The organism is Bifidobacterium sp. W8104 (assembly GCF_016100735.1).
GTDB classification, from domain to species: Bacteria; Actinomycetota; Actinomycetes; order Actinomycetales; family Bifidobacteriaceae; genus Bombiscardovia; species Bombiscardovia choladohabitans.
In genome coordinates this window covers 1989760-2046968 of the sequence record NZ_JACFRW010000001.1, presented here as the reverse complement: position 1 = coordinate 2046968, position 57209 = coordinate 1989760, and the positions used below count along the sequence as shown (strand labels likewise).

53 protein-coding genes, 1 tRNA gene and 3 pseudogenes (2 of these 57 only partly in view) are annotated in these 57209 nt (G+C 58.4%); 14 read left to right on the top strand and 43 right to left on the bottom strand.

Going from position 1 to position 57209, the window contains the following annotated elements; all coding sequences use genetic code 11:
* The 3 genes in view from H3U89_RS08130 to H3U89_RS08120 are tightly spaced (at most 13 nt apart) and all read left to right on the top strand, a layout consistent with a single transcriptional unit that may run on beyond the window.
* Positions 1 to 239, top strand: the final stretch of a protein-coding gene (locus H3U89_RS08130) for a DUF881 domain-containing protein (RefSeq protein WP_198179559.1). 595 nt of this gene lie to the left of the window's left edge; only the last 239 of its 834 coding nucleotides appear in the window; the start codon falls outside the window, past its left edge; the stop codon is at positions 237 to 239.
* A gap of 6 nt (positions 240 to 245) precedes the next feature.
* On the top strand, positions 246 to 689 hold the full coding sequence (locus H3U89_RS08125; RefSeq protein WP_015021766.1) for an FHA domain-containing protein: 444 nt from the start codon (positions 246 to 248) through the stop codon (positions 687 to 689).
* A 13-nt stretch (positions 690 to 702) separates the two neighbouring features.
* On the top strand, positions 703 to 1299 hold the full coding sequence (locus tag H3U89_RS08120) for a MerR family transcriptional regulator (protein WP_198179561.1): 597 nt from the start codon (positions 703 to 705) through the stop codon (positions 1297 to 1299).
* 271 nt (positions 1300 to 1570) lie between these two features.
* Here the strand turns inward: H3U89_RS08120 and H3U89_RS08115 are convergent, their stop codons facing one another.
* From H3U89_RS08115 to H3U89_RS08090, 7 genes and pseudogenes are all read right to left on the bottom strand, one after another.
* Positions 1571 to 2302: an HAD hydrolase-like protein gene (locus H3U89_RS08115; protein ID WP_198179563.1), complete on the bottom strand. Its 732-nt coding sequence runs from the start codon at positions 2300 to 2302 to the stop codon at positions 1571 to 1573.
* Positions 2295 to 2642 (bottom strand): RNA polymerase-binding protein RbpA, encoded by a 348-nt coding sequence (locus H3U89_RS08110; protein ID WP_045935333.1) that lies wholly within the window; start codon positions 2640 to 2642, stop codon positions 2295 to 2297. The genes H3U89_RS08115 and H3U89_RS08110 overlap by 8 nt, the downstream gene beginning before the upstream one ends.
* 83 nt (positions 2643 to 2725) lie before the next feature.
* Positions 2726 to 5290, bottom strand: a complete 2565-nt coding sequence (locus tag H3U89_RS08105; protein WP_198179565.1) for a DEAD/DEAH box helicase — start codon at positions 5288 to 5290, stop codon at positions 2726 to 2728.
* Between the two features lie 13 nt (positions 5291 to 5303).
* Positions 5304 to 5627 (bottom strand): hypothetical protein, encoded by a 324-nt coding sequence (locus tag H3U89_RS08100; RefSeq protein ID WP_198179567.1) that lies wholly within the window; start codon positions 5625 to 5627, stop codon positions 5304 to 5306.
* Between the two features lie 21 nt (positions 5628 to 5648).
* Positions 5649 to 6746, bottom strand: a pseudogene (locus H3U89_RS08580) (helix-turn-helix transcriptional regulator); the annotation flags it as partial.
* 74 nt (positions 6747 to 6820) lie between these two features.
* Positions 6821 to 7604: pseudogene (locus tag H3U89_RS08575) on the bottom strand (helix-turn-helix transcriptional regulator); the annotation flags it as partial.
* Positions 7605 to 7747: 143 nt separating this feature from the next.
* Entirely contained in the window at positions 7748 to 9178 is a 1431-nt protein-coding gene (locus H3U89_RS08090) for a UTP--glucose-1-phosphate uridylyltransferase (RefSeq protein WP_198179571.1), read from the bottom strand.
* Positions 9179 to 9356: 178 nt separating this feature from the next.
* Here H3U89_RS08090 and H3U89_RS08085 point away from each other — a divergent pair.
* The 5 genes and pseudogenes from H3U89_RS08085 to H3U89_RS08425 form a co-directional block, all read left to right on the top strand.
* Positions 9357 to 9430, top strand: a tRNA-Pro gene (locus H3U89_RS08085).
* A gap of 576 nt (positions 9431 to 10006) precedes the next feature.
* A complete protein-coding gene (locus H3U89_RS08080; protein ID WP_198179573.1) occupies positions 10007 to 10243 on the top strand; it encodes a hypothetical protein in 237 nt (78 codons plus the stop codon).
* A gap of 1186 nt (positions 10244 to 11429) precedes the next feature.
* Positions 11430 to 12287: a glycosyltransferase gene (locus H3U89_RS08075; protein ID WP_198180537.1), complete on the top strand. Its 858-nt coding sequence runs from the start codon at positions 11430 to 11432 to the stop codon at positions 12285 to 12287.
* Positions 12288 to 12650: 363 nt separating this feature from the next.
* Positions 12651 to 14408 carry an ArnT family glycosyltransferase gene (locus H3U89_RS08070; protein WP_332460536.1) on the top strand — a complete coding sequence of 586 codons (1758 nt, stop codon included), beginning with the start codon at positions 12651 to 12653 and terminating at the stop codon, positions 14406 to 14408.
* Between the two features lie 15 nt (positions 14409 to 14423).
* Positions 14424 to 14702 (top strand): annotated as a pseudogene (locus H3U89_RS08425) (glycosyl transferase family 39); the annotation flags it as partial.
* Positions 14703 to 15600: 898 nt separating this feature from the next.
* On the opposite strand, the gene H3U89_RS08065 reads toward H3U89_RS08425, so the two are convergent.
* Positions 15601 to 16377, bottom strand: coding sequence for a recombinase family protein (locus tag H3U89_RS08065; RefSeq protein ID WP_332460537.1), 777 nt, complete (start codon positions 16375 to 16377; stop codon positions 15601 to 15603).
* A 284-nt stretch (positions 16378 to 16661) separates the two neighbouring features.
* Here H3U89_RS08065 and H3U89_RS08060 point away from each other — a divergent pair, with 284 nt between their 5' ends.
* The gene (locus tag H3U89_RS08060; protein ID WP_232345623.1) at positions 16662 to 17762 is read left to right on the top strand and encodes an alpha/beta hydrolase family protein; all 1101 of its coding nucleotides are present in this window, start codon (positions 16662 to 16664) and stop codon (positions 17760 to 17762) included.
* A 68-nt stretch (positions 17763 to 17830) separates the two neighbouring features.
* On the opposite strand, the gene H3U89_RS08055 is transcribed toward H3U89_RS08060, so the two are convergent.
* From H3U89_RS08055 to H3U89_RS08035, 5 genes are all read right to left on the bottom strand, one after another.
* The gene (locus H3U89_RS08055) at positions 17831 to 18505 is read right to left on the bottom strand and encodes a response regulator transcription factor (protein WP_198179577.1); all 675 of its coding nucleotides are present in this window, start codon (positions 18503 to 18505) and stop codon (positions 17831 to 17833) included.
* Entirely contained in the window at positions 18502 to 19731 is a 1230-nt protein-coding gene (locus H3U89_RS08050) for a sensor histidine kinase (protein WP_198179579.1), read from the bottom strand. The genes H3U89_RS08055 and H3U89_RS08050 overlap by 4 nt, the downstream gene beginning before the upstream one ends.
* Before the next feature lie 166 nt (positions 19732 to 19897).
* Positions 19898 to 20698: an ABC transporter permease gene (locus tag H3U89_RS08045; RefSeq protein ID WP_198179587.1), complete on the bottom strand. Its 801-nt coding sequence runs from the start codon at positions 20696 to 20698 to the stop codon at positions 19898 to 19900.
* Positions 20695 to 21447, bottom strand: a complete 753-nt coding sequence (locus tag H3U89_RS08040; RefSeq protein WP_232345621.1) for an ABC transporter permease — start codon at positions 21445 to 21447, stop codon at positions 20695 to 20697. The genes H3U89_RS08045 and H3U89_RS08040 overlap by 4 nt, the downstream gene beginning before the upstream one ends.
* A gap of 95 nt (positions 21448 to 21542) precedes the next feature.
* Positions 21543 to 22532 carry an ABC transporter ATP-binding protein gene (locus H3U89_RS08035; protein ID WP_198179591.1) on the bottom strand — a complete coding sequence of 330 codons (990 nt, stop codon included), beginning with the start codon at positions 22530 to 22532 and terminating at the stop codon, positions 21543 to 21545.
* Positions 22533 to 22860: 328 nt separating this feature from the next.
* Here H3U89_RS08035 and H3U89_RS08030 point away from each other — a divergent pair, with 328 nt between their 5' ends.
* A complete protein-coding gene (locus tag H3U89_RS08030; RefSeq protein ID WP_198179593.1) occupies positions 22861 to 23640 on the top strand; it encodes a MerR family transcriptional regulator in 780 nt (259 codons plus the stop codon).
* Positions 23641 to 23724: 84 nt separating this feature from the next.
* Positions 23725 to 24252 carry a hypothetical protein gene (locus H3U89_RS08025; RefSeq protein WP_198179595.1) on the top strand — a complete coding sequence of 176 codons (528 nt, stop codon included), beginning with the start codon at positions 23725 to 23727 and terminating at the stop codon, positions 24250 to 24252.
* A gap of 308 nt (positions 24253 to 24560) precedes the next feature.
* Here H3U89_RS08025 and H3U89_RS08020 read toward each other — a convergent pair whose 3' ends face one another.
* The 11 genes from H3U89_RS08020 to H3U89_RS07970 all read right to left on the bottom strand — a co-directional run bounded on the left by H3U89_RS08020 (position 24561) and on the right by H3U89_RS07970 (position 35089).
* Entirely contained in the window at positions 24561 to 24965 is a 405-nt protein-coding gene (locus tag H3U89_RS08020; RefSeq protein WP_198179596.1) for a DUF2511 domain-containing protein, read from the bottom strand.
* Positions 24966 to 25000: 35 nt separating this feature from the next.
* Entirely contained in the window at positions 25001 to 25861 is an 861-nt protein-coding gene (locus H3U89_RS08015; RefSeq protein ID WP_198179597.1) for an ABC transporter ATP-binding protein, read from the bottom strand.
* A gap of 31 nt (positions 25862 to 25892) precedes the next feature.
* Positions 25893 to 26651, bottom strand: coding sequence for a murein hydrolase transporter LrgB (locus H3U89_RS08010; RefSeq protein ID WP_198179599.1), 759 nt, complete (start codon positions 26649 to 26651; stop codon positions 25893 to 25895).
* Positions 26652 to 27372: 721 nt separating this feature from the next.
* Positions 27373 to 28218 (bottom strand): hypothetical protein, encoded by an 846-nt coding sequence (locus tag H3U89_RS08005; RefSeq protein ID WP_198179601.1) that lies wholly within the window; start codon positions 28216 to 28218, stop codon positions 27373 to 27375.
* 14 nt (positions 28219 to 28232) lie between these two features.
* The gene (locus H3U89_RS08000) at positions 28233 to 28829 is read right to left on the bottom strand and encodes an RNA polymerase sigma factor (RefSeq protein WP_332460538.1); all 597 of its coding nucleotides are present in this window, start codon (positions 28827 to 28829) and stop codon (positions 28233 to 28235) included.
* A gap of 208 nt (positions 28830 to 29037) precedes the next feature.
* Positions 29038 to 29571, bottom strand: coding sequence for a ClbS/DfsB family four-helix bundle protein (locus H3U89_RS07995; RefSeq protein WP_198179603.1), 534 nt, complete (start codon positions 29569 to 29571; stop codon positions 29038 to 29040).
* A 312-nt stretch (positions 29572 to 29883) separates the two neighbouring features.
* Positions 29884 to 31269 carry a hypothetical protein gene (locus tag H3U89_RS07990; protein ID WP_198179605.1) on the bottom strand — a complete coding sequence of 462 codons (1386 nt, stop codon included), beginning with the start codon at positions 31267 to 31269 and terminating at the stop codon, positions 29884 to 29886.
* A 32-nt stretch (positions 31270 to 31301) separates the two neighbouring features.
* Positions 31302 to 32060, bottom strand: a complete 759-nt coding sequence (locus H3U89_RS07985) for an ABC transporter ATP-binding protein (protein WP_198179606.1) — start codon at positions 32058 to 32060, stop codon at positions 31302 to 31304.
* Positions 32061 to 32348: 288 nt separating this feature from the next.
* Positions 32349 to 33389, bottom strand: coding sequence for a zinc-dependent alcohol dehydrogenase family protein (locus H3U89_RS07980; protein ID WP_198179608.1), 1041 nt, complete (start codon positions 33387 to 33389; stop codon positions 32349 to 32351).
* 308 nt (positions 33390 to 33697) lie between these two features.
* On the bottom strand, positions 33698 to 34264 hold the full coding sequence (locus tag H3U89_RS07975) for an endonuclease III domain-containing protein (protein WP_198202428.1): 567 nt from the start codon (positions 34262 to 34264) through the stop codon (positions 33698 to 33700).
* Positions 34265 to 34441: 177 nt separating this feature from the next.
* Positions 34442 to 35089 carry an HAD family hydrolase gene (locus H3U89_RS07970; protein ID WP_198180543.1) on the bottom strand — a complete coding sequence of 216 codons (648 nt, stop codon included), beginning with the start codon at positions 35087 to 35089 and terminating at the stop codon, positions 34442 to 34444.
* Between the two features lie 311 nt (positions 35090 to 35400).
* Between H3U89_RS07970 and H3U89_RS07965 the strand changes: the two genes are divergently transcribed.
* Together H3U89_RS07965 and H3U89_RS07960 are read left to right on the top strand one after the other, a co-directional pair.
* Positions 35401 to 35739: a metalloregulator ArsR/SmtB family transcription factor gene (locus tag H3U89_RS07965; RefSeq protein ID WP_101432353.1), complete on the top strand. Its 339-nt coding sequence runs from the start codon at positions 35401 to 35403 to the stop codon at positions 35737 to 35739.
* 10 nt (positions 35740 to 35749) lie between these two features.
* The gene (locus tag H3U89_RS07960) at positions 35750 to 36478 is read left to right on the top strand and encodes an SdpI family protein (protein WP_198179612.1); all 729 of its coding nucleotides are present in this window, start codon (positions 35750 to 35752) and stop codon (positions 36476 to 36478) included.
* A 443-nt stretch (positions 36479 to 36921) separates the two neighbouring features.
* Here the strand turns inward: H3U89_RS07960 and H3U89_RS07955 are convergent, their stop codons facing one another.
* The 3 genes from H3U89_RS07955 to H3U89_RS07945 form a co-directional block, all read right to left on the bottom strand.
* Positions 36922 to 37398, bottom strand: coding sequence for a GNAT family N-acetyltransferase (locus tag H3U89_RS07955; RefSeq protein WP_198179614.1), 477 nt, complete (start codon positions 37396 to 37398; stop codon positions 36922 to 36924).
* Positions 37399 to 37637: 239 nt separating this feature from the next.
* The gene (gene der / locus H3U89_RS07950) at positions 37638 to 39746 is read right to left on the bottom strand and encodes a bifunctional cytidylate kinase/GTPase Der (protein ID WP_198179616.1); all 2109 of its coding nucleotides are present in this window, start codon (positions 39744 to 39746) and stop codon (positions 37638 to 37640) included.
* Positions 39743 to 40516: a pseudouridine synthase gene (locus H3U89_RS07945; protein ID WP_198177802.1), complete on the bottom strand. Its 774-nt coding sequence runs from the start codon at positions 40514 to 40516 to the stop codon at positions 39743 to 39745. Before H3U89_RS07945 ends, der begins: the two co-directional genes overlap by 4 nt.
* 170 nt (positions 40517 to 40686) lie before the next feature.
* Here H3U89_RS07945 and H3U89_RS07940 point away from each other — a divergent pair, with 170 nt between their 5' ends.
* Positions 40687 to 41961, top strand: coding sequence for an MIP/aquaporin family protein (locus H3U89_RS07940; protein ID WP_198179618.1), 1275 nt, complete (start codon positions 40687 to 40689; stop codon positions 41959 to 41961).
* Positions 41962 to 41990: 29 nt separating this feature from the next.
* Here H3U89_RS07940 and H3U89_RS07935 read toward each other — a convergent pair whose 3' ends face one another.
* From H3U89_RS07935 to thrS, 16 genes are all read right to left on the bottom strand, one after another.
* Entirely contained in the window at positions 41991 to 42338 is a 348-nt protein-coding gene (locus tag H3U89_RS07935) for a DUF3017 domain-containing protein (protein WP_232342426.1), read from the bottom strand.
* A gap of 132 nt (positions 42339 to 42470) precedes the next feature.
* Positions 42471 to 43844 carry an NAD-dependent succinate-semialdehyde dehydrogenase gene (locus H3U89_RS07930; RefSeq protein WP_198179620.1) on the bottom strand — a complete coding sequence of 458 codons (1374 nt, stop codon included), beginning with the start codon at positions 43842 to 43844 and terminating at the stop codon, positions 42471 to 42473.
* A 129-nt stretch (positions 43845 to 43973) separates the two neighbouring features.
* Positions 43974 to 45575 (bottom strand): bifunctional phosphoribosylaminoimidazolecarboxamide formyltransferase/IMP cyclohydrolase, encoded by a 1602-nt coding sequence (gene purH, locus H3U89_RS07925; protein ID WP_198179622.1) that lies wholly within the window; start codon positions 45573 to 45575, stop codon positions 43974 to 43976.
* 52 nt (positions 45576 to 45627) lie between these two features.
* On the bottom strand, positions 45628 to 47004 hold the full coding sequence (locus H3U89_RS07920; RefSeq protein WP_198179624.1) for a cell division protein PerM: 1377 nt from the start codon (positions 47002 to 47004) through the stop codon (positions 45628 to 45630).
* Positions 47001 to 47924 (bottom strand): succinate--CoA ligase subunit alpha, encoded by a 924-nt coding sequence (gene sucD, locus H3U89_RS07915; protein ID WP_198179626.1) that lies wholly within the window; start codon positions 47922 to 47924, stop codon positions 47001 to 47003. Before sucD ends, H3U89_RS07920 begins: the two co-directional genes overlap by 4 nt.
* Complete coding sequence (gene sucC, locus H3U89_RS07910; RefSeq protein WP_198179628.1) at positions 47921 to 49135, bottom strand: ADP-forming succinate--CoA ligase subunit beta; 1215 nt, start codon at positions 49133 to 49135, stop codon at positions 47921 to 47923. Before sucC ends, sucD begins: the two co-directional genes overlap by 4 nt.
* A gap of 22 nt (positions 49136 to 49157) precedes the next feature.
* Positions 49158 to 49742 (bottom strand): adenine phosphoribosyltransferase, encoded by a 585-nt coding sequence (locus H3U89_RS07905; RefSeq protein WP_198179630.1) that lies wholly within the window; start codon positions 49740 to 49742, stop codon positions 49158 to 49160.
* A gap of 108 nt (positions 49743 to 49850) precedes the next feature.
* Positions 49851 to 50429, bottom strand: coding sequence for a preprotein translocase subunit YajC (locus H3U89_RS07900; RefSeq protein WP_198179632.1), 579 nt, complete (start codon positions 50427 to 50429; stop codon positions 49851 to 49853).
* A 66-nt stretch (positions 50430 to 50495) separates the two neighbouring features.
* Complete coding sequence (ruvB, locus tag H3U89_RS07895; protein ID WP_232345611.1) at positions 50496 to 51572, bottom strand: Holliday junction branch migration DNA helicase RuvB; 1077 nt, start codon at positions 51570 to 51572, stop codon at positions 50496 to 50498.
* A 3-nt stretch (positions 51573 to 51575) separates the two neighbouring features.
* Positions 51576 to 52187, bottom strand: coding sequence for a Holliday junction branch migration protein RuvA (ruvA, locus tag H3U89_RS07890; protein ID WP_198179634.1), 612 nt, complete (start codon positions 52185 to 52187; stop codon positions 51576 to 51578).
* A 43-nt stretch (positions 52188 to 52230) separates the two neighbouring features.
* Entirely contained in the window at positions 52231 to 52812 is a 582-nt protein-coding gene (ruvC, locus tag H3U89_RS07885) for a crossover junction endodeoxyribonuclease RuvC (RefSeq protein ID WP_198179636.1), read from the bottom strand.
* Positions 52813 to 52816: 4 nt separating this feature from the next.
* Entirely contained in the window at positions 52817 to 53572 is a 756-nt protein-coding gene (locus tag H3U89_RS07880; RefSeq protein WP_045935369.1) for a YebC/PmpR family DNA-binding transcriptional regulator, read from the bottom strand.
* Positions 53573 to 53633: 61 nt separating this feature from the next.
* Positions 53634 to 54920 (bottom strand): glycosyltransferase family 4 protein, encoded by a 1287-nt coding sequence (locus H3U89_RS07875; RefSeq protein ID WP_198179638.1) that lies wholly within the window; start codon positions 54918 to 54920, stop codon positions 53634 to 53636.
* Positions 54895 to 55905, bottom strand: a complete 1011-nt coding sequence (locus tag H3U89_RS07870) for a phosphatidylinositol mannoside acyltransferase (protein WP_198179640.1) — start codon at positions 55903 to 55905, stop codon at positions 54895 to 54897. The genes H3U89_RS07875 and H3U89_RS07870 overlap by 26 nt, the downstream gene beginning before the upstream one ends.
* 4 nt (positions 55906 to 55909) lie before the next feature.
* Positions 55910 to 56584 carry a phosphatidylinositol phosphate synthase gene (pgsA, locus tag H3U89_RS07865; protein WP_198179642.1) on the bottom strand — a complete coding sequence of 225 codons (675 nt, stop codon included), beginning with the start codon at positions 56582 to 56584 and terminating at the stop codon, positions 55910 to 55912.
* A 3-nt stretch (positions 56585 to 56587) separates the two neighbouring features.
* Positions 56588 to 57209 carry the 3' end of a threonine--tRNA ligase gene (gene thrS, locus H3U89_RS07860; RefSeq protein WP_198179644.1) on the bottom strand. It continues 1424 nt past the right edge of the window, so 622 of the gene's 2046 nt are visible here — the last part of the coding sequence; the start codon falls outside the window, past its right edge; the stop codon is at positions 56588 to 56590.

The window sequence follows — 57209 nt, the reverse complement described above, 5'->3', positions numbered from 1 at the left end:
ATCTGCTGGATACCCGCACCGGCCTGCAGTGCGACCACGCCAAGCTGCACAGCCCCTATGTCGTCAAGGCCATCGGGGATCCGGACAGCCTGCAGAATGCCATTCAGATAGCCGGGGGAGTGGGCTCGCGGATCAAGGTGCAATTCCATGCATCCGTATCAGTGGACCAGTCCGATAGTGTCAAAATCGACCAGGTTCGACGCGTGCAGGATTATCAGTATGCAAAGCCTGTAGAATAGGCAGTTATGACAGAACCTATTCCCACTGCGGGCGAGACGACCATCATCGGCATGCCGGCCCTGAATATTCCAGTCACCTCCAACGGTGACCGTCCACTGACCAAGGACGACCTGGAGACCATGGCCCGATTGCCTGAGGGTACAGCCCTACTGATCTCTACCAGGGGAGCGGTGTCGGGATCGCGCTATCTGCTGGACGAGGACCAGGTCAGCGTGGGGCGCGATCCGAAAGCGGACATTCTGTTGGACGACTCGACGGTCTCCCGTGCGCACGCCATTTTCGTGCGGACCGATCATGGCTTCCGTGTCGAGGACACGGGCAGTCTCAACGGCACCTATGTCAACCGTGAACGCGTGGACCAGGCCGACCTGCACAACGGCGATGAGATCATGATCGGCAAGTTCAGGCTGGTCTACTTCGATAATCGGGCAGTCATCTCCAAGAACTGACAGGGGGCTTGACATGGCCGAAGAAGCGCCGACCCTAGTCCAGGGTGAGCTCTTTTCGCCTGAGCAGGCCGAGGGCACGACCCGGGGCTACCGGGGCACGGTCGCGGCCAAGGTTGCCGGCATCACCTATCGGCAGCTGGATTATTGGGCTCGCAAACGGATTGTAGAGCCATCCATCAAGGCCTCGCACGGTTCAGGCTCACGTAGGCTTTATTCCTTCAAGGATGTGGTCATCCTGGCTGTCCTCAAGCGCCTCCTGGATGCCGGTGTCAACCTTGTCAACGCTACGAGCACTGTGGCTTATCTTGAGCGGCGGACCGTCGGTCAGCTTGAGCATGTGACCGTGGTCTGCGACGGTGAAGAGGTCACCGAATGTTCAAGCCCGGATCAGGTCTTCGCGCTGATGCAGTCCGGGCGTGCCGTGTTTGCTATCTCTGTGGGCGCAATCTGGCATCGGATGGATCTGGAATTGCAGACCTGCGATCATGTGGATTTGACTACCGGACAGCTGACCCCGGGACTGCCTGAGCGGCCCATCGATGAACTGACGGCCATGCGCCTGCGCCAGCGTCTGGAGCACCAGCATGAGCAACGTCAGCGGGCTGCATGAATCGACGAGGACAACATTGGCGAACAGCATATGGCGAGCTAAATAGGGGAGAAAAACAATAAGTAATTTGACATAACGTACATTATCGGCTTACTAGGTCATGATTTCGATTTTGCCGTTTTCCGGTGATTTTCCAGCGATTTCATGGTTTCTTTATTATGGTCGTTTCGGTGAAGTTGCAAGAGCATCGCTCACAATTATCAAGGGCCACCCGGGTGATCTCGGGTGGCCCCCTAAAGCATAAATGTGGTTCTATGCGGTTCTGGCCGACTCAGTGCTGGGTATGGTCGTTGTCGAAGTAATCATCGACAGCTTGGCACAGCTGGTCGACCTGCTCGATGATTCGGTAGCAGCCGTGAGATTCCAGTTCTCCGGGTTCGGCATAGCCCCAGCGGCATCCTAGGCAGTCCAGACCGGTTTCCAAGGCGCCATCGGCATCGGTCCAGCGGTCACCGACCATCAGGGCCCTGTCGCCGAGCTTTGCATTGCAACCGATCTTCTCAAGTGCGTAGGTGATGACCTGGGCCTTGGTAATCCTTGTGGAGTCCTTGCTTGCTCCATAGACACCATCTACCAGCGGCGTCAGCCCGAAGTGGTCACAGACCGGCAGAGCCTGATACTCGGGTTTACAGGTGGCTACAGCTATTGTCAGACCATGCTGACGCATACGACTCAGCTGTTCTGGAATACCGTCAAAGACCGTAGCGAGCAGGCGTCCAGGGACCTGGTGTCCTGGATGCTCCGGATCCTCGAAGGCTGCTATCCCGCTGTAATAACGCCGGTAGATTTGAACGCCCCTGTCGACGTCTTCCTCTCTGATGCCGTTGTGGCGTAAGGATACTTCGATAGCTGGTCCGATGAATCGTCGAAGCGCGCCCTCATCGGGCACAGGATGACCAAGCTCTTTGAAAGTTTGTATCACAGAGGCGATAATGCCGGGATGAGAAGCTGTCAGGGTGCCGTCCAGATCCAAGAGAACCAGGCGGCGCGGTGATTTACTCATAGTCGGGGAACCATCCTTCTCGGTGCATTTTCAGGCGCTTGTCCAGCACAGCCTTAAGCTCGTCTTCGGACCGACGCTCCAGCAGCATGTCCCAGTGGGTCCTGGTCGGCTTGCCGGTCTTGCCGGACTCCTGCTCGTCATGTCCTTCCAGGTGAGCGATCTGCCCGCAGCGGCACTCCCACTCCTGTGGCACTTCTGCACCCTCAGCCAGCGGCAGAATGGTCCGATGGCCCTTGGGGCAGATGTAGGCGACCTCGCTGCGTGCCGCGAAGTCCACATTCTGATCGGATTCCAGGGACTTCGCCCCAATGCTCATGCCGCGAAGACTGCGCTCTGCCATGATTCCTCCATACTCGTGTCCGTCCTGCTTCCAAGCTACAGAACAGTGTTGACCTGAAACTTATTCCCTGATTGGGCCCGTGTTCACTCCACGCCGGTGTAAGCCACAATGCCGCGATTGACCTGGTCGGCGGCGATGCTGGCAGTCCTGGCCAGGTGATGCCCTCCCCTGCCCAGGTAGGGTTCCACCTGGACGATCTGGGTGAGCACATCGGACAGGCGCTTGGCGTTGCGCACGAAGTCCCCCGCCGTCAGGTCGCTGTCGCGCAGGATGGTGGTCAGCGAGTCGCCACAGGCCCAGTCGTAGATGGTCGGCCCCAGGCCAAAGTCAAGTTCCGGGGGCAGTTCCAATCCGGCCTGATCGCAGCGTTCCTGCACCTGGGACCACTGACGCTTCATATCCTCCATGGCCTCAACCAGCCCGGGAGCCCGGTATCCGGCCCTCTCCCCCGGCTGCTCCCCTACCCCACGGCGGGATTCATAGACCAGTCCGGAGACTGCGGCCGCCAGCTCGGGGGGCTCCAGATCGTCGAGGATGCCCCGATCCAGAATCTCGGCAAGGCTCAGATCCTGCTCGCTGTAAATGCGCCGGAGCAGCTGGCCTTTCCTGGTCAGTCGGCAGTCGTCAGGGTCCACGGGACGGGTGTAGTGCAGGTCTGCCAGAATCTGGCAGATCCTGTCGAACTGGCGCGAGACTGACCCGGTTTTGGACTCGTACTGTTCACGGGTGCGTTGCAGCTCCTTGTCCATGCGGATCCACCGGTTCCCCCAGCGCAGGTGCTTGGGCAGGTCCGGGCACTGGCGGCAGGGATGGTTGCGCTCCTGCTCGCGCAGCTGGTCGATGTGCCGGTCAAGGTCACGGAATGCCCGGTCGCGGGCCTTCTCGCTGGTGAATCGTTGCCGCTTCAGGCGGCGGCGATCATTCTTCTGGGCCGAGGAGAGGGCTGAACGGATGCGCATGAACTCGATTAGATCGCCACGGCTGCACTGGGCGGCCTTCCGGTAGTCCTCCAGGCCGATGGTCAGGGTTTCGATGCGTTCCTCCAGCTCCGAGGCCGATCGATTGGCCTCCCACTGGGCAAAGGAATGGTCCAGGGTGTCCCGGGCACGCGTGTAGCTGGAGGAATTGAGCAGGTTGACGGCCATGTTGAAGGTAGGCCGGAAGCTGGAGTGCAGCGGGTAGACCCTCCTGCTGGATAGGGCTGCCATGGTCTTGGGGCTGAAGTCCCGGTGATCGACCACCACCACATGGCCGATGTCATCGATGCCGCGTCGGCCGGCCCGACCGGTCAGCTGGGTGAACTCACCGGGTGTCAGGGCCACATGCCCGGTGCCGTCGAACTTCTCCAGCTTCTCGACCACGACGCAGCGGGCGGGCATGTTGATGCCCAGGGCCAGGGTTTCGGTGGCGAAGACCACCTTGAGCAGCCCTAACTCGAACAAATGTTCGACTATCTGACGGAAGAGGGTGACTACGCCGGCGTGATGGGCGGCGAAGCCCTGCTCCAGAGCGAAGCGGAACTGGGAGAATCCCAACGCTTTGAGATCCTCCTTGCTGAGTTGCCCTGCTGCCATGGAGTCCACGATGTGCCGTATTCGGCGGGCCTCCTCGTCGGTGGTCAGCTGCAACCCCGCCCGAATGCACTGCTGGACGGCCTGGTCGCAGCCGGTGCGAGAGAAGATGAAGTAGATGCCGGGCAGCATGTCCATGAAGTCCAGCTCATCGACCACGTCGGCCCGGCTTGGACGGTACCGCTCCCCCATCCGCCGCTCCGGTCTGCCGCCTCGGCCATGGCGATGATGATGCCCCTTGTCGCGGGCCTGGATGCGCTCCTGTCCGGCCTTGTCCAACTGGGCCAGCCGGGAGACCAGACGCGGGTTGATTTTTGGTGTCTGCTTTCCAGATCCATCATGCCGATACAGGTCCAGGATCTCGGGCTCGGTATGCCTGTCGGCCTGGACCAGGACATGCTGCTCCAGCGGCACGGGTCTGCGCTCGGAGACCACCAGATGGGTGCGTCCACGCACCGAGGAGATCCAGTCGGAGAATTCCTCCACGTTGGACACGGTGGCAGACAACCCCACAATCCGGGTGGAGGCCGGAAGATGGATGATGACCTCCTCCCAGACGGGCCCCCGGAAGCGGTCGGCCAGATAGTGGACCTCGTCCAGAATCACGTACTTCAGGGCCGTCAGGGTGGAGGACCGTTCATAGAGCATGTTGCGCAGGACCTCGGTGGTCATGACCACGATGTCCGCCTCGGAGTTGATGGAGGTGTCGCCGGTCAGCAGACCCACCCGGTCCTCGCCATAGCGGTCGACCAGGTCATGGTATTTCTGGTTGCTCAGCGCCTTGATGGGGGTGGTGTAGAAGGTCTTGACGTTCTGCTCCTGGGCCAAAAATACTGCGAAATCGGCCACTATGGTCTTGCCGGCGCCGGTCGGAGCGGCCACCAGGACGTTGTCGCCATCCTCCAGGGCGGTGATGGCCTCCAGCTGGAAGTCATCCAGGGGGAAGGGCAGCTTGGACTGAAAGCGTGCCGGCGCCCCGGTCATGCGTTTGCGGTGACGACTGAAGCGGGCGTAGCGTTCCGCCGGCCCCGGTTCGGATGCTGATGAATCCTGTCCGTGGTGACGATGACCTGACATGTTCCTCCAAGAACTACCTATTGAACTGCTTCCACCGCAGCCAGATGCGGCCGTGGTTCCTTCTGCGCTGCTCCTTGCGCTCCAGCACCAGGGCATGGGCCTGGCTGTATCGCTCGGTTGACTGCGACAGGGGCAGCGCGAAGGCCGGACCTTTGGTCCTATCCGGTGCCTGGGACCGCCCAGCTGCCGGGGGTTGCGGCATGTGGCGGTTCAGATCGTCCGAGACCCGCCCTATGGAGCGGCTGGCTGCCATGGCGTGGCGGATGGCGTAGACGGCTCCCCCGATCAGCATGGCCAGCATGAAGATCACCAGAAGGATCCAGATCCATCCAGGCATGGGACTCCTCTCCGACCGGGACTAGTGCCGGTCCTGCTCCTTGTCGTGAGCGTCGCTGATGGTGATCTCGCGCTGGGCACGGGCCAGGATCATGGTGCGCAGGGTCTTGGGTGCCACTGCAGTGATGTGTTTGGCGTGGGCGATGCAGAAGGCCACGAACCAGGAGTCAGAGGAGACGGTCAAATGGACCTTCTGCCCGGATCCACAAGGCTCCACCGAAGCGCCCGGAAGGGACTTGATGTAGGGCAGATCCGGCCGGTCGGTGATGAAGACCGCAGCCGTGCCGTTGTCAAAGGACCACTTGCGTAGTTCGCTGACCGGCACATCCGGGAACTCCACCTTGTGGCCGGGCTTGACGATGGTCGCATGCTCGATTCTGGCGATTCGCAGAACCTGCCACTGTCGGTTGCGCCCGGTGCCATGCTTGAGGTGGCGGCTGGAATCAGAGGGGGCGTCCGCGGCCTCGGTGCCCTCTGCTGCATCGCCAATATCGGTCCAGGCGGCAACATAGTAGACGCCCTCATCCACGAAGATCTTGGCAGGGGCCACCACCTTGCGACGGGTGCGTCCGGCAGCGTCCGTGTACTCCATGTCCAGAAGTGATTCGGTCTTGATGGCCCGGCGGACCACCGAGAAACTCTTGGGCTCGGTCTCATACCCGGTAAGGGAGAGCCAGGGTGTCTCACCCGGTCCGACATGCGTGCGCAGGCGCTGGTAGAGTGACTCGGCCTGGCTGCGGGACTGCTCGGGCAGCAGGGGCGAATGGGCCAGGTAGTTGAGCGAAGCGGTCAGCATGCTCAGGTACTGGGGGGAAATGCCGGCCAGCCGCTCCAAGCCCAGTGAGTTGGTGGCCGAGACGATGCCGCTGTCGTCCAGCAGGGACCAGTCGATGTCGAAGAACTGGCTGCCGGCCATCTCCCCGTCGTCCGAGACCGTGGTCAGGGTGTTGATGTCCTTGTGGATGGTATTGACGTACTTGCGCAGCTCTTCCTTGCTGTTGGGGTGGCCGATGAAGCGATCGGCCAGCTCGGCCAGGGAGAATTCCTCGCCCAGGTGTGCGGACAGGAAGAGCATGAGCCGCAGTCGGCGGTCCACCTCGGACCCGGTCTGGAAGGAGGATGCGCTGGCTCGGCGGGCGTGGCGGAGGTCGGTATCGTCGTCGCTTAGGTCACTGGCGAAATGCTCGACGCTGGTCCGGGCGATCTCCGGGGAGATTACCGTTGCCGCGCCGGGGCTCTGCGACTCGTCGGCAAGCTTGAAGTGGGTGGCTGCATCCAAGCGTCGACGGAAGGCATCCGCGGCCTCCTGCGGGCTGACGATGGAGGCATCGGGGTGCTCCAGGACGAACATGGCCAAATCGTCCGAGTCGGCATATGCCACGTTCAGGTTCTCCCCGTCCACGTCCACCGTGGCAGCGAAGCGACGGGAATCGATGACCTTGACCAGGTTGTCGGGAATGCGCTGAGTACCCAGCCCAGGGGCTATGGAGTCCAGACCCAAACCAGGGATGGGCACCTGCGGCACTCGGGGCGTGGTGCGCGAGACCGGTCGGGTCGGCTCCTCGCAGGCCTCCTGGGACATGGCGATAGATCGTGCAAGGTAGTTGGCCGCAGCCAGCACCGGCATGTCCTCCTGATTGAAGTGCATGCGGATGCGGGGCTCATCCCCCAGCTGCAGACGGTAGGAGGCGAAATCCTGCCCCTCGGACTTGGAGGAATACTCGGGCTGACGGGATTCGATGGCTATGCCCATGGCCGCCAGCTTGGCCCGGTCACGTTGGAACTGCTTGGCGAAGGCTGCCTTGGCGGCCTGGTCGGCCAGCTCGCCGTAGGAGTCGGCATAGGCCTTGACCCGCTGCGCTATTTGCCGTGATGTAAGCCATTGCGGGAAAGCGGACGATAAGACGGCTAGGACATCGAGTTCGTGCTTGCCCCACTTATCCGAGAAACGCCGTCTTCCGTTCGTGCCTTCTGCCATCAGTCCTCGCGTATCGTTAAAATTTATGTATCAGTGCGCCTAACGCACGTCTACCTATCATAGATTGATTTTCAGGACCGTGGGAGCCAAACACCCAAATACGGTCCCTTTTCTTGACAGGCTGAACCCTGTTGCGCCTGGCCTTAGACCCACTCGTCCGGTTCGATACCCTGAGGTCCCACATACTGGCCGTTGGGCACGTATGAGGAGCGCCCTTGGTCGCTCAGATGGGCGTCCGCATACAGGGTCACATCCCTGCCGAAGGTCCAGTCTCCCTCGATGGTGACCGTGTTGGCAGCCGCCAGGCTGGGAACCCCGTAGGGGAAGCGCTCGTCGAAGTCGGCGATGTACTTGTAGTAGCGCTCATCCAGCTGGACATTGGGGAAATCGTAGTTGCCGTCCTCCATCTCATAGGAGTCGGTCAGATGGAAGCGGTCGGAGCGCATGATGAACAGGTCGTCGGTGGTCTTGACCGGCAGGAAGCGCATGCGGTCCACCTGCACGCAGATGGCCCCCTCGAAGAGCGTGGCGGCAGAGCCCATGGCGGTCTCCAGCTGCACCACGGGGCGGGTGGAAGGATCGGTGGGGTCGACGGTCTTCCGGTTCTCGATGATGGGCAGGGGCAGCACGCCGTTGTATTCAGTCAGCTTGTCGCGCAGGGCATCGACCCTGACCCAGATGCTGTTGGTGTTGAAGTAGGGGTGCTTGCGGATGGACATGGCCGAGCTGCGGTCATGCGGGTCCACCTGGGACATCTCCCGTAGGATGAGGCGTCCGCTGGCCTTGTCGATGACGATGTGGCCGCCCTTGCGATCAGCCTCGGTCCGCTTGGCCACCTCGATCATGAAGGGCGCTCCGGATTGGGCGAAATAGCCGGCCAGGGTCCTTGAAGGCCGGGCGCCCAGATTGTCGGAGTTGGAGATGAACAGGTAGTCGATCCCCTGCTCCTTGAGTGTGTCCAGCAGGCCGGTCTCCCAGATGGTCGAGAAGATGTCGCCGTGGCCGGGAGGGCACCATTCAAGGTCCGGCTTGGCTGGAAAGTCGACCGGACGGCCGGTGTCGGCGTCGATTTTGGGCTCGATGTGCTGAATGATTTCCATGGGCACGTCGTTCTGGACGAAGCGGCGGTCCTGCTTGACCACGCGCATGGTGTCGCGCGAGGTGCGGAAGGAGTTCATGAAGATCAGCGGCAGGGGCACCCCTAGGCGCTTGCGGGCCGTCAGCACCTGGCCCATGATGATGTCCAGGAAGCGCATCCGACGGGCCTTGTGGCGACGGATGGGCAACAGGGACTTGGCCTTTTCCAGGCCCATGGAGGTGCCCAGCCCACCGTTGAGCTTGATGAAGGCGGTGCGGGAGAATGCGTCCAGGGCCATGTCCATGTCCATGGTGTCGTGGATCTCTTTGGTGCGGGGCACGTCCTTGAGCGGCGTGATGTCCTTTTCGCGCACGCAGGCTTTGGCATCTCCTCGTTCCCAGGTTTCGTAAAGGTGCCTGAACTGGTTGATGGAGACTTCGCTCATGCCCTTGTCTCGCATCTTCGCGGCCGAAAGGTCGAAAACGTCTGTGCTCATGGAACCCCTTCCGGGCTGGGACGACTTGCGGCCGACGCGGGTTGCGCCGACCGTTCAGAATAATGATAGCAAGTCGATCATGTGCCCGGTCTGTCTGGACTGGTCTACCAGGACTCGCCGGACCGTTGTCGGCCCGGTGACGCTGTGCTACTATCTCTACTCGGTGCTGATGCACCGTCGGGCCGTAGCGCAGTTTGGTAGCGCACTTGACTGGGGGTCAAGGGGTCGCGGGTTCAAATCCCGCCGGCCCGACAAAGTTATACAAGTTGCCAAGGTTCTCGAAATTTAATGTCCTATTTGTTTTGCTCTGGTGACATATATGATAAAAACTGTATTTTTGATTATCCGCCTCTTCGGTATGACAAATTATGTGCTATGTATTCGTTAATGACGCGGGGCTCCTCACTTTCTTACAGGCATGCACATATATAAGGTATATAAATTAAGGTATATAGATAGAATTCTATTACGCTACACTTTAATATCGCTACGAGAGGTTTTATAGAGGCAAGCTTGGCAAAAGCTATATTTTCTTCGGTTGAAGAGATGACTTTCGTTCTGTTTGTTCTGTAATCTGAATAATCAATGTAAGTGACAGTATACAGAGAGCAAAAAAAAGAAAAACACAAATCCATACAAGATTTCCTTGCGACTCATCAAATTGGTTATAAAGGCTGGGGTGTTCGTCACTGTAATACCCAATCTGAATCTGCATGTATAATGTGACAACTAATCCCACAAGACTCATTACATTTATAAATATCGCGACGACCTTCATAAACACCTCTTTGAACTATGCTGCTCGCCAGGCCTGGAATCAAAGCGGTTGTGAGCGCTGGCATCGAGCGGGAACCGAAACGAACAGTGCCAAACGATCTGGGTCGCACATTGACAGTTGCTTTACCGCTCTTTTCGTCCTTCATGGGTTTCTTCTTTGATAAGCTCAAATCAGGACCGGTCGACCTGAATGAGCACCAGAATAATATAAAGCAAGCTTTACGTCAAGTCAATTTGACACCCATTATCTTGGTCTTGTTTACCAAGCGTCTTTTGTCGCCACATTGACAGTGGATCTCGAGACTGTTTTCGGTCTTACGGTCGTTGCGAAACCAGGCTGTTGGCGGAAAGCCATTCACAGCTATAAGCAAAAGATCTATCGTTCAAAACGAATTTGGGAACACCTTTGCTCCCTGTTATTGTAGAAATATTCATGGGTTCACGCGTCAACCAAAGAAGATGGATGTGTTCGCTTTAACCAAGACTCAATGCATGGAAGGTCTCGTGACTTCATAATGATCGGAAAATTGCTGTCTATACCGTTATATATAGGATTTTGTCTACTGCTGATAGTGGCTATTTCCTGGGCGATAGGAAGACCTTGGAAGGACGTTGTAACAAGTCCTTACACGATAATTGGTTTAACTTGCGGAACCATAACATATTGTGCCATTGTGTTTGGTGTACCCTGGCTGCGCAGAAAGCTTGACGGTAATTGATGGCGCAAGTGTTGCCGTACTTACGGTTTTGTCATGTTAATGACACAGGCGACTATTAAGATGCCAGCATGCTCGTCGTGTTGCCCGAGATACCTTTGTTGCTTGTAGTTTGCCTTTTTGTTTACTCTGAACTTGAGTGTCCGTTGAAGACACCTGTCGTCTTTTGTATCAGCAGAGGAAAGTCTGATCGCATTTGACTCTAGTTGTCATTAAACGCGCTTGCGACAATCGCCAATCTATAGCGTTGTTTTACGCTTTCAGCAGGACTTGATTTAGGCCTACGAAGTAGGTAAACCCAAGGATGCTTAACTATGCTATGCATTGCTCATATAATTATTGCTTCATTATTCTTTATGTTATAGATACAGCTTAAATGTGCATGACCGTGGCCTCTTCCTAAACGCAATACATAAGTTGGTTTCGGTTTAATCCCTGTAGCAAGCCAAGCAGAACTATGCTAATCGTTCTAAATAAACGATATTGACTGCTGCTATTTGGTGCAGCCATGTCAGCAAACATTGAGACATTCTCATGATTCTTTTTAAGGAGTCCAATCAGTTTATAAAGACAAGTTCGAGAAATATCCCAAGAAGCCGCTGTTTACTATGAGGCATGAACGCAACGAACATTCTCGAAAGAAACATTGCTGGGCAGCCCTATGTGCCTGACAGGTACTCCTTTGGCAACAGACAAATCCCACAAAGTGAGGTTGATTCGCCTGTCTTTTACGGCAGTCCAAACCGGTCGACGCCGATATTGTCATTCCCATATACAACGACGAGGTTCAGCTGGCTGACTCCGTGTCCACCTTATGCAGTTTTCTGGATCGTCACTCCAGAGATCTGGCACCCTTCAGCTGGAATATCGTGATTGCGGACAACGCCAGCACACACGCCAGTTGGCAGATTGCCAAGTCCTTGTGTGGCTGGTGCCCCAATCAGGTACGCGCTTTGCACCTCGCCAGAAAGGGCCGTGGGTACGCCCTGAAACAGGCCTGGCTCAGCTCCAGGGCGGCAGTCATGGCATATATGGATGTTGATCTATCCACCGACATCGGTTCTACGGGCAGCCTCATTCTTCCCCTGCTCCAGGGCGGTGCTGACATCGCCCTTGGCTCGCGTCTGTTGCCGCAATCTCGGGTCACCCGCTCCCCCAAACGTGAATTCATTTCGCGCACCTACAACCTCATGCCCCGCTCATATCTGGCCGTTTCCTTTCATGATGCTCAATGCGGTTTCAAGGCCATTACTGCTCAGGCTGCACATGTCCTGCTGCCGCAGGTGAAGGATGACGAGTGGTTCTTCGATACGGAGCTGCTTGTGCGAGCCCAGCAGGCAGGGATGACCATGCTGGAGCTTCCTGTCTGCTGGGTGGAGGATGCCGGCTCGACGGTCGACATTCCAGACACGGTAAAGAAGGATTTGGAGGGCATGCATCGGGTCAGGGAGGGTATGGAGGCCCGAGCGGTCGAGGAGCTTCGCGTCGACCTGGACTCCCCTGCCGTCTGGGATCAGATCCGACAGCATGAGTTGCGCGGATCCCTCTTGCCTGCCAAAGAGGAGGATTCGCATTCACGTATGAAGGATCCAGGCAAAGAAGCTGCCGCTTGCTGAGCGGCTGACAGCAAACGAAATTTCATACAGAAAGAGCAAACTTCACCTATCATGAACGCTTCACTGGCTTCTAACAGCAGCTATGGCTTCTCCCCGCATTCACAGACTTTCAATCCGCCACGATCAACAAGCGTAGACACAGTCGCTGAGGAGCACACCTCCCGCGCGTATATTCTGCCCCGACGGACTTGTGGAGACTGGGTGGCACTGGGTGTCATGCTGCTTGCGGCATGCTCAATATTCTTCATCAACCTTACGGCTTCTGGATACGCCAACGAGTTTTATTCGGCTGCAGCCCAGGCTGGCTCGGTCAGCTGAAAGGCCTTTCTCTGGGGGTCCCTGGACTCAGGGAACGCCATCACTGTGGACAAGCCGCCGGCAGCCCTCTGGCTGATGGCGCTTTCCGTGCGCATCTTTGGTCTGAATTCCTTTGCCATCCTCCTACCGGAAGCTCTGATGGGGGTTGCGACCACCTACCTGCTCTATGCCACCGTGCGCCGGTACTGGGGCAACTGGGCGGGCATTGTCACCGGATTCATTTTCATAATCACTCCGGTAGCTGCGCTCATGTTTCGCTTCAACAACCCCGATGCCTTGCTGGTGTTATTGATGACTGGTGCCACTCACGCGCTCCTCAGGTCTCTGGAGTATGCCAACCATCCTTCTGGCAATCGAAAGCGCACATGGTGGATGGTCCTGGCCGGTGCTTTGATCGGATTCGGCTTCCTTACCAAACAACTGCAGGTGCTGCTCGTACTGCCTAGTTTTGCCCTGGCTTTTCTTCTGGCGTCGCCAACAGGCATGGTTCGTCGCATCCTGGATTCACTGGCTGCCATTGGTTCCATGATCGTCACCGCTGGCTGGTGGGTTCTGCTGACGGTCGTCGTGCCTGCCAGCGACAGACCTTATATAGGTGGCTCCCAGCGAAACTCCTTCCTTGAGCTCACCTTTGGCTACAACGGTTTTGGACGCTTGACCGGCAGCGAAGAAGAATCCGTCATACCCGGCCACGGCCATGAGAGAGGCGACATGCCGGCTGGTGGCGGTCGTGGTGGTGGCAAGTGGGGCCAGACTGGCCTTAACCGTCTGTTCAGCGGCGAGTTCGGTACGCAGATTTCCTGGCTGGCTCCTTTGGCTTTCGCGGGCATTGTCATCAGCTTGCTGGTTATCGGCAGAGCTGCCCGTACTGATGTGCGCAGGGCCAGCGTCATTGCTTTAGGAGGTTGGCTGACCGTCACCTGGCTCGTTTTCAGCTTTATGACCGGCATTTTCCACCAGTATTACACCGTGGCTCTGGCTCCAGCCCTGGCTGCCTTGGTGGCCATCGGCGCATTCAGTCTGTGGATTGCCCGGGACAAGCGCTGGGCCAGGATCGTCACGCCGATTCTTGTCGCCTTCACGGCCTTCTGGGATTTCAGCCTGGCAGGTCGCTTCCAGTGGCTCCCCTGGCTCAAGTGGGCCATTCTCATAATCGGTCTCATGGGCGCCCTCGGTTTTGCCCTGGCTGGACTCTTGCGAATACGACAACTCGCTCTTGTAGCCCTCATTGTCTCAATCATAGGGCTTATGGCTGGCCCTGCTGCATGGACGCTGTACACCGTATCCCAAGGACACATGGGATCAATCGTCCTGGCCGGACCCGGCCTGACTTCAGGGAATATGGGTAGCGGCCCCGGTGGTATGTCCGGAGGTGCTTCTGGTGGCGGTCGGCCTGGTGGTGGTCAGGGAGGAGGCATAGCACCTGGCAATATGCAACAGCAAGGTAAGCCTGGATGTGACGGCGGCCACATGGGCTCATATCACATGGGCCAAGACCCGATGAATCAGCAGGGTCAGTCACGCAAGCAGGGCCAAATACCTGGTGGCGGTTCGAATAGTCAACAGGCTCCCAGCATGGGTTCTCAAGGACCAGGTCCAATGGGCCAGGATCTCTCGGGGCCACAAGGAGAATCCAGCACTTCGGGCGCGCCCTCCATGCGTTCACAGCGCAGGGGCAAATCTGGATTCCATGGGGGATCAGAAGGAGGAAGGATGAAAGGAGGAGGAGGTCTGCTTGGTGGAGGCCGGTCCAGTTCCAAGGTCGTCGCCATGCTGGAAAAGTCATCCGACTCCTACCGATAGTCCGCGGCCACGACAGGATCCCAGCAGGCGGCGGGCTATCAGCTGGCCTCTCAAAAGCCGGTTATGGCCATTGGCGGGTTCAATGGTTCCGACCCCTACCCCAGCTTGGAACAGTTCAAGCAGTACGTGAAGGATAAGCAGATTCATTACTACATAGCTGGTGAGATGGGTGGCCATCAGATGGGAGGTTCCGACACTGCCACGCAAATCTCACAGTGGGTGGCCAAGCACTATACCGCAACCACGGTTGACGGCGTCACTGTGTATGATCTGAGCCAGCAGCAGGCCAGCTGAGCGCAAAGAGGGCCGAACTATCCAAAAGCTACTCCCTCCGTTTGCGGTTACAGGATAAAGACGAGACGAGCTACTGACTTCTAATTTGTCGGTTGCGAGTAGTTTCCTCGTTTGCGCGTTGAAAAAGTGCAAAGCAGCTAAGAGCTAAGCAGTGAGTGGATTGGAACTATCCCAGCCCGCTCATTTCTTATTGATCAATACAGGATGGTATTTGTGTCCGATTAGAGCAAGACTAGTTATTGCAGACCAAGGCACTTCAGGTCAAACTCAATAGCGTTATTGATTTCATTACGCTGGTCTGCGTTGCATTGGTTTGCATTGCACGGTAGTAGATAATCCTTACAAATGGAAGGATTTCTAAGTGTGTTCCCCGCATCCGCGGGGATGATCCTCCCTGTCGAAGGTCTCGGGGCCGTCCCAGGTAGTGTTCCCCGCATCCGCGGGGATGATCCCTCATCGCCTGGCTCCAAAAAACCATGGTCGTGGTGTTCCCCGCATCCGCGGGGATGATCCCACGCATAAGCCATCACAGGTCGCAAAGCTAACGTGTTACCCGCATCCGCGGGGATGATCCGCCTTCTGGAATGATCGTCTTCCGAAGGTGTAGTACATATCCAATATATGGACAGATATTGCCAAAGTGACAATTCTCTAGCATAATTCTCTTATGCATAAATCGTGCATTTTGTTGCGACGGCAAAGGAACCGCCATGACACATATATCTTTGAAACAAAAGCTATTTTCTGACGCGAATGGCTGGGTTCGTGTTGGCGATGCAGTTGCTGGATGCCTTTTCTGATGTCCAATAAACCAATAGATATTGCTGTCAGCTTTTTCGGACTAGCGTTAGTCCTTGCCCATATTATATCGTTTGTTACTGATTCACAGTTCTGGGCTTTATGCACTTATCCAGTGGCTTGGGTGGCGATGATTATCTTTATGGCAATAGAACGCCGAGGGAAACACGATAAAGACTAGCGTCATTTGAAGATGCTGAAATGTGTGAGTTGGGCGAACTGCCACATGTTTTATAGTTCGCCCTGTTCGCTTTTCCTTATGTGCTCTAATTCGTGGCCAAAGCACTCCATATACAGTTCCTCTGGATATCCTAAACCGCTGTGCGATCTCGTTGACAGTGACGCTTTTGGACGCGTAGAGCTGTCGGACCATGGCCTCAGCGCTCTTGCTGAGTTTGTGGCGCCGGCCACCAACCCTACCTCTCGACCGGGCAGCCTTCAGACCAGCATTTGTCCGTTCACGTATCAGGTCTCTCTCGAACTGAGCCATGGCCGCAAACACATTGAACACCAAGACGCCGCCAGGTGTTGTGGTGTCCATCTGCTCTGTCAGCGACTTGAAGCCGACCCCCATGTCCTGCAGTCGGTTCATGACATCAACCTGGACACTGCGCCCCAGACGGTCAAGCTTCCACACCACCAGCACATCACCCTCCCGAAGGACCTCAACCATCCAATCGAGCTCCGGCCTGCTGGCCTTCGCACCTGAAGCGTGATCCACATACCATCGCTCACACCCTGCAGATTTCAAAGCATCGACCTGCAGGTCCTCATTCTGGTCCAATGTGCTGACCCGGGCATATCCAATCAGCATGAGCACGATCCTCCCCCGCACGAGTTCTCTGTGGCCTCTATCCGCAAGTGTTTCAAAACTCATCCTTCATCAATTAAATATTACATTGATTTTTAGACGAGTTTTGAAACACTTAAACAGATGAAACACCTCTCTGGACCCTGCACCTCACTAATTGTGCCAAAAACGAACCATTCTCAAACGATCATCGGCTAATAAGATTCTGACTACCTCTGCCACATGAATAGGAGGACAAATACTTACAAACAGCCGATTACGGCATTGCATACCAATTAGTCGGCCTGGCTTCATAGCTGTAAAGTTTATAGTTATACAAACAGACAATGGGGTGCCGATCAGGGAGTGAAATGTCCGAAAATCCGGGCGGGACAAAGCCCAAACGCAATTGGAGGCGGGTCCTTCTTGCCCTGGCAATAGTACTTGTTCTTGTCATGGCAATCATTCTGCCGGGGGCTTCCATTTTGGTCTATGAGGACACCTTCGGAAAACGGTATAACACTCCCGGATGGATGCGTTATGCGCTCGCAGACTTTCCCGGCTTGCGTATGAAGCGGTGCGTCTTCCGGTCCAAGGACGGTAAGGAACTGGCGGGATATCAGTATTCAAGAAATAATCCGAACCAGCGAGAGGACAAGGCTGAGGGCCTGGTGGTCATTGCTCATGGTTTCGGCGGCGGCGGACAGAATACCTACATGGATGTTGCCAACTATTTCACCGCCCAGGGCTTCCTGGTCTTCGCCTATGATGCCACCGGCAACGATGAAAGCGCCGGCAAGTCCGTCAGGGGCCTTCCTCAAGGTGTCGAGGATCTAGACCAAGCTCTTCGTTTCGTGGAGGGTGAGCAATCATATAAGGGCCTTCCTCTTTTCCTGTTCGGGCAGAGCTGGGGAGGTTATGCGGTCGGCGCTGTTCTCAACCTTCACCCAGAGGTCAAGGCTGCAGTCATGGTTTCTGGATTCAATCGTTCGATCGATATGATGCGTCAGCCCGGCAGAAAAATCGCTGGCCCTGCCGTCTCGCTTATCCTGCCCTGCCTGGGCTTATATGAGCATGTAAAGTTCGGGAAGTTTGCGGGCTATACCGCTTTGGATGGCTTGAAGCAATCCAAAGCGGGAATTTTCATCACTCAGAGCCGTGACGATCAGGTGGTACCGGTCAGATATAGTTATGACCTCTTCCATGAGACATTTCAGTCCAACCCACGATTCCGTTTTCGTGAATACCAGGATCGCGGGCACGCCTATGTCTACTATTCCCAGGACTCAGTACAATACCGCAAGCAATTCGACCAGGAATACAAGGAACACATGAGACGACTGGGTCAAAAGCCTTCTAACGAAAGCTATAACGCATATTCGGCCAAGCATTTCGACAACTCGAAGGGCTACGAGCTGGATGTGCCGTTGATGAACCAAATGGCGGACTTTTATCGCCAATATATGGATTAAGCCGTAAAGATACAGCCGGATGCAGCCCTCTTCCATCTACGGATAAGCCCGCTTGCATTCAGTGCTATTCAGTGGTTTGCAATGTTGGCTTGATACCAAAGGACGGCGATGTTGATCCGGTCCCTGACTTTGAGTTTTGCCAGTATGCGGCTGACTGTCTTTTTGACCGAGTCGGGCTGCAGCTGGAGGCGCTCGGCAATCTCCGCATTGGTCAGGCCTTGGCTGACCAGCGAAGCGACCTCAAGCTCGCGTTTGCCCAGCTGGGCGAATTTTTCGCGAGCCTTAGACTCATCACTGGCTCTTGTCTTTGGGACTCCCCTCCTGATCACTTCGGCCGTGATGCGTGGCGTGAGAATGGCATCGCCTGCATGCAGCGCATGGATGGCTCTGTGCAGATCCGCTGTCTTGACATCCTTGAGCAGGAATCCGGATGCGCCAGCCCCTAAGGCTGTGAACGCATAGTCGTCTTCGTCGTAGGTGGTCAGAATAAGAATGCTCATTTCAGGGTGGAGCTTTTTGATACGGCTGGTGGCATCCAGCCCGTCCATGACCGGCATTCGCACATCCATCAGAATCACATCAGGCAGGGGTTGCTGATTTTCGGTGGCTGTGGCCAGTTTTTCCAAAGCTTCTTGGCCGTTGGCCGCCTGTGCTACGACATGCAAGGTTGGATCCTTGGCGACCATGAGTGCCAGTCCCATGCGGGTCGGGCGCTGGTCGTCGACGATCATGACACGGATCATGCACTTTCCTCCTTACCCGTGTTGTCAGCTGCCGTAGCAGCTAGCGAGGGTGGTATACGAGCCTGCAAGGTCCAACCGTCAGGACCAGGACCAGAATGGAAGCTGCCCCCATGAGCTTGCACCTCGGCTCCTAACCTGGCAAGGCCTGTACCGTTGCTACCGTTGTTGTCAGTATCGTTGTTCAAAAGTTGGCCATCATCACGAACGGTAATGTTTGTGCCGCCCTGGCTGTCGTGATCCCAGGAGACCACAATGCAGTTGACCTTCCGTCCATGGCGGAGGGCATTGGTGACTGCCTCACTGGTCACGGTGAAAGCGAGGTTGGCCTGTTCGGAATCCTGCGGTCGATGGCCTGTCTCTGTCAGGGCAGTGCTGATTCCGGCTTGGCGGGCGTGGTCGAGAATGGGTTTGATGTCATCCCAGCCATGCCCCTCCCCTATGGACTGCGCTGGGTTGTTTTCAGGTCCTGCCTTTGATTGCAGGGTTTTTACAGCTGTCCGGGTGTCATCCAATCCCTGTCGTGCCAGGTCGTTGATCATCGAGATGGCCTCATCAATTTCCGGCTTACCGCTGGCATGATCCATCCCCTCGGATAGGGCGATGATGGCGGTCAAGTCGTGACCCACGCTGTCATGCAGTTGGGCGGCGACCTTGGACTGATACATGGCCTCGTCCCGCTCGCGGGCCAGGGTCTGGGCATGCGAGCGCTCCTCCTCCAGCGCCTGCTCCGACATGCGTGACTGCCTTGCTGAGCGTGAGAAAAAGGCGGCTGTCAGACACAGGGCGAATGCCAGACCAGTCGGATATAGAAGGTCAGTGAAGTGGACATCATGATGCCAGTTGGCAGAGAGTGCAATGCTGAGCAGACCCAGAATGGTGGAACTACACAGTCCAGCTGCCAATGATGCCATGCTTTTGGCTTCTACTGCGCAGGCGTAGAGGTTGACGAGCCAGGGAATGATCAGGTAGGTGCATCCCGAGCCATAGATTGCGGCAGAAAGCGCAAGCAATCCACTGACCGCCAGTAGGGTCGCCAAGGGATATAGTCGGCGCAGGCATAGGGTGACAAGTGTGAGAAAAATAATGACCACAAACAGGGGCAAGCCCCAGCTGGCGGACTTCATTACCTGGTAGAGGGTCCGGTTGGCGCTGCTCGGGGCGAGGATCAGCCTAGTCAGCATCATCGTCTCGTAGATGGCGCAGAGAAAGACTGCCACGAAGGTCATATATGGCCGGTTCCACAACTGAATCCAGCCTTGAGTCTTCTTGCCTGCTCTCATCGGTGAGCCTCTTCCTGATAACTGCCGGTATTCCATTATGCTGTCAGACACTGAGATGTGCGACCTTACTTACGAGTGCTGCATCCTCTCTTTATTGACTCTGCGCTTAAGATCAGATGGCTCTGCGAGCCTGGTGCCGGAATATAAGGAGGCTGATCAGCACCCAGAGGATTGCCGTCATGCACGAACCCGCCATAGAGGTCGTGGATGCCATATTGCCCATGTCGCGGGCTGCGGATGCAGTGGTGATCAGGGCCAGCGGATAAGGCAGTGCCAAAGCCGGTGCGGCAAGCGACAGCGCACAGCCTGCCAGGGTGAGCAGAAACATGATGCTCATGGTTGAGGCAAAGGATTCGGCTCTGGCAGCTATGGCCTGGGTCAGAGTCATAATGGCCCACACTGCCAACGTCATCGGTACACCACGCATAAGATAGGGACCGAGTTCCACTGGGCTGAATCCTCCTACCAGAACACCCACGAGTATGAATTCGGATTCGAAGATGGCGACGGTAAGGAGGGAGGCCAGCAGTCCATGCATCACCTTCCCGGCTTGGGCAGTCCCGACCATGCCTGAGGCATTAAGACGCTGCCAGTTTCGTCCCCTATGCTCGTTGGCTTCAACCTGGGCTGCAAAGGCCGCGACCAGGACTGGCATGAAGACCATGCTTGGCAGAAGGATCGCCTGCCCCCAGACCGCAGCCCAGGTCACCCCTTGAGCCTGGAAGTCCGGTTTGTAGCTCTGATACTGGTCCCAACCGTTGAAGATTCCTACGGCGTCGAAGAGCATGGTGGCCAGCCAGTACCAGAGATTGCCGGCCTTGCGGATCTCCCATTTGAAGGCGGCGGCGATCGATGGCTTGTGGCGATGCATCGGGGTGATGGTTATAGCGTTTGCAGGGTATTGCCTGTTCATCGGCCTGACTCCTTGACCTTGATGATGAATGCTGATATTCCCGACCAGATAATGCAGGCCAGAAGGCTAGTGAGGACTTTTGGCCAGGGATTGGCGACCAAGGTCATTCTGGCAAAACCATCAGAGCTGGCTGAAAACAGGAAGGGGCTGGCGGCGGAACTGATTCCTGCCGGGAAGAGCCAGCCTAGACCTGGCATATTCATCGGACCAAGTCCAGTCCCGATCAGACCGGCTATGACACCCAGACCCAGTCCTATGGCTTGTTTATCTATCGTCAGCGATAGGGCGAGTTGTATAGCCGTGACCGCCATAGACGAGAAGCAGGCAATCAGTGCCGGAACGAGTATGTATTCGGCCAGACTGCCCTCGAGATGGAATCCTTGTGCTGAAGCTGCCAGCGGTACCCACGTCAGAGGAATTACGAAACATAGCGTAATCACAGACCCAGCAACTATGAGCTTGGCAAGAAACCTCTCAGTCGCATCCTGTCCTAGGGAGCGCCATTTGAGATCCATGCGCTCGCCGCTCTCCAGGACAGCAAGTCGGCTGGTCAGCAGAGCGGCAAGAATGGGTGCCAGTAGGCTAACAGTTTGGTAGATCTCACCTTGAGCAAGGGCTACGGCATGTGTGGCAGGGTTCGCAGATTCTGCTCGTTTTATGAATGCTAAGCCCGACCATGCCGAGACTAGAGCAATCATGCCCAAGGCCATCCACCAGAATGATGAGCCTTTCAACTTGTGCAGCTCCATCGAAAGCAGAGTAAGTAGCCCTCCAGGATAAGATGAGCGTGGCGGTTTCCCCAATCGAAATGCTTCAGACAGCATGGAGATTGATTCGACAGAGCTCATCGTGTGCTCCTCTGTTTATGACCGGACGGCTGCATAGGGCACTGCGCTGCATGGTTCTGCGGGTTTTCCACTAGTTCGAGGAAGGCCTCTTCCAAGCTCTTGCGTTCGGAAGCGACACGGTATACCTGCAGACCATGCGATACCAGCTGAGTCACCAGCGCTCCGATTTGCGGATCGGGTATCTCGGGAATGCGCAGGGTTGCGCTCTTCCGGATATATTCGTGGTGAATGCTTTGAGTTTCAAGTATCTCTGACACGAGCCCAGGATCGGATACCCGTAGATCGATATGACCCTCTTCGCGCAGATTTTCCAATGTCCCCTGGTAGAGCAGATGACCATCGGCAATGATGCCAACCACCGGAGCCATCTTTTCGATCTCGGACAGGATATGGCTGCTGATGATGACGGTGACTCCCTCGGATGCAGCCAAGTCCATGATCATCTGTCGCACTTCGACCACAGCTGCGGCATCCAAGCCATTGGTGGGCTCATCCAGGAGCAGAAGCTCCGGCTGCGAGATCAGCGCCATGGCGATGCCCAGCCGCTGCTTCATCCCCAGGGAGTAGGCGCCCGCCTTCCTCTTCTCGTATCCCCGCAATCCAACCTTGGTGAGCACTTCTGAGGCAGCCGAAACTGGCAGATCCAGATAATCGGCTACCATGCGGCAGTTATCGAGACCTGATAGGCCTGGATAGAAGCTGGGTCCTTCAATCATGGAGCCCACACGGCCCGCCTGGATCCTGCTCTTCTTTCCGACCTGCTGTCCAAGCATCCATATGCTTCCAGCAGTCGGTTTTGTCAATCCCAGGAGGAGTCTCATGGTGGTCGATTTTCCGGCTCCGTTTGGTCCCAGCAGTCCGTAGACCCCGCCTGCCGGCACCCGTAGATTCAGTCCATCCACGGCTTTGAATCCGCCATAGGCCTTGACCAACCCCTGTGTGGACACAGCCAGTTGCGGGTCGTTGTTTCCGTCCGTATATGCCATTGCGCCTCCCCTTCCAATCGGAATTCAACTGATTCCTATGCAAGTTCGACGGGCGCAATCCTTCAACGCGGGAAAAGAAACTGTCCCCTGCAGGGGACACGTCGCTGCTGACGAGGCTAATTTGCACCCATGGGAAAGGAGTCACGCTGGATTTAGTCGTTTTCATAATCGGAGGGGGAATACTTCGCAAACAAGCAGGATCAAAAGCTGCCTCCTCAAGAGCCTGTTATTGGGGCGTTTGGGGCCGGTGTGTGCATGCACTGCCTCATCCATCCCCAGGAAACAATTGATTTGACCTTGACATGATGGCAGGGTTTAGGGTCAAGGCATGACACGTGAGAGCGAATTCAGTGGCGAAGGCAGCAAGAGCGGCTTGAGCATCGGTCAGATGTCTGAGCTTACGGGGGTCAGCCGGAGAATGCTGCGCCACTGGGAAGAGGAAGGACTGATCTATCCCATTCGTGGACTGTCGAATTACCGGCAATATATGCAGGATGACGTCGCACGGCTGGAGCGAATTGTGACCTACAGGGAGATGGGCTTCAATGCCAGACAAATCAAGGCATTGCTCGATTGCAAAACACCGCTTGCTTTGGACGAGTTGCAGGGACAGCGATCGCAAATTGATGAGAAAATCCAGCATCTTAGGAAAGCTGCGGATCGTCTGGACCGACTCATAGCCCTTGCCGAGGGAAAGTCAGGTAATGATTCAGCTCCTACGAAGTCGGAAGCATACGAACGCTGGGGTGCTAGCAGGCAGTGGCTTGAGTATGCGGAGCGAAAAGCTTCCCGCTCCGAACAAGAACAGAAAAAGGACATGACCCGGCTTAAAGACGTGGAAAGTGAGCTTGCACAAGCCAAACGAAAAGGTCTGGCTCCGACATCAGATAAGGTTCTCGAACTGATTGACGAGCATCGGCAGGCTTTGTCATGGTTCCATGTGACGCCGTCCATGCATGTCATTCTGGGGCGATTATATGTGGCCGACCCGCGTTTCAGACGCCATTACGAACAACTGGAACCTGGATTGGCGAAATGGATGCTGGTCGCAATCGAAACTGCAGCGCGTGCAAGCGGGATAGATCCGGCAACCGTCAAATGGGAGTGATGCAGTCAGTATCTTCCGTCTACGTATCACGTTTTCTGTTCGACTACCCAATTCAAAACACTTCAACTAAGGAACGAGGTAGCCATGGACAACCATGACCAGCCCAAAGCTACTGCTTATGCATGTGCAGGCATAAGTCCCGTGCCGGAGCCGGGGAAGGATGCGAAACCGCCGGAGCCTTATAGGGGCATCTATCTCATGCCCATGTTCATGTGCCTGTATAGCGACGATCTAGATGAATCAGAGGTTTTCTGGACGCAGGGATTGGGTTTCATCAATTTATACACCATGCCGGGCATGATGATTCACTTGAGGCGCTGGGCCTTTCAGGATGTGCTGATTCGTAAGAGTGGTTCCAATACTGGCGACCCTGATACGGATATGGAGTCCATAGGAAGTCTGAGCGTAGCAGTCACGGAAAAGCAGATCAGCAAGATTGTGGATTCATGCGAGCGCCTTCGTCCTGGCTCCACTTCAGCTCCATTACGTAAGCCGTGGAACTCGCTTGAAGCCAGGATTCACACTCCGGAAGGCCTGGCCCTTACCCTTACCGCTGCCTTGGCTGTCGATAAGAAGCAGACCGAAGTTTATCTAAACTCGCACGGTCAATGAGCAAAGTTCAAGCCCTCCTCCCCCGTCATTATTTGATTCTAAGAGCAACGATTAGATGTCCCTAACGGCTGGTGGGTTAAAACATAAGGCTCTATGTCTTTGAACAGATAATTATTGGCTCCAGCCTCGATGGCCGGCAGAATATGGTGGTAAGAGGTGCATTCCAACTGCGCTGCCAGCCAGTTGAATGGCACGGTTGAAACAGAATGTAGATGCATAATCCGGCAGGCTGCTCTGGACCCGGTAAGATCAGGTAGGGTGCCTGAAGAGGACAAACCGCAAAGCCCTGTAAAATTGGTTTAGTTGGTTTATTTTGGTATGTTACAGACCGAGAAGGCGAAACTCATAAGAGTTCCCACTGATTTACTCTTATCTGATTTTAATGTTTCAATGCTTTTGAGATGCTCATTGTCTTGCACCTGGTTCAGCGCGTACTGTTCACCATCTGAGGTGGTAAAGCGGAGGATGGGGTCTCCCTGCTTGCTGAGCTTGCATGACACGGTGCCTTTATCTACCTTCAGAGGCCAGGTGTGTCCCAGTTCTTCTTTTGAAATTGCTTGCGGGTTACTGGTAGCTGCAACCCTGTTGCTTCCATCAGTGGAATATTCTTCAGGGTGCCTCATGCCATCAGTGCAGCCGACAACCCCCACTGTCAGCATAATTGTGGCGCATATCAGGAAAAGGGTTCTGAGGCTCTGCTTGATTCGTTTCATAATTATCGACGTTCTTTCATACTTAGGGACGGTTTCTAGCGCTCGCTGGCCAAAGCCATATATCCGTCCTCGAGATTGGGCGCAGTTTCGACAGAGCCCGCAGGCGGTGTATCGGTAACTATGCGGTACCTCGTCCCCTGTGGGGTGGGTTCCGCGTTGATGATTGTGGCATTTTCCGGTAGGGCCGCGATAGGGGGCGTGATCCAGGTGTGACCGGCAGCTTCATGGATCAGCCCCTCTGTCGGCCCGTCATACTGGTTGCGTCCGCAACGTAATACACACACCCAGGGGCAGGTTTGTGCAACATCATCGAGTATGTGGGTGGAGAGGATAACGGTTCGATCCTGCCCCAGCTGGGCAAGGAGCGTGCGGAACCGCATGCGCTCTTCGGGATCCAACCCCGCTGTGGGTTCGTCGACTACCAGTAGCCGGGGGTCGCCCATAAGTGCCTGTGCGATGCCTACCCTGCGCCTCATACCCCCGGACAACCCTCCGATAGGTTGGTTCATCACGTCTTCCAATCCCACCTGTTCCAGGAGGGTATGTGCCTGCTCCTGCCGTGCACGTTTATTCTCGATCATTTTCAAGATGCCGATATAGTCAAGGAATTCAAGCGGGGACAGGTTCTCGTAGGGGGTGATGTGCTGTGGCAGATAACCCAGGTGCCGTTTTAGATTTCGCCTGTTGGCCGGCGAAGACAGGTCTTGTCCATCAATAAAAATTTTACCTTTAGTCGGTTTGATTATTCCGGTGAGAATACGCATGAGGGTTGTTTTGCCGGCACCATTTGGTCCTATGAGCCCTATCATGCCCTGTGGAAGATCGACGGTCAGATCGTTCAAAGCGGCCGGTCTCCCCCGAAAATCCTTGGTCAGATGGTCAATCGAGATAAACATGTGAGTAATTCCTTTCGAAGTCAGTGGATAGTCAGACCCGAGCTTTTATGTGGTTGGAGGCTATGTTTGCACCAGTGAAAAGAAGGAAGATAATACACACCTGCCAGAGCAGCGATATGACTCCTGATTGGGCGGTAAAGGGGCCGTTCGCTGGTGCGTACATAGGATTGGTGTGGAACCATCCCTGCGCGATCGGATCGCCAATGACTGATAGGGGGCCGCCATTGAGCGTCGGAAGTGGTAAGAGTGGGGTATAGAAAGCCAGCCAAGCCCATGCCAGGACGGCAAGAATTCGGGCCAGGATTGTGGGTAACAGGGCTCCCAGCAGGGCGGATATCCCCATGGCAATCAGCATTGATGGTGAGAGTATGACAAGTGCTACTGCCAGGGCCACCAGTACTGCCTTACCGTTGCCGTGGATGGCTTGGTGGACAGCGATCAATACAAGGAAAAGCAGGGAAGGTGATATGCAGATGACCCAGGCTCCCAAGACATGAGCTGCGCGGATGACTGCCATCGGCAAGGGGGAGGTGGATTCAAGTTCGTCCATACCTGTTCGCCTGCCGGCAGTCATAAGGTCGCTAAAGGATGCTGCGTATGCCAACGGGGTGAACATAGCAAGAACCTGTCCGGTAAAGACAAGACCCTGTATGTTGCTGAATCCAGGTGACTTAGGAGAGGCATAGGCCAAAAAGAGTGCGAAGAGCGCCAGCGGTATGCTGGCTATCCACAGAGCTTTACGCCGATAAAACATCAGTAGTGTGATGCGTACAAGGCTGAGTATCCTCATAGTTCTGCCACCTGCAATACGTTGCGTTCTGTATTACTGCACGTTTTCCATCCGAAGATTGCGCATGCTGCTGCAATAATCGATGGGACGAGTCGTTGCCCGGCCGGATCGGTTATGTACGGATCCCATATGAAACATAAAAACAGCCAAATAGCCATGGAAGCCAGCGACGACGTTGGCATGGACATGGTAAGTACGGCTATGAGGAAAACCAGGCAATTGACAATGAATATACCGCCAACCGGGGTAATTATGCTCACCCATCCCAGGTCACGTGGCCACAGTCGCATCATATGCAAACCGAGAAAAAGAAGGCCTGCGGCAGTAAGAAATGCCACGGTAATGATAAGCAGCCTGGTCGCTTGAACCTTCCGCCATCCAGTTGGAGTTGACTCGGAGAGTTCAACGAGTGGGTCGCCGTTGAGCACGAAAGCTGTGCATAGGCCAGCAGCAATGACTGGCACCTGAGTGAGAACCATCATAACTGGCCGTATGCGGCCCGGTGACCAAATGCCCTCCAGCAAGAAGCCCGCAAGAAGAATACCTGCGGTCAGTAAGAATGGCAGCAATACCAGCCTATAAAGCCTCTTGAACTGTATACCTACGAAAGCCAACCTCGTTCACCTTCTTCATATCTGGTTTTGGCTTCGGTTGCCGCCAGATATTGCTCGCTGCTTGTTCCGTCTGCTTAGTTAGTAGCGAGAGAGGATGAAAAGGTTCATTAATTTTTATATCCACAGGCGAGTTGAGTATGCCAGGCAAGAGGGGCTGTAAGGATAACAGCAGATAGGAGTCCCAGTGTCAGTAGGATGGTCCCTGCCCAGGCTGCGGTTGTAGTGGGTACCGAATTGACCCATGCCGGTAGGAAAAATGATGACCTAAAGTTCTGCAAAGTTCTCAATAGTGGTACAAGTACTCCTAGGAGCAGTGCAATCCAAGGGCATTGCCATATGCATAAGAGGGCCACGATATTCGCCAGGAGTGTCATGGGGGCTATCGTTTGGGCAATAACCGGCAGGGGCCTTATTCCAGGGTTGATGGCAGTGACAATCAATAAGGCCGCTCCCCCGACGACAATGTTGGAGATAAAGGCCAGCAGCAGTCTAGTAGCTACTACAACTTGAGGTCCCAGGGGCATACTGAGCATTAATTCACGATCATCTTTAACGGAAAAGACCAGGATCATGGTCAGTGCCATGTTGAGCATGAGCATATTTGAAAAGATATACGTACCGAGACTGCCGTAACGCGCACCTTGCATAAGGTTGCTGATTAAAACCGAGCACGCTGCTATCGCGATTTCCACCAGTAAGATATATCGCGGTATGAGGCGTAATTGTGCCAGAACAAGCGGGCCACAGGAACGCACTCGACGCATGAATGGCATTGGTTGATCCGTTGCCAGCGACGGCTTCTGGTGGATGGCCTTCATTACGCTAGTAAAAGCTGGAACTGCCGGCTGTGCATTCTGCTCTTTTTCCCTAAGCGCCTCTTGAACTTCGCCCCGGTATTCTTCGGTGACTAGGCCTGTGCTGTCTGGGCTTGTGCTCTTGTATCGGTCTGTCATAATCACCCCTTCAATTATCTCTGGCTCGGCACTTTTTGGGTTTTGACTGGAGCGAGGTCGGTCAATTGCGGGCGCAGGATCTGCCTTGCCCGGGCAATGCGAGACTTCACAGTCCCAACCGGGACGTCGAGCAGGGAGGCTATTTCCGTGTAGGGTAACTCGTGGAGCCAGGCCAGGGTTACCGTGTATGCCATTTCTGCTGGGAGTGCATCAATCCTTTGCCGTATTATTTCCATCGTCAGATCCTTATTGACCAGTTCTACAGGCTCCAGCTGATCATCGGTTATCGAGTCAAGTTCCACCTGATCCATTTGGTCAGGTGGTTTCGGTTTGCGACGTTTCATATAGATTTGCCGCCGGGCAATGCTGAGTATCCAGGTAAGCACCTTGCTGTCTGCACGGAAGGTTTTTGAGGAACGCCAGCAGCCCAGCCAAGTGTCAGCAAAAACTTCGCTGGCATCCTCATCGTCGGATATTCGCAAGGAAATAAAGGCTTGGACGGTATGAGCATACTTATTGTAAAGCGCTTCAAAGGCTGATTCATTCTCAGCGGCCACCATTTTGATCAGCCTTATATCATCAGCATCTGGATCAATGCGAGATCGTTTCACTGATGATGTCCTTCTCTGTATTGTCTACATCCTAGATATCGTCCTGCATACTGTTATGCAAGCGGTTATCGCGGTTATGCTCCATTGCTATTAAGAAAATGCTGAGATGCTGCTTTTTGGATCGTCCATCCTGTGAATCCCGTCGCAAGACAACACATTAACGTCTGCGCATCAAGTAACTTCTCATCAGGTGTAGGTGTCCTAGCGCTTATTTACGCCCTTTCAAGTACTTCCGTATCTTCTTCAGGGCCCAGTCGTAGTGGCTGGAGGTCGAAGAGATGAAGGCAGAGCCCAAGGTAGAGTTGCCTGTCCATGGGAGGGCGCCCTTGGTGAACAGCTGTTCGTTGGTGAACGATTGCGCCAGAGCCATGACCTTCTTATGGGATTCGACGAACAGGTTCAAGGCCTGATCGTAGGTGGTGTCATCATGCTTGTCCCGCAGCTTCACATTCAGCTCGCCGTAATTACGCCAGTTGTAGCCGTCCGGAAGAAAGTCGTGGATCCTGCCCTGCTGGTTGTCCTCCACCCAGTTCAACAGCAGCTGATGCCACTCGTAGAGATGGACGAGCACGTCCTTGATGTTCCTGTCGCGTGCCCAATGGGCCCCCTTCTCCTTGCTCAGGTCGAAGGAAAAGCGGCCATTGCGTTCTTCAGGTGTCAGCGGCTCAAGCAGCGCCATGATTTTGTCGAAGCCATCATCAGCCGCCTTGATGAATTCTTCCTTGGTGGTCGGTCGCGCCATGACGGTCCTCCATTTGTCTGTTGTTGACAAGATTTGACTGGTCCATCGTCACCTGTCTCGGTTTGTCACCGACTGTACCCCATATGGGCCTTGCAAATGCTCATGTGTAGGAAATCATCGCATACTCCAGTGTTTACCTGTATTGGTGGAAAGCCATCAAATGCTCCCAGTTGTACCTACCAATCAAATTCATCAAGCCGAGCGCTGCATATATCGACTTAATTTATTTAACAAGAGACATGAAGGAATGACAGAGGTCGGCAGGCTCGTTGTGGCTCAAATATGTATTCGCGTGCATGCAGCGAGGCTTTATTACTCGCCGATGGCATGCGATATGACACTGACAGAGTTCTCGAATCTGGTGGTCAGGGCTTGGATTCCTGTGGCTGCGGCACCAAGCAGGGATGCGATGAGCACCACTACGATCCAAGCGCCCCATTGCACGCTCATCTGTGCTTTGCCCATAAAGCGTGAGAGCATGAAGGTCAGGGATGAGGTGCAGAGCAAGGTGATGACGAGGGAGAACAGTGTGCTGGTAATCATAGTGATGATGCCGTCAAGTGCGCCCAATACTCTGAGCTGGCCGATTCCGGCACCTGATACGTAGGTCAGCGCCAGATCAAGTCCTCTGCCTTTGGAAGTGATCAAGGTGCCTGCAATTGCACCTGTTATCGCGATGATCATTGGCGGTCCAGTGAGCGCCAAGAGACTCGCAAACATGTCTGTGGTCGCCGGAACAGTGCCTGGTGTGTGGGGAAAAGCGACTAGCAAGGTGGTGATCATTGTGCTCAACCCTCCGCCGACGGTCATCAGCAATGATAGACCCGCAGTCATCGGGATTATCGTCGCTCCCTGGCGCTGTATGCTGCCGACAGCCTGCTGGCCTGCCAGCCTCCAGGCTCTGGATGGCAACGCCACAATACGTGTCCATATCGCCGTGAAGCCGGGCAAGAGATATGGCGCGAAAGCTGCCAGCGAGAATATCAGGAGGAACATGCCGCCCATGGCGAAGGCGAGAAATACCGTCATCCGATCCGCAGCGGCATCGCTGCTCATCTGACTGGCAGGAGGGTTGGTTGCAAGTGCAAAAGCTGGAATCAGCAACATGCAGCCCGCACCAATCAAGCATACGAGTCCCAGGAGGAAGCGGAAGACGCCTATCCGCTTTGGCGGATTCTGGGATTGCCTGAGGGCTTCCATTGGTCGTATTTTCGAGAGCGAACGGATAGTCAACAAGGTGCTTATGAAGATGGGCGCAGCGCTGAAAGCGAGGCCCTTGCCCGGCGAATCGAACAGGTGGCTGCCGGTATAGGTCAAATGCAAATCTAATGGATTTGTCACCATGGCGAAGGTCAAGGGCGTAATCACCGGCAGCAAAAGGCAGGTGCCTGCAACAGACAGGATGAATAATCCAATGACTATCAGCAGATTCCAGGCCAGCAGTTGCCAAGGCAGAGCGCCTTGTAAAACCATGAGCGCCAGTTGATGCCGCCGTTGATTGAGTGCTGAGTTCATGACCCATAGCAGCACAGCTATGGTGATGATCACGCTGAATGCCAAGGCGGGACCAGTGTATGCGGATCCAAGTTCCTGCTCCGGACCCTGATAGTCCTGATCAATGATTGCGGCGACCGCGATAAGGGAGCAGATGACAGTCTGGGATACTACCATGGCCAGCAAGACGGCGCTCCAGACCATGGGCGCTGCTTTGAGTTCGGACAGAGCGCCTCTCATGCCATGGGCGCTTTCGCAGAGAATGACTGGCTGATTCGGCCATCGCGCACGGCAAACAGCCGATCGCACTGACCTGCCACCTCATTGTTATGCGTCACCAATACGATGGTTTTCTTTTCGTGGTTGGCAAGTTCCTTCAGCACCGATATGACCTTTTCTCCTGATTCCTGATCCAGGGCGCCAGTCGGCTCGTCCGCGAATACCACGTCTACGTCGGATAACAGGACGCGGGCCAGGGCAACACGTTGCTGCTCGCCGCCCGACAGCAGGGTGACGCTTTTCTTTTTCTGATCGATCAGGCCAAAGTACTTCAAGAGGGAATCCGCCGTCTTTCTGGGAAAGCGGGATCCACGAAGGGTGAATGGCAGAGCCAGATTCTGTTCGACTGTCATGCTGGTGATCAGGTTGTAGGACTGGAATACGAAGCCTAGATGCTGGCGTCTGAACTTGGTCATGGCCGACAGCCCCAGACGAGTTATGTCCTTGCCCAGCAGAAGCACTGTGCCGCTAGTGGCTTTCTCCAACCCAGCCAGGCAGTACAGCAGCGTCGATTTTCCGCTGCCTGACGGCCCAATGATGCCGGTCATCTCCCCCGGATAGGCAGTGAATGCGATGTCATTGAGAATGGTCAGTGAATCGCCGCGGCGCGGGGAGACCACCATGGACAGCCCCGTAGCTTCAATCGTTGGTGTCGGTCCTCTGCTTTCGCTTACGTTGGGGTTATTCATAGTTGCATCTTTCCCTTGGATGATCATCGACGACCTTCCAGACCGAGGCATCTACGCTCAGTAATGCTGATTCGCCTCGCAGATGTCATGTGCCCTCGTTCGTCGCTTGACCCTGTATGACGGTCATCCTTGTCGTCATCAGTCACTTCCATTGATATCAGCGAAAGAAGGGATGAAATACCCTGATTTACCCTGAATTATCCCTGACACGGCCCTGATTTTTTCGGAATAAGAGGCATGTTCAGGCAGGCATGCTTACGCGGCGCCACCGGTAATGTCAGCAGCGCCGAGAATCAGCTGATTACTGCTGCAGCCTCATTCGCCAACCAGCAGTAGGGATTTGATGGCGGTGCGCTGGTCCATGGCCTCATAGGCCTCCTGGATGTGATCCAAGGCAAAGCGCTTGGTGAAGACCTTGCCTGGCTGGATGCTGCCCTTGAGCACCTGATCAAGCAGCAGATGCCTGTCATATGTGGTGACTGCGGCCGTGCCTCCTCGCAGCCCAACATTGCGCCAGAAGAGCTTAGAGGTGTCCATGGTAGCCTGCTGCGGCACACCGACCCTGCCGACCACTGCGCCGGGCCGGGCCACCCTGGCGGCGGTGTCGGTGGACAGTTCGGTGCCCACGCATTCCAGGACCGCATCGGCTCCTGCTCCGTCGGTGAAGGCCATGACCTGCTCCACAGCAGCGTCGCCGCGTTCAGCCACGATGTCAGTGGCTCCGAATTCACGCGCCAACTTCTGGCGGTCCTCATGCCGGCTCATGGCGATGATGCGTTCGCCCCCTCGCAGCTTGGCTGCTATGACTCCGCACAGACCCACCGCCCCATCGCCCATGACCACGACCGTGTCGCCTTCTTTGACCTGGGCTGTTGCGGCTGCATGATAACCCGTGGCCATTACGTCGGAGAGGGTCAGCAGTGAGTCGAGCATGTCGTCGCTGTAGTCCTCGGGCTGGCCTGGAATCTTCACCAAGGCCCAGTCCGCGTTGGTGAAACGCAGATACTCACTCTGGTAGCCGCCGCTCCCATGCCTGTCCGGATCAAGGCAGTCACCGTCGAAGCCGGCCCTGCAGGCCGCGCAGTGTCCGCAGCCATGGGTGAAGGGCGCAATGACGAAGTCACCAGGTTTGACATGAGAGACATCCGAGCCCACCTTTTCAACCAGGCCGATGGCTTCGTGCCCTACGTGACTGCCTGAGGGCATTGAGGAAATCCCCCGGTACCACCACAAGTCGGATCCGCACACGCAGGCCCGGACGATCCGAATCACGGCATCTCTGGGCTTTTCGATGGTCGGCATCGGCGCTTCCTCCAGCTCGATGCGGCCTGGCTTCACAAACTTTGCTGTCTTCATGCTCCTGCTCCCCGTTCTTCACTACCTGGCATATTCGCCTGCCAGGTATGCGGATGAGTCATAGTCTACGGAGTTCAATCCGCTTGAAGTCAAGTCACAGCCTTATTGTGCGCGATTCACAGACGTGCGGGCAAGATCGCCACACAGGAATACGGTCATTAGTTGCAGCCATATATAGGTGCTGTATAGGGGTGCCGTATAAGGGTTGATATGTAGAGGTGGCGTATTGAGGTATCATCATACGCCTTATGACAAATCGTATATGCATCCTTGCATGCACGTCATAGGCCAAACCTCAACGATTCAACTCATTTGGAGGAGCTTTGTGGACCGCCAAGTGCCTTAAGGAAGGCGGCATAGGCCTGGGGGTTGCGATGGTTTTTGCCCGCTTGGACGATCAACCCGTGATATTCGCGCAAGTCGTTGAGCGGCCATTGATCAACCTGAATAAAATCCGCCTCGTACTCTTCGCCCTCCTGGTATGACCGCAGGGAGGCCCAACCCAGACCGTCCAGCATCCGGCGTGCATAGGCATCCCAGATGAAGCAGGGCTGGCCGAATGCATAAAGCCGTATGACATCCGCCGTCTCGCGTCCGACTCCGGCAATGGTGAGCAGGCTGTCACGCAGACCTTCGTCCGCGCAGTCCTCCACATCGGCCGTGCGGATGCCATGAGCCAGCAGCCACTGAGCCAGGGCTTTGCAGGTGCGTGCCTTGGCTTTCATAAAGCCGCTTGATCTGATTAAGTTCGTCAGTCTTGCCAGGTCGACGTCGGCCATGTTGCAGGGGTTGAGCAGGTTGGCCTTGCGCAGTTGCTCGATGGACATGGCCGCGTTCCCCCAGGCTGTATGTTGGACCAGCACCGCTCCGATCATCATTTCGAAGTCAGTCTCTGCCGGCCACCAATTCTGCAATCCCAGACGAGCGAGCAAACGTGAGTACAGCCACTTTGAGCAATCAGCATTTACTTTGTCTGAATTGCCCATAACGCCTCCACCGAATTATTTGACGCTTTTCATGGTAACAGCCGGCTCCAGTCGGTGCGGAGCGAGTCAGAGAATGGCAGGAGCCTGGGCGAAGTCAGTGATAGCACCATCGGACTCAGAGCGAATGGAATCCCAATCCTTGGCCGAAGACTGGTCGTACATGGCCCAGACCTTCATCCCAGCGCGTTTGGCCGAATCGACGGCGACCAGAAGATCCTCGAACACTGTGCAGTGGTCAGGCGCAACGCCCAACATCCGCGAAGCCAGCAGGTAGATTTCCGGCTCCTCCTTGCCTATGCTTTCGGCGTCATCCACACTGCAGACCTGGTCGAAACAGTCGATCATGCCTGCATGTTTCAGGGCAGCCTGTCGCAGGCGCGGAGGGAGGCTGGTCGCCACAGCCAGGGCGGCACCGCTGGCCCTCAACGCTCGCAGGTAATCGAGTGCATGTGGCTTGGGCTGCACAGCCGTGGCGTAGAGCAGGAGCGCGTCCTGGTTCCACTCCTCAATTAGATCCTCCGAGCGCTCGTCAAGGTGAAAGCGGTCGATGGTGTACCTGGCGATGGCGCCGGTCTGCATGGAGGCCACTGTGGATGCGTAATCGTCCGGCATGGGAATGTTGCGGCGAGCAAAGAAACGTTGGTCGATTTCCTTCCAGACTCCCATGGAATCCAGAAGTGTGCCGTCCAGGTCGAAGATGGCGGCCTTGCCAATGTTGACTTTTGTTCTATTTCCGCCCACGCCGCAAGTTCTCCTATCTGTCGAAGTTCTTCATAGTAGCATGATCTCGGATCATGTCCGGACCGGCGGCTTAGAGCCAAGGTCCTCCCCGATCAGCCATGGCTTCGGAAAAGTAGGTATGTTCAACAGTTTAGTCTTGCTCCGCAAGTCATCATTCCGAGCGATTGTCAATTATTTTGCGCTCAGTGAGTGAAAAGCACATAAAGTCCCGAGAATACATACAATATTGGTTGAAACAATGTTAGCATGCAAATACTAGAGAAAATAATCGAAAAAGGAGTCTTATGGCTATTCAGGAAACAACAGCGGCTCTGGCTGATCCACTGCGTCGTCGTGTGCTGGATCTCTTGGAACAGGGCGGCATGGAGGCCGGACGTCTGGCCGAAAAGCTAGGAATGACGCCATCCAAGCTGTCCTATCATCTGAGGAAGTTGAAAGAAGCAGACCTGATTGTCGGCCACAAACAGGGCACCAGGGTCATCTATGAACTCAATCTGAGCGTGCTGGACAGCACCATTCAGTGGCTCTACCGCCTGCGGACAAGCGCCAGCGACAAGAGAAGTCTGCCCGAGCCGCGGACTGTGAGCAAGGAAACTGGTTCGACGGCGGTTTCCGAGTCCTAGAGAGACTCTCATGGCGGATGGCAGCAAAGCGGGTCGGTTCGTCCCGACCCTTGTCGCGGCTCAGTGGTTGCCGGGGATAATCATGCTGGGCGTAAGCCGCATAGTGGTCAATCGTCTACCGAATGAAAACGTCCCGCTTCATTGGAATGCACAGAACCAGGTGGATCGCTGGGGCTCTCCCCAAGAGCTGGTTTGGATGCCCTGCTTCAGTCTGGTCATTGCGCTGATTTGGACCATCCTCATGCTCGTCCTGCGCGCATATTTGATTAAACGTGGTGATGAAGCGGGGCATACCTTGACCGTTTTTCTGCTTGGTGGTCTATGCATGCAGATTATTTTCGCGGTTTTAGATCTGTTCGAATTAGCTGTTGCTGATCCTCATTGGGGATGGTGGCCGACGGATTTCGGCATTGATAAGGTCGCCATGCTATTGACTGGTCTGACTCTCATAGTCATCGGCAATCTTGCTCCTAAAACCAGACCCAATGGCATCAGCGGTTTTCGGGTGCCAGGTGCCTACTCCAGCCGCGAGGCTTGGCGCCGTTGTCAGCAGTTTGGCGGGGTGCTCTTCATGATTCTGGGCGTGGTCATGATCCTGGCCGCCCTGGCTTATAGCGGAGTCAGGCTCTACTGGATCTGTGGAACCGCTCTGGCAATCGTCCTTGTACTCATATGTGCCTATGGTTCATACGCTGGCAGGAAGTATGCCGGGCAGGGAGAACCTATATACCACCGTTAGTTCCTGTATGCAATGCGTGGACTGAATGAGACGGTAAATGTCAGATCAGAATACAAGTAAGAACTTCCAGAATTCGCTGGAAGGATGTCGAAGCTGATTTAGATCAAATCAAGTATCCGGCAACATGGTGCTTGATGGTAGCGTCAGTACACGAGTCAAATTCGACAGTTCGACCAGTCATCGGCTTTCACGCAGAAAGCTCTATTAGTGGCCATGGTGCACAGCCTGTATTTCATGGAAATCAGCCTGTCGAAAACAAGGATTAAAGCCAGCGCACTTCTGTCGGGGATTATTGAGGAAGTAAGAGCATCCCCGGTATCTTGCTCGTCTGACTAATCCAAGAATGACTGGCTACACGCCCAACAATCACCCGCACACTCACCCGCTTGAACTTGCATAGCTGTCCAGCCAGTTCAGATTCCAGGGAAGTTCTTGCTTTCTCATCAATGATTCACAGTTTTGCTTAGATTAATGAATTCATATACGCCATCGTTTGATTTCTGCAGTTTAGAACCATCTGTTTTAAATCCTGCTCTCTGGTAAACTTTAATTGCACGTTTATTGAAGCTAGCTACAGATAGAACTATTATTCTGTAATTGAAATTATTCTGTATAAATGCTTCGATCTCTGTAATGAAATTTAATCCCAGCCCTCGTCCAGTCAAGTCCGGTCTCAATCCTAAACCGACTTCTACCCTTTCCTCTGATAACCTTTCCAAGCAAAAATAACCAACCAGTTCATCTGTATCGTCCAAAATCTGATAGTACTTATTTGCCCGCAACCTTGGAGTGATTATCTCTTCAAAATCCTCTTGATCATTCTCCATATCGTAAAAACTATACATATCGCTGTAATGCCATTCTCTGGCTATCTGGTCTGCATTTGCCTGAGTTAATAACGCTATTTTTTCAAACTTCATATTTTTCCCTTACTCAATATACAGACTCGGAATTTATATTGGTAATAATGGTACAAAGACCTCGTTTAAGTGACCCAACAGTCAATCAATAAAACCCAAACTTTGGAAAAGACACGAATCTTGTAAGCCAAGTTTGCATTGCGAGGCTACCGGAGTGAGATGGTCGAGGTGCTGCGCCCGGTCCGCAGGGGTATGGAAAGGTCCCTGGGCCGACTCAGGAGCCGGGCCAGGGACCTTCTTTACTTGCGCTTCTTCTTCTCGCGTATATGCACCGAGATCTGGATGGGAGTGCCCTCGAAGCCGAACTCCTCGCGTAGGCAGCGTTCCAGATAGCGGCGGTAGCCGTGCTCTAGGAAGCCGGTGGCGAAGATCACGAAACGCGGCGGTCTGGTGGAGGCTTGGGTGGCGAAGAGGATCCTCGGCTGCTTGCCGCCCCGCAGCGGATGCGGGTGTGCAGCCTGAACCTTGCCCAGGAAGGAGTTGAGCTTGCCGGTCGGTATGCGCTTGTCCCATGATTCCAGAGCGGTGCGCATGGCCCTGGCCAGCCGGTTGGTGTGCCAGCCGGTCTTGGCGGAAAGGTTGACCCGCTCGGCCCAGGTGACCCGGTCGAACTCGGTCTGCCAGAGCCGCTCAAGACGCTGACGGCCGAAGTCGTCCAACAGATCCCACTTGTTGAAGACCAGGACGATGGCCCGGCCGGCATCCACAGCCTGGCTCATGACCTTCAGGTCTTGGTCGGCGATGGGCTGGGAGGCATCAAAGAGAATCAGCGCCAGTTCCGAGCGTTCGATGGCCGCCTGGGTGCGCAGGCTGGAGTAGTACTCGGCACCCGAGATCTTGTGCAGGCGGCGCTTGATGCCGGCGGTGTCGATGAAGAGCCAGTCCTCGCCGTCCACCTGGACCACCTCGTCGACCGGGTCACGGGTGGTGCCGGCCACATCGTGGACCACGGCCCGCTCCTCGTGGGCCAGCTGGTTGAGCAAGGAGGACTTGCCCACGTTGGGCCGCCCGACCAGAGCCACCCGGCGCAGGCCCTCCGGGGTGAGGAATCCTGAGGTCTTCTCGGCCTTGCTGAGCTGTTCCAGCGCGGCGTCCAGCAGATCGCCTATCCCCCGGCCGTGCATGGCGGAGATGGCATAGGGTTCGCCCAGGCCCAGCTTCCAGAATTCGGAGGCGGTGTAGTCGGCCATCCGGTCATCCAGCTTGTTGACGGCCAGGACGACTGGCTTGCCTGCGGCCCGAAGCATGGTGACGATCCGCTCGTCGCTGGCGGTCAGCCCCACCTGGCCATCCACGACCAGAATGACGGCATCCGCCAGGGATACGGCGACCTGCGCCTGGGAGGCAATGGCGGATTCGATGCCCTCCACATCGCTCTCCCAACCGCCGGTGTCCACCAGCTTGAATTGGGTGCCGGCCCACTCGGCCTCATAGCTGACCCGGTCCCGGGTCACGCCGGGGGTGTCCTCGACCACGGCGGCACGACGGCCGAGAATCCGGTTGACCAGGGTGGACTTGCCCACGTTGGGCCTACCCACCACGGCCAGCACGCCTACGGCCTTGGGGCCATGGTCCTGGTCATCCTGGTTTTCGGAGCCTCCCTCCAGCAGGGCTCGGTCCTCTTCATCCAGCTCATAGTCGTCCAGGTTGCGGGCATACTCGTCGTAGGAGTCCTCCTCCATGGCCGAGGAAACCAGATCGATCAGGACCTGCAGGGTCTGCTCGAAGGTCAGATCGGAGTTGTCCACGGTGGTCACCCCGTCAGCGGCGCTCATGAAGGAGGTGACCTTGGCATCCCGGGCATCCCGGGCAGCCAGATCCTCGGCGCCAGCCGACCCTGAGTGTGCCTGGCCGCTTCGGCGAGCCTGACGGACCTCCTCACGGGCTGTCAACAGCACACGTACCTGGGCATCCGGGGCCACTACCGTGGTGATGTCCCGCCCCTCGGCCACCACGCCTCGCTCCTGGTCGGCCATGATTGCCTGCTGGGCGGCGATGAGGACATGGCGCACGGCCGGAATCGAAGAGACCACGGAAACATGCTCGGAAACCTTGGTGGAACGTATCTCTTCATCCACATCACGGTCATCCAGGCTGACTCTGGGATGTTCGGGGTCCAGTCCCATGACCAGGTGGCCGCCGGTGATGGAATCGGCAACGGCTTCAGTGATCGCCTCCTGGTCGGGTTGATCCGCGTCCAAGTCCAGCCCGCGGTCCATGCACCAGAGGGTGACCGCCCGGTACATGGCACCCGTGTCCAGGTAGGCCAGGCCGAAATGTTTGGCCAGGGCCCGCGAGGTGGAGGACTTGCCCACGCCTGCCGGGCCATCGATGGCGACGGTGATCACAGTCCGACCTCCTTATCCAGGGCCTTGATCTCGGCGGCGGAGAGCACCCGGTATGAGCCCGGACGGATCTCGCCCAGTCGGATGGGGCCAATCTGGGTGCGCACCAGCCGGGTCACCGGGTAGCCGATGGCGCCGAAGATGCGCCGGACTATCCGGTTCTTGCCCGAATGCAGGACCACCTTGACGATGGTGTGCTCGCGGTTGTGGTCGATGATGGCGCAATGGTCCAGGCGGATGAGGCCGTCGTCCAGCTCCACCCCTTGGCTGACCAGCCGCCGGCAGACGTTGCCGCCGATGTGACCACTGAGCGTGGCGATATAGGTCTTCTCCACCTCGTAGCGCGGGTGCATGACGTGCTGGGCCAGCTCCCCGTCGTCGGTCATGAGAATCAGGCCCTCGGAGTCGTAGTCCAGCCTGCCCATGTGGAAGACCCGCTCGTAGCGGTCCCCGATGATGTCGCGCAGGGTGAACCGGCCCTTGGGGTCGTCCATGGTCGAAAGGACCTTGCGGGGCTTGTTCAGGGCCAGCGTGACGTGCTTGTCGTTCAGATGGATGCGGGATCCATCCACGCGAATTTGCTGGTGGGAGGGGTCAACCCGGCTGCCCAAGGTGGTGACCAGCTCGCCGTCGACCTCGACCCTGCCCTGGGTGATGATCTGTTCGCATTTGCGACGAGAGCCGAATCCGGCCTGGGCCAGCACCTTCTGGAGGCGGATGCCTTCCTCCCCCTGTTCGCGCGCTCTGATCGCCTGTGTGTATGGATGTGGCATCGTTCTCCCAACGTGGCCTGATAGATATGTAACGGATGACGTTCTGGACGACCGCAGCCGCCGAAAGGTCATATCATACTATATCGGAGCCTAGGGAAGTGTTGTTGGCTTGCTCTAAGCTAGAAACTGTTGTTGTTCATTGTCGTCGAAGGGATTGCAAGGTGGGGAACATGACTATGGAAGCAAGTGCTGAGCCGGTCCTCGAAAAGGCCGACGGGCAGGTTGCCGCAAAGCCCGTCCGCAGGCGGATCAGGGCCCGTGATGTTCGCTGGATTCGTGCGGCCGCAGAGCTGGCGGGCACCTTCCTGATCTGCGCGGTCATCTACCTGTCCTACAGCTTCGGCCAGCTGGTCATGGGCCAGCCAAGCGTGGTGCTGCCGGTTCTGGGAACCGCCCTGACCTACCTGGTCGTGACGGCCATGCTGGGTGGCGTCTCCGGTGGACACTTCAACCCCGCTGTGACCGTGGCCGCCATGTTCACCTCTCAGATCGGCATTGTTGATGGGCTGATCTACATCGTCGCCCAGGTGATCGGCGCTATTGGCGCCGGTGCGATCGCCGTCGCCCTTGTTCCGGTCAGCAAGTCCGTGCCGGACAGGACCTGGCTCATGTTCTCGGTCAACGGTTTTGCCGGAGGCTCGCCCGCTGCAGCCACCCTGGGCCAGCAGCACATCGCCTTCGGGGCGCCCATGGCCATCGTGGTTGAGCTGATCGGCTGCATGATCGTGGTGGCTGCGGCCATCACCACCCTGCGCTCCGACGGCCGTGCCCGTCGCAACCATGCCCTCTATACCGGGCTGGCCTACGGCGTCGGCGTACTGGTCACCTACCCCATCACCTGCTCGGGACTGAACCCGGCTCGCTCCACCGGCATCGCCATCTTCGCCCAGTCCAAGCACATGGCCGTCAGCCCGATCTCCCAGCTCTGGCTCTTCTGGATCTGCCCCCTGCTGGCTGCATCCCTGGTGGCCCTGGTCATCATCGTGACCAGCATCATCACCGACAACATGGCCATGCGCGCCATGGGCGCTGCTACTGATGCGCAGCTAGTTGTACAAATGGATGCAGATGCTCAGGCACAAGCACAAGCTGATGCTTTTGCCCCCGGTGCCCAGGCTCAGGCGGGCCCGGATGCTCAGGCTGAAGCCTTTGCTCCTGCCGGTGCCCAGGCTCAGGATCAATCGGCCCAGGCATCTCCTGCTCTGGTTCAAACCCCTGTTGCTGATACAACTGACACGGTCGCCCCTGCAGACACCAATGCTCAGACCGTCGATGTATCGTCTCTATCCGATTCCGATGCAGGTCAGAATACTGATGCTGGAGAGGACACTGTTGCCCCTGCTGAGGCAGGAACCATTCCTGATCTGCAGATCGAGCCCCTTCACACCACTTCCGAAGACGAAGACGGTGACACTCAATCCGAAGACAAGCCTACTGAAGACTGAACCATCGAGGATTGAAAGCCTGGAGGGGGTCACAGCAGCAGCTGAATGCTGAAGTAGGTGACCAGGAGGCCGATGCCCAGGGCTATGCTGATGAAGGCATCGAAGGGCACTGACCGCACCTTCCAGGGGCTGCGATCCTTGAGGATCAGCCGCAGGGCGCCGCAAACCAGGGCCGCGATGGACACCAGTCCAGTCGCGGCCCATGTGTATCCGAGGAAGGCCACAAGCGCGGCGACCAGCACCACCAGAAAGATGATGCCCTCGCAGACAGGACGACCCTCCTGAGCCTCAGAGACGAAGGGATGGCCTCGGCCTGATGTCTTGGGTGGCTGTGGGGGCTTGAGGTCCGGATTCTCGACCTTGTCTGCGTCTGTCATACTCTCCTGCCTCTGCACTTGCTCTGTCGGTTCGAGCCTACCAGCGCTGCTGACGCAAAGCGACCGTGCCGCCATCGCCCTTGGACGATGATGGCACGGTCACTGTTTCAACAAGGAGCCAGAGCAGTCCGATCAGTTCTTGTGCTGGAAGATCAGATGCTCGTTGGCGAAGGTGTCGAAGCCCAGGCTGTAGAGCTCGCGGCCATAGCCGGAGTTCTTGATGCCTCCGAAGGGCAGCTCTGGCATGGTCACCCAACCGCCGTTGATGAAGGTCATGCCGGTCTCGATGCGACGTGCCAGGGCATCCGCATGTTCGGTATCCGAGGAGAAGACCACACCACCCAGGCCGTAGCTGGAGTCGTTGGCCAGTTCGATGGCTTCATCCTCGTTGGCCACCTTGTAAATGGAGGCTACGGGGCCGAACATCTCCTGGTTGTAGACGGGGTTGTCACGGTCGATGTCCGTCAGAACCGTCGGGGTGAAGAAGGCCCCCGGCGAATCGTAGGGCTTGTTGCCGTAGACTACCTTGGCTCCACCGGCCACAGCCTTTTCGACCTGCTTGGCCAGATTGTCGCGGGCGGAGACCATACACATGGGGGCCAGGGTGGTTTCGGGGTTGCTGGGATCACCCAGAACCGCGTGCGAGAAGGCGTCGACGATGAGCGAGACGAAGTCGTCGTAGCGGTTCTCCGTGACGATGAAGCGCTTGGAGGAGGTGCAGACCTGGCCGGCGTTCGTCAGCCTGGCGCCTGGGGCCACCTTCTTGAGCAGATCCCAGTCAGCGTCATCCAGGACGATGAAGACGTCGTTGCCGCCCAGCTCCATGGAGGATTTCTTCAGGTGGGCTCCGGCCGACTTGGCCACTGAGGCACCACCGCGCTCCGACCCGGTAAGGGCCACGCCAGAGACCCGTGGATCGGCGATGGCACGGTCCACCTGGTCATAGTTGACGAAGAGGTTGGTCAGGCTGCCCTCGGGGGCTCCAGCCTTGGTCACGGTCTCCTCGAAGGCCACCGCCGAGCCGGGCACGTTAGAGGCGTGCTTGAGGATCATGGGGTTGCCCAGAATGAAGTTGGGGGCAAACACACGCATGATCTGGTAGTAGGGGAAGTTCCAGGGCTCCACCATGACCAGGACGCCCGTTGCCTGCTTGACGTAGTAGGCCTTGCCAGCGGGGTTGTCCAGGGGGACGGGAGCCAGCAGCTCCTCGGCGTGGTCGGCGAAGTAGTCGGCGATGTCCGCGCACAGCTCCACCTCGGCGCGGGCCTCGCCCACCAGCTTGCCCATGTCCCTGGTCAGGTTGGCTGCCAGAGCGTCCTCATCCTGACGGAAGAGCTTGGCCACCTGCCGCAGCTGAGCGGGGCGGTCGCCGGGGCCCTCCTGCTTGCGCCAGGTCTTGTAGAGGTCATGGCCGCGGGCCAGGGCGTTCTCCAGATCCTCGTCTGTGGCATCCGGGTAGGTCTTGATCAGTTGGTTGTTAAAAGGATTGACTGTCTGATAGGTCACAATATCTCCTTCGATTATGGGTCCCAGTCAGCATCATCGCTGGTCAGTTCATTCAGCATATCACTGCATTGGACCCCGCGGTCAACGAATTTGCCGCAGGGCGACATTCGACCGCGGGGTCCGGTTTCATCAGTGGAAGAAGTGGCGGGTTCCGGTCAGATACATGGTCAAATCGGCGTCCTGGGCGGCCTTGATCACCTCGGGATCACGGATGGACCCTCCCGGCTGCACCACGGCCCGGATACCGGCCTGGATCAGATACTCCAGACCGTCTGCGAAGGGGAAGAAGGCGTCGGATGCAGCCACAGAGCCCTTGGCACGGTTACGGCCCTCGTCCAGGGTGTTGGCACGCTCGACCGCCAGGTGGCTGGAGTCCACCCTGTTGACCTGGCCCATGCCGATGCCCACGGTGGCTCCCTGGTTGGCCAGGAGCACGGCGTTGGACTTGACCGAGCGGATGGCCCGCCAGGCGAAGGTCAGATCATCCATGGTCGCCTGGTCGGCGGGGCTGCCGGAGACCAGACGCCAGGTGGAAGGATCGTCTCCCGGGGCATCGATCAGGTCGGGCGTCTGCACCAAGGCTCCCCCGTCGATTTGACGGATGACCGGGCGCTGACGCGGGCGGCGCTCCACAGACAGGATGCGCAGGTTCTTCTTGGTCCGCAGCAGGTCCAGGGCCTCGGGCTCATAGCCCGGCGCCACAATCACCTCGGTGAAGACCGGCTTGATCTGCTGGGCCATGGCCAGGGTGACCGTGCGGTTGGCGGCGATGACCCCGCCATAGGCGCTCATGGGGTCGCAGGCGTGGGCGCGGCGGTGGGCCTGGGCGATGTCCTCCCCCACAGCCAGACCGCAGGGGTTGGAGTGCTTGACCACGGCCACTGCGGGCAGGTCGGGGAAATCCCAGACCGAGCGCCAGGCGGAGTCAGCGTCCACATAGTTGTTGTAGCTCATTTCCTTGGCCCCGCCCAGGTGCTCTGCAGCAGCGAAACCGTCCCGGTCCAGTGGGTCCAGGTAGAGGGCGGCCTTCTGGTGGGGGTTCTCCCCGTAGCGCAGTTGGTTGGCCAGACGCCAGGTGCGGGTCATCGCCTGTGCTGGTTTCTGATCCTCTGTCTTGTCCTGCTTGTCGTCAACCCATGTGCGTGCGGTCCACTCGGCGATGGCCGCGTCATAGGAGGCGGTCAGTGCGAAGGCTTTTGCAGCCAGACGTCCGCGCTCGGCCAGGCTGAAACCGGTGCCGGAGGCGATGCGCTCGGCGGCCAGGGCATAGTCTTCCGGGTCGGTGATGACAGCCACGCTGGCATGGTTCTTGGCAGCGGCGCGAATCATGGCAGGGCCGCCAATGTCGATGCGTTCCAGGCACTGGTCTGCGTCGGCGCCCTCAAGGACGGTCTGCTCGAAGGGGTAGAGGTTGACCACCACCAGGTCGAAGGGGGCAATGCCCAGGTCTTTGAGTTGCTGGACATGGTCGGGGTTGGTCATGTCGGCCAACAGCCCGGCGTGGATGTGCGGATCCAGGGTTTTGACCCGGCCGTCAAGGCTCTCGGGAAAACCGGTGACCTTTTCCACCGGGGTGACCTGGACGCCCAGATCCTGCAGCTTCTTTGCGGTGCTGCCGGTGGAGACGACCTCGGTGCCTGCCTGGCGGAAGGCCGATGCCAGGGATTCGAGGCCCTGCTTGTGATAGACCGAGACCAGCGCCCGGTTGATGGTGCGATTCGTGGTGACCATGGAAACTCCTACTCCTATGCTTGATTGCCGAGGCGCCCCGCCACCTTCGGACCTACTTGCCTGGTCTGCGGGTGGACGAGACCTGTCGTGGTGTGTCTGCTCGGTCGGTTGCCTTGGGCTCCTTTCCCTCCTGACCGCGTGATTGGTTGTGTTTTTCCTTGTTTTCCGCTTTGGCGGAAGTCTTTATGTCTCCTGCCTGGCGCAGATAGACGACCAGGGCATCCTTGATGATGACCAGTGCGGCGATGATGAGGGCCAGTAACCATACGCCCAGCAGGCCGACCCCCAGGGAGGTCCCGATCATGCGCAGGGAGGAGGCTATGGGCACGCCCACCCCGGCCAGTCGCTGGCGGCCCAAGGCCCCGTTGGAGAGTTGGAAAAGCAGGGCAAGGCCGAGCAGGGTGACCAGCCAGGCCAGGGCCATGGCCAGGGTTGCCATCAGGAAGCAGACTGCCGTATCCCGGGACTTCAGCCCTGCTTGGCGCACGGCAGCGTGAATTCTGACCCACCATGGCCCGGTCAGCAAGAGAATGCCGGCAACCACGCCGGCCAGCAGAGGCAGGTTGAGCAGGAGCATACGAACCCGCTGCCGGGAGACCGGCTCTGGGAAAAGCCCGAAGAGAGGCAGCGAGGGCAGGCTGGAGGCGTGGCCGGACCAGAGGGTGAAGGTGGCCAGCTGGCCGATCTTGAAACCGTTTCCGAAGAGCCAGGAGGCAGCCCAGATGATCAGGTTGGGCAACCAGGCCAGGGACGCCAGGCTGGTCGTCACAGCCGAGGCGGTGCCCATACGTGTCAGTTTGAACAGGCGGCCCACATCTCCGTGATAGAGAACGATCCAGACGATCAGGGCGATCAAGCCGGCGGCCAGCATGGCTGCCAGGAGGATCAGGCCGGCTGTGAGGCCAAGCCGAACGGTCTTGCGGACCTGGACAGGCAGAGCTTCTTTGGTGCGCTTGGCTACAGCTTGTCGGAATGGTTCGGAACGGACCCATGCCCAGCCGTAGCCCAGCAGAAAGACCAGTCCGGTGCGCAGAAGAATGACCGGGGTGGTGTCCACCTGGATGGTCTGGCTGCCCTGCATGAGGATGAGGCTGCAGAGCACCCAGACGACCAGACCGGCGATGCAGCCGCCGACGGACATGCCCATGCGGCCGACCAATGTGCGGATCACCCAGATCAGCAGACCGGTCAGCAGCAGGGGAATGATGGTCAGGGTCAGGGCTCCGGCCGTGAATCCGCAGCCTTGGGTGAGCAGGGTGATGGTTTCCGTCAGAGCCACAGTGGCCATTGACAGCGATGGACCGCCCTCCTCAATGGAAATGATGAGCATGAGCAGGGCCATGCAGGCACCTAGGGCGACAGTGTAGATAAGCATGGCTAGGAAGGCCTCTAGGGCCCCCCGGAGCCATACTTTCACCCTGTCGGTCATATGATGGCATGCTCCCGCAGCAGGTCGCGGGTCAACCTGGCTGTCTCACCGGGTGTGGTACCCACTTTGATGCCGACGGACTCGAGCACTTCCTTCTTGTCTGCCGCCGTGCCCTTGCCCCCCGAGATGATGGCTCCGGCGTGGCCCATCTGCTTGCCTTCGGGGGCGGTGAAGCCGGCGATATAGGCCACGATGGGCTTGGTCATGTGGGTGGAGGCCCAGTGTGCGGCCTCCTGTTCAGCCGAGCCCCCGATCTCGCCGATCATGACGCAGGCCTTGGTTTCAGGATCGCGGTTGAAGGCCTGCAGAGCCTCCAGCATGGTGGTGCCCACAATGGGGTCGCCGCCGATGCCCAGGCAGGCGGTGAAGCCGATGGAGGACAACTCCCCCATGAGCTGATAGGTCAGGGTGCCGGACTTGGAGACCAGGCCAAGCGGACCGCGACCGGCGATGCCCTGCGGGATGATGCCCAGATCCACGCCGACGCCGTTGGGCCGGTCGGACATGGTCATCAGTCCGGGGCAGTTGGGGCCTACGATGCGGCAGCCGCGTTCCCTGGCCAAGGCTACGCAGTATGCGGTATCGGACACGGGAATGCCTTCGGTGATGACCACGATCAGGGCGATGCCGGCCTCGATGGCCTCGACCATGGCATCCTTGGCGAATCTGGGCGGCACGAAGACCACGGAGGTGCGGGCTCCGGTCGCCTGACGGGCTGCTGCGCAATCGGCGTATACGGGAACATGACGGGCCTGGCCGTCCGGACCCTCGAAGTCTACCGTCATTCCGGCCTTGCGGGCGTTGACCCCGGCCAGGATGTTGGTGCCTGCCGCCATCATGCGGGCCGTGTGGACCATGCCCTGGTGGCCGGTCATGCCCTGGACCATGACGGGGGCGCCGTCTTCAACGAAGAGGGTCATCGTCCCGTCTCCTTTTCTGTTTGAGCGGCCAGAGCCACAGCCTGGTCTGCCGCCTCCTCCATGGTGCGGGCCACCTTGAGCCGAGGCTGTCGGGCCCTGGCCAGCAGGTCCAGTCCCTCTGCAGCCTCATTGCCGTCGAAGCGGACCACGATGGGCCGGTCGTCGTTCTGATCCTGCTCGCCCGCAGCGTTCACGGCGGCCAGGATGCCTTGGGCCACCTGCTGGCAGGAGGTGATGCCCCCGTAGACGTTTACCATGACCGAACGGACCTTGGGGTCGGAGAGAACCACGTCCAGGCTGGTGCGCATGACCTCGGGCGAGGCTCCGCCGCCGATGTCAAGGAAGTTCGCGGGTCCAACAGGAACGCCCCGTCTGCGTCCCGACCCGGCGACCGCATCCAAGGAGCTCATGACCAGTCCTGCGCCGTTACCGATGACGCCCACCTGGCCGTCCAGATGGACGTAGTGCAGGCCTGCCGCCTTGGCTTTGGCTTCCAGTGGGTCGACCTGCGCCGGGTCTGCGAACCTCTTCCAGCCGTCGTGCCGGAAGGCTGCGTTCCCGTCCAGGGAGATCTTGGCATCAAGGGCATCCAGGTGCTTGGTGGCCTCGTCGTCCGGGTCCCCCACCTTGGCCAGGGGGTTGATCTCGACCAGGGTTGCATCGCTGTCCTGGAAGGTGTGCCACATGCCCAGGAGAATCTGTGCGGCCTGCTCCAGATCCGCGTGGTAGAAACCGATGCGCTCGGCCATGGTGAGGGCGGCCTGCCTGTCGAAATCCTCCAAGGGGCCGATGTGCAGGCGCCGGACCGATTCGGGGTGCTCGCGGGCGATGGTCTCCACCTCGGTGCCGCCGCTGGCCGTGGCCAGGACATCGTAGTCCTGGGAGGCGCGGTCCACCGAGATGGACAGGTAGTACTCGTGCAGGATGTTGCGGGCCTCGGTGACCAGGATCCCGCTGACCGGGTGGCCGTCGATGTTCATGGGCAGGATGGCCTGGGCCAGAGCCACGGCCTGATCGTGATTCTCGGCTCGCTTGACGGCTCCTGCCTGTCCCCTGTGGCCGATGGTGGCCTGCCCCTTGATCATGCAGGGGTAACCGATGACGTCGGCTGCCTGACCGGCCTCTTCTGCGGTTGAGGCATAGACGGCCCTTGGCTGGGAGATGCCATGTTCGGCGAGCAGCTGCCTGGCCTGGTATTCGTACAAATCCATGGTGAAGGTCCCCCAATCGCGCTCAGGCGGGCATGTTCATCAGGCAGGTCACCGGGTAGTCGCCCAGGGCCTTGCGGCCGTCCAGACCGTTGAGTTCCATGACGAAGCTGAAACCAGCCACCCGGCCTCCGGCCTGCTCCACCAGATGTGCAGCAGCCTGGGCGGAACCGCCGGTGGCGATCAGGTCGTCGACAATCAGGACTCGCTGGCCTTGGCTCAGGGAGCCCTGCTCGATTTCGATTCGGGCGTTGCCGTATTCGAGGTCGTATTCCTGGCTGTAGGTGGGCTCAGGGAGCTTGCCGGCCTTGCGCATCGGCAGGAAGCCCTTGCCAAGGTCGCAGGCCAGCTGGGGGCCGATCAGAAAGCCGCGTGCCTCAAGCCCGGCCACCAGGTCGAAGTCCTCTGGCTTGACGGGCAGGGTGCGCTTCATGGCGTCGAGGATGATGGCCAATCCCCTGGGATCTGACATGGCCGGGATGAAGTCCCTGAAAAGGATCCCCTTCTTGGGAAAGTCCGGAATGGTACGGATCAATGAGATCAGATAAGCGGCGTCATCATCGCCCACCTGCTTAAGTTCTCCAACCTTGATATCGTCCGATTGAGCCATGATCTTCTTTCTGTTTTGCTCCTTGGAAGTGGTTGCCGGGGCCATCATACGCGCGCCGCGTTTCCGTTCAGAGTCAGCCCGACGGAAGGTGTGGCGCGCGTATAAGTTTCAGGACTTGGCAGAAGTCGAATCCGAAGCCTCGGATTCTTTGGATTCGGCGGAATCCTTGGATGCCTCCGAGTCGGCAGCGTCATCGGACTCCTCAGCAGTCCTGGCTTTGTCTGATTCGTCTTCCTGCTCCGGTTCGGAATCCGACGACTTGGATTGTGCATCATCCTTGCCTTCGGAGGCGGCAAAGTTCTGTGTGGCGGTATCGTCGGCGGCGGTGACCTCGGCGGGGGCGTCCGCATCCTCGGACTGGCCTTCGACCTGCTCGGGCAGGGGGTTGCCGTTTTCGTCAACCTCGTCGTCGTGGACGTAGGCCGGGACGATGGGAGGCTTGGTGATGGCCTGGATGCGCCAGCGGGACTGCGAACCCTCGGAGTCGATGACCACCTGCTCCTTCTCCAGGTCAACGGAGACGACCTTGCCCAGAAGACCAGTGGTGGTGGCGACCTCGTCACCGGGCTGCAGGGACTGGCGGAAGTCCTGGACGGCGGCCTGCTGTTGCTTGCTCTTGCGGGAGCTTCCCCACATCATGGCGATCATCAGGGCGATGATGACGATCATGAAAATCATGGATCCCATGGTTGTTTCCACTCCTTGTTTCGACGGGTATCAAACGGCGCTATGCATTGCTGCGAAGACCCCAGTCTAGAACAGCTTCATGACATCCTCGGGCGGTTTGCGGCCCAGGTGCTCCCAGGCCTTGGAGGTCGCCACACGCCCCTTTGGGGTGCGTACCAGGAAGCCCTCACGTACCAGGTAGGGCTCACAGACCGTCTCCACCGTCTCGGCCTCCTCGCCCACCATGGCGGCCAGGTTGTTCAGGCCCACGGGTCCGCCGTCGAAACTGTTGACGATGGCCTTGAGGACGGCCAGATCCAGACGGTCCAGCCCCTCGGAGTCGATCTGGTAGAGGGCCAGGGCCTGCTTGACATCGTCAGGGCCGACCTGGTCAAGATCGTGGACTATGGCCCAGTCGCGCACCCGGCGCAGGAGGCGGTTGGCGATCCTGGGCGTGCCACGGGAGCGCAGGGCCAGCTGATGGGCGGCATCATCCTGCAGAACGATGCCCAGGACCCTGGCCGACCGTTCGACCAGCTTCTCCAGCTCCTCCTCCGGGTAGAAGTCCAGGTGGGCGGTGAAGCCGAAGCGGGCCCGCAGGGGCGAGGGCAGCATGCCCTCACGGGTGGTGGCGCCGATGACCGTGAACCTGGGCAGGGTCAGCGGAATGGAGGATGCGCCAGGGCCCTTGCCCACCATGACATCCACGCGGAAATCCTCCATGGCGATGTAGAGGAGCTCCTCGGCGGCCCTGGGCAGGCGGTGGATCTCGTCGATGAAGAGCACCTCGCCGGCTTCCAGGGAGCTCAGGATGGAGGCCAGGTCGCCGGCGTGCTGGACTGCCGGGCCCGAGGTGACGCGGATGGGCACCTCCAGCTCGTGGGCGACGATCATGGCCAGGGTGGTCTTGCCCAGGCCTGGAGGGCCTGCCAGCAGGATGTGATCCGGGGCCACGTCACGCTTTTTGGCGGCCTTCAGGAAGAGTCCCAGCTGGGCCTTGAGCCGGGGCTGGCCGATGAACCCGTCCAGGGTTTCCGGACGCAGCTCCTCGTCGCTGACCGGCTCGCCTTCGATGGGTCGGGCCGAGACCAACCGCAGGGATTCCTCCTGGGCGTCGCCATTCTGGGAGTCGATGTACCCCGTGGACATCTGCTTGTCAGCCATGGGTCAGCGCCCCCTGTCCAGCCGGGTCAGGGCCTGCTTGAGGACCTTGGGAATGTCGGCCGACTGAAGGGGCAGGGAGTAGCCGCCCTCGCTGCAGGTCTGCTCCACGGCCTGCTCGGCATCACGTTGCATCCAACCCAGGGAGATCAGCCCCTCCACCACCTGATGGGCGCCATCATCGGTCTGGGCGGGTCCCTGCCTGCCTGTGCCGGCATCCAGATCCAGCTTGCCGGAGAGTTCGAGGATGATCTTCTGAGCGCCCTTTTTGCCCAGGCCAGGCGCCCGGGACAGGGCCGCAGCATCGCCGTCGGCCACGGCCTGGGCCAGCTGGTCCGAGTTCAGAGTGGCGAGGATGGAAAGGGCCACGCGGGGCCCGATGCCGCTGACCTTCTGCAGCTGGGCGAAGAGGGATTTGGAGGTGCGGCTGAGGAATCCGTAGAGGGTCAGCGCGTCCTGGGTCAGGGAAAGGGCGGTGTAGACGGTGACCGTGGACTCGGCCCGCATGGAGGCCAGGTCCGACTGGGGCATGCGCACCTCGAAACCCACCCCCGAAACATCGATGACGGCATAGCCTGTTTCGATGGCGGCCACCCGCCCGGTCAGCATTGCCAGCACTTGATCACCCCTCGATGGAATTCGAACGTCTGTTCGAATCAGATTACATGTCTCGCTGGACTCCCCGGTACCTGCCGTACTCGGCAGAGGCTTCGGCCCACTGACGCTGGGCCTGGGTCAGATGCTCCTCGCGTTCCCCGCCCTGGATGGCCCCGGCAGGCCTTAAGGCATGGCAGATCGCCTGGGCCAGTGCGTCGGCGGCATCGGCGGGCTTGGGCAGCTGGTTGAGCCCGAGAATGCGGGCCACCATCCGCTGCACCTGGATCTTGTCGGCCTGGCCATTGCCGGTCACAGCCATCTTGGCCTCGGTAGGGGTGTGCAGGGCCACGGGAATCCCACGCTGCGCCGCCCCCAGCATGGCCAGTCCGGCCGCCTGGGCGGTTCCCAGCACGGTGTTGTGATTGGACTGGGCAAAGACCCGCTCGATGGAGACGACGTCGGGGCTGAAACGGTCCAGGGCGGCCGTCAGCCCTTGATAGATGGTCAGCAGCCGCAGGTCCTGGCTCTGTTCAGGGTCTGAGCGCACGACGTCCACATGAACAAAGGAAAGCCGGCGCGATGCACCGGCTTCAATGACGCCAACGCCGCATCGGGTGAGCCCCGGGTCGACGCCGAGAACGATCATAGGGTCACTCGTCGTCCAACTGGGCCATGACCTCGTCGGGGGCGGTCCAGTTGCTGTAGATCTCCTGCACGTCGTCCAGGTCGTCCAGGTTGTCGATCAGCTTGGAGACCTTGCGGGCGGAGTCCAGGTCCAGGGTGACCTCGCTCTTGGGGTTGAGGACCAGGTCGGCGGAGTCGTAGTCCATGCCCGCATCCTGCAGGGCCTTGCGGACGTTGACCATGTCGCCGGGGGCAGTCAGCACGGTGTAGCTCTCGCCGTTGTCCTGCACATCCTCGGCACCGGCCTCGGCGGCCTTCTCGAAGACCGTATCGTAGTCCAGGCCCTCCGAGGGGACGATGATCTGGCCCTTGCGCTCGAAGTTGAAGCTGACCGAGCCGTTCTGGGCCAGGGAGCCGCCGCCCTTGGTCAGGGTGGAACGGACCTCGGCGGCCGCGCGGTTGCGGTTGTCGGTCAGGCATTCGATGATGATGCCCACGCCGGCGGGAGCATAGCCCTCGTAGACGATGCTCTCGTAGTTGGCCGCTCCGGCCTCCTCGCCCGAGCCGCGCTTGACGGCCCTGGTGATGTTGTCTGCGGGCACGGAGGACTTCTTGGCCTTGACGATGGCGTCGTAGAGGGTGGGGTTGCCGTCGGGGTCACCGCCGCCGGTGCGGGCAGCGATCTCGATGTTCTTGATCAGCTTGGCGAAGAGCTTGCCACGCTTGGCGTCGATGGCTGCTTTCTTGTGCTTGGTGGTCGCCCACTTCGAATGCCCTGACATATGTCTCCTGACGGTACGAATGCGTAAACGAATGGAATTCTAGTTCCGCTCTTCGACAATTTTACGGGTTTTCAGGCCCTTCCGTGGGGGCTTCATCGTAAGGAGAACCAGCCCGGCGGCCCACCAGCCTGCCCAGCAGGCCACGGCGATGGTCGGGGCGGGCCGCCAGGGCACGGGCATAGACATCCAGAACCTGGTCGGTGACCCGCTCCCAGTCGTAGTCGCTGGCCCGGCGCATTCCGCACGAGGCCAGTTCCAGGCGCGTGGGTCGGTCGTCCAGCAGTTCAAGGACCGACCTGGCGCAGTCCTGGGGGTCTTCATTGGCGAACAGACGTGCGCTGTGGCCGTTCTGGGAGACATCCTTGAAGGCTGGCAGGTCCGAGGCCACCACCGGGCAGCCTGCCGCCATGGCTTCGACCAGCACGATGCCAAAGCTCTCTCCCCCGGTCTGCGGGGCCACATACAGGCCCAGGCTGTGGTAGAAGGAGGCCTTGTCCTCGTCGCTGATCCGGCCCAGGAAGGTGAAGTGCCGGGCCAGTCCGGGATCGACGGCTTCGAGCAACTCCCGCGCCTCCGTTTGGCCGTCACCGGCACAGAGGAAGCGGGCACCGGGCACGCGCCGAAGAATGGCGGGTGCGGCCTGGGCCAGAATCCTGAACCCCTTGCGCTCCTCCTTCATCCGGCCCAGGAATCCGATGGTGGGTTCCCGCTCGCTCCCCTGCCATTCCGGGCGCGGCCGGGCATTGCGCAGGGCTCTGGTCTCGATGCCGTTGGGGATGATCTGGCTGGGTATGCCCGGCTCCAGCAGATTCTGGGCATTCTGCATGGCCGATGGGCTGACGAAGATGGCCTGGCTGATGTTGGCCAGGTATCGGCGCAGGTAGCGTCTGGTCAGCCTCAGGGCCAGCGGGGTCGAATCGAAGGCCGCATGGAAGGTGGCCACATAGGGGCAGGGAATGAATCCCGGCCGCAGGGGCTTGTGGCTCAGGGAGGGCACCTCGGGCTCGTGCAGGTGCAGGATGTCGAAGTGGCCCTGTCTGACCCACTGCCGGGTCTTGTGGCCGGCCACGCCGAAGTAGCTCAGGTTGGCCACGGATCCGTTGTAGGGAATGGAGAAGGAGGAGCCGGTGGTCTGCACCCAGAGGGGCATGTCCTGGGTGCGTCGGCCCGGGGCCAGAACCTGCACCTGGTGGCCGCGCTCCATAAGATGCCTGGCGAAGTCGCGGATGTGCAGTTGGACGCCGCCCGGGGTCTCGAAGGAGTAGGGCGAGATGATCCCCACCCGCAGAGGCGCCTTGATGGCGGCCCGCTCCGGCTCCCGCTCAGGCCTTTGTTCGGGTGCCTTCAAGCCCGTCACCTCCCTTGTTCTCGGATGCCTGGGCCAGGATGAAGTCCGGTAGGTCGTGCATCCGGGAAAGATCCAGATCCTCGAGGAAAATCGGCTGGAGCATGTGCCAGTCCTCGGGATGCTCGCGAATGCCCTGGGCCCACTGGTCCACCCAGGCCTGGGTCAGGTCGTTGATGGCCTGCTCCCGGGGCATGTCCAGGTAGGGCTCGATGGCGATGGGCCCGTCCACCTGGCAGACATAGCCGTAGGGGGCCTTGGCCTGCCGGCGGCGCTCCCCCGTCAGCTTTTCCCTGTGCATGTTCACGGTATACAGGGGCAGACGGGCATCCAAGGCGATGACGGCAGGACCTGCGGCCACGCGAATCCAGGAATCGAAGGCCTTGACGAAGACGCCTCGGCGGCTCAGGTCGCGGTCGGCCAGCAGGGGCACCACCTGGTCAGGCTTCCGCAGCAGGGTCGTCAGACGGCCGGTGATGTCCGGCTCGCCGGTCAGCAGGATGTTCATGCCCAGGCGGCGACGGATGTCCGCAAAGGTGTTCAGCATGCCCTGGTCCCGCAGCCGCTCGGCCACCGTGGTGACCTGGCCGACCGTGGAGCAGGCCCAGAAGCCCGCGTAGTCCCAGTTGCCCTGGTGGCCCATGCCGATGGGCAGGGATCGCAGACCGATGTCGCTCTTGGCCGGATCCGGGTAGGCGCTGCCACCGCCGTGTATGCGTGCCAGCAGCTGCTCCTTGGTGCGGGCCCCCACGGTCAGAGCCTCGACGAAGTAGACGAAGTAGGAGCGCATGCCCTGGCGTGAGGTGCGCCGCAGGTTGCGACGGTCGGCTTCCGGCATGACATGGGCCAGGTTGCGCTCCAGCTGTCTGACGCCGCCTATCCGGAACAGCCAACATAGGTCGGCCGCTGCCAGGAAGAGGCCGCGCAGCAGCCCCTCGGGCACCAGACGCGCGTGCTGCGCCAGAAAGATGAGCAGTCGGTCCGGCATAGGCTCACTCGTGGTTGGGATTGGCGGGCTGCGGGTTGCGGCCCATGTCCTTGGCGACGTGGCTGATCCGCTGCCAGACGGTGACGATGCCCAGCAGAGCCAGCAGGATCAGGAAGCAGCTGAGCACGGCCAGGGGCAGCCCGGCTCCCGTCAGGGCCATGCCCACCAGGATGACGACCAGCCGGTCGGACCTGGTGGCGATGCCGTTCTTGGCCTCGAAGCCCTCGGCCTCGGCCCGGGCCCGGGCGTAGGAGGTGACGAAGGAGGTCATGATGGCGAAGAGGGCTGCAGCCATGCCCACCTGGGCCCAGATGTCGGGACCTTGGTGGCTGCCATCGGCCACCCAGGCCAGCTCGTGGCGGCGCAGGTAGATGATGACCCCGGCCAGGACGGCCCAGTCGGCTATCCGGTCAAGGGTGGAGTCCAGGAAGCCTCCGAATTGGGTGCCACCGCCGGTCAGCGCGGCTACGGACCCATCCAGGGAGTCGAAGGCCACCAGAATGGCCAGGACGATGGCCCCGGGCAGGAGCCAGCCGGTGAACCCGGTCGCGATGGCGACCATGGTGGTGCCTACGGCTCCGCTGATGGTGACACCGTTGGCGCTCACGCCCAGACGAACCAGGCCGCGGGCGATGGGGGCGATGATGCGCTTCCAGGGGCGTCGTAGATGCTCGAACATTGGTCAGTCCTGACTGCAGGAGGTGTTCGCTCGGAAGTCGTCCGCCGAGTTGATCTGGGCGCGGACCTTGATGGCCTTGTTGATCCAGGCGCGGGCCTGCTCCACGGGCACCCCGTTGAGCTGGCTGCCGTCGCGGAAGCGGAAGGAGACCGCGTTCTTGGAGACGTCCTCCTCGCCGGCGATCAGGATGAAGGGGGCCTTGGACTTGGCCGCGTTGCGGATCTTCTTGCCGAAGCGGTCGTCGGAGCGGTCGATCTCGCAGCGGACCATGTCGTCGCGCAGCTGGTCCAGCAGGTGCTCCAGGTGGGGGGCGAACTCATCGGCCACGGGCACGGCCTGCACCTGGACCGGGGCCAGCCAGGCCGGGAAGGCGCCGGCGTAGTGCTCCAGCAGGATGGCGAAGAAGCGCTCGATGGAGCCGAAGAGGGCGCGGTGGATCATGACCGGCCGCTGGTGGGAGCCGTCGGCGGCGATGTACTCCAGCTGGAAGCGCTCGGGCAGGTTGAAGTCCAGCTGAATGGTGGAGACCTGCCAGGTGCGCCCGATGGCATCGCGGGCCTGCACGGAGATCTTGGGCCCGTAGAAGGCGGCGCCCTCGGGGTCGTCGACCAGTTCCAGCCCGGAG

Excerpts from the sequence above, each read along its gene's own strand:
- H3U89_RS07870 (WP_198179640.1), bottom strand. The coding sequence starts at position 55,905 with ATGCCGGACCGACTGCTCATCTTTCTGGCGCAGCACGCGCGTCTGGTG.
- H3U89_RS07985 (WP_198179606.1), bottom strand. The coding sequence starts at position 32,060 with ATGATCATCCAAGGGAAAGATGCAACTATGAATAACCCCAACGTAAGC.
- sucD (WP_198179626.1), bottom strand. The coding sequence starts at position 47,924 with ATGACCCTCTTCGTTGAAGACGGCGCCCCCGTCATGGTCCAGGGCATG.
- H3U89_RS08030 (WP_198179593.1), top strand. The coding sequence starts at position 22,861 with ATGACACGTGAGAGCGAATTCAGTGGCGAAGGCAGCAAGAGCGGCTTG.
- H3U89_RS08115 (WP_198179563.1), bottom strand. The coding sequence starts at position 2,302 with ATGAGTAAATCACCGCGCCGCCTGGTTCTCTTGGATCTGGACGGCACC.
- H3U89_RS07920 (WP_198179624.1), bottom strand. The coding sequence starts at position 47,004 with ATGACCGACAGGGTGAAAGTATGGCTCCGGGGGGCCCTAGAGGCCTTC.
- H3U89_RS07975 (WP_198202428.1), bottom strand. The coding sequence starts at position 34,264 with ATGATCGGAGCGGTGCTGGTCCAACATACAGCCTGGGGGAACGCGGCC.
- H3U89_RS07940 (WP_198179618.1), top strand. The coding sequence starts at position 40,687 with ATGACTATGGAAGCAAGTGCTGAGCCGGTCCTCGAAAAGGCCGACGGG.
- H3U89_RS08110 (WP_045935333.1), bottom strand. The coding sequence starts at position 2,642 with ATGGCAGAGCGCAGTCTTCGCGGCATGAGCATTGGGGCGAAGTCCCTG.
- H3U89_RS08055 (WP_198179577.1), bottom strand. The coding sequence starts at position 18,505 with ATGATCCGTGTCATGATCGTCGACGACCAGCGCCCGACCCGCATGGGA.
- H3U89_RS07935 (WP_232342426.1), bottom strand. The coding sequence starts at position 42,338 with ATGACAGACGCAGACAAGGTCGAGAATCCGGACCTCAAGCCCCCACAG.
- H3U89_RS07995 (WP_198179603.1), bottom strand. The coding sequence starts at position 29,571 with ATGGCGCGACCGACCACCAAGGAAGAATTCATCAAGGCGGCTGATGAT.
- H3U89_RS08025 (WP_198179595.1), top strand. The coding sequence starts at position 23,725 with ATGGACAACCATGACCAGCCCAAAGCTACTGCTTATGCATGTGCAGGC.
- H3U89_RS08040 (WP_232345621.1), bottom strand. The coding sequence starts at position 21,447 with ATGGAGCTGCACAAGTTGAAAGGCTCATCATTCTGGTGGATGGCCTTG.
- H3U89_RS08090 (WP_198179571.1), bottom strand. The coding sequence starts at position 9,178 with ATGAGCACAGACGTTTTCGACCTTTCGGCCGCGAAGATGCGAGACAAG.
- purH (WP_198179622.1), bottom strand. The coding sequence starts at position 45,575 with ATGGTCACCACGAATCGCACCATCAACCGGGCGCTGGTCTCGGTCTAT.
- H3U89_RS07965 (WP_101432353.1), top strand. The coding sequence starts at position 35,401 with ATGGCTATTCAGGAAACAACAGCGGCTCTGGCTGATCCACTGCGTCGT.
- H3U89_RS07960 (WP_198179612.1), top strand. The coding sequence starts at position 35,750 with ATGGCGGATGGCAGCAAAGCGGGTCGGTTCGTCCCGACCCTTGTCGCG.
- H3U89_RS08065 (WP_332460537.1), bottom strand. The coding sequence starts at position 16,377 with ATGAGTTTTGAAACACTTGCGGATAGAGGCCACAGAGAACTCGTGCGG.
- H3U89_RS08005 (WP_198179601.1), bottom strand. The coding sequence starts at position 28,218 with ATGACAGACCGATACAAGAGCACAAGCCCAGACAGCACAGGCCTAGTC.
- H3U89_RS07980 (WP_198179608.1), bottom strand. The coding sequence starts at position 33,389 with ATGAAGACAGCAAAGTTTGTGAAGCCAGGCCGCATCGAGCTGGAGGAA.
- H3U89_RS08010 (WP_198179599.1), bottom strand. The coding sequence starts at position 26,651 with ATGAGGATACTCAGCCTTGTACGCATCACACTACTGATGTTTTATCGG.
- H3U89_RS08100 (WP_198179567.1), bottom strand. The coding sequence starts at position 5,627 with ATGCCTGGATGGATCTGGATCCTTCTGGTGATCTTCATGCTGGCCATG.
- H3U89_RS07900 (WP_198179632.1), bottom strand. The coding sequence starts at position 50,429 with ATGGGATCCATGATTTTCATGATCGTCATCATCGCCCTGATGATCGCC.
- H3U89_RS08125 (WP_015021766.1), top strand. The coding sequence starts at position 246 with ATGACAGAACCTATTCCCACTGCGGGCGAGACGACCATCATCGGCATG.
- H3U89_RS07955 (WP_198179614.1), bottom strand. The coding sequence starts at position 37,398 with ATGAAGTTTGAAAAAATAGCGTTATTAACTCAGGCAAATGCAGACCAG.
- H3U89_RS07880 (WP_045935369.1), bottom strand. The coding sequence starts at position 53,572 with ATGTCAGGGCATTCGAAGTGGGCGACCACCAAGCACAAGAAAGCAGCC.
- pgsA (WP_198179642.1), bottom strand. The coding sequence starts at position 56,584 with ATGTTCGAGCATCTACGACGCCCCTGGAAGCGCATCATCGCCCCCATC.
- H3U89_RS07905 (WP_198179630.1), bottom strand. The coding sequence starts at position 49,742 with ATGGCTCAATCGGACGATATCAAGGTTGGAGAACTTAAGCAGGTGGGC.
- sucC (WP_198179628.1), bottom strand. The coding sequence starts at position 49,135 with ATGGATTTGTACGAATACCAGGCCAGGCAGCTGCTCGCCGAACATGGC.
- H3U89_RS07945 (WP_198177802.1), bottom strand. The coding sequence starts at position 40,516 with ATGCCACATCCATACACACAGGCGATCAGAGCGCGCGAACAGGGGGAG.
- ruvB (WP_232345611.1), bottom strand. The coding sequence starts at position 51,572 with ATGGCTGACAAGCAGATGTCCACGGGGTACATCGACTCCCAGAATGGC.
- H3U89_RS07990 (WP_198179605.1), bottom strand. The coding sequence starts at position 31,269 with ATGGTCTGGAGCGCCGTCTTGCTGGCCATGGTAGTATCCCAGACTGTC.
- H3U89_RS08050 (WP_198179579.1), bottom strand. The coding sequence starts at position 19,731 with ATGACCTTCGTGGCAGTCTTTCTCTGCGCCATCTACGAGACGATGATG.
- H3U89_RS08060 (WP_232345623.1), top strand. The coding sequence starts at position 16,662 with ATGTCCGAAAATCCGGGCGGGACAAAGCCCAAACGCAATTGGAGGCGG.
- H3U89_RS08120 (WP_198179561.1), top strand. The coding sequence starts at position 703 with ATGGCCGAAGAAGCGCCGACCCTAGTCCAGGGTGAGCTCTTTTCGCCT.
- ruvC (WP_198179636.1), bottom strand. The coding sequence starts at position 52,812 with ATGATCGTTCTCGGCGTCGACCCGGGGCTCACCCGATGCGGCGTTGGC.
- H3U89_RS08035 (WP_198179591.1), bottom strand. The coding sequence starts at position 22,532 with ATGGCATATACGGACGGAAACAACGACCCGCAACTGGCTGTGTCCACA.
- H3U89_RS08020 (WP_198179596.1), bottom strand. The coding sequence starts at position 24,965 with ATGAAACGAATCAAGCAGAGCCTCAGAACCCTTTTCCTGATATGCGCC.
- H3U89_RS08015 (WP_198179597.1), bottom strand. The coding sequence starts at position 25,861 with ATGTTTATCTCGATTGACCATCTGACCAAGGATTTTCGGGGGAGACCG.
- H3U89_RS08045 (WP_198179587.1), bottom strand. The coding sequence starts at position 20,698 with ATGAACAGGCAATACCCTGCAAACGCTATAACCATCACCCCGATGCAT.
- H3U89_RS08105 (WP_198179565.1), bottom strand. The coding sequence starts at position 5,290 with ATGTCAGGTCATCGTCACCACGGACAGGATTCATCAGCATCCGAACCG.